This window comes from Xanthomonas sp. LMG 8993 (assembly GCF_009835065.2).
GTDB classification, from domain to species: domain Bacteria; phylum Pseudomonadota; class Gammaproteobacteria; order Xanthomonadales; family Xanthomonadaceae; genus Xanthomonas; species Xanthomonas arboricola.
On sequence record NZ_QVIF02000011.1, the window covers coordinates 115,344 to 173,014 of the forward strand.

Consider the following 57,671-nt stretch of genomic DNA (forward strand, 5'->3'; position numbering starts at 1 on the left):
GGGCCAGCCACTGCACATCGGCGATGTCCTGCACCATCGGGCGCAGGCCCTTGAGCACGCCGCCGCCGGCCTGCACCAGCGCGTCGATGCGCGCGGCGGCGTCGGGCGCGGCGAAATCGACCCAACCGACCACGCCGGCAATACGCGCCTCGGCGCGCGCCAGCTCGAACAGGTAGCGGGTTTCGGCCTCGGTCGCGGCCGCCTGCACCACCACCACGCCCTCCATATCGGCAGCGTCCAGCGCCTGGCCGATATCGGCGGGGCCGAAGTCGCGATACAGCGGCGCCAGCTCGGGCGTCAGCCAGTGGTAATCGCCACGGGCCAGCTGCCAGAAATGCAGGTGTGCGTCGATGCGGCTCATGGCGTGGGCAGGTCCGCGTCGAGCAGGCCGCCATCGCGCAGGCGCTGCCACAGGTCAGGCGGAATCGGCGCGTGCAGACGTGCGGCGGCTGACTGCACCTCGGCCACCGTCCGCATGCCGGCCACCACCGTGGTCACCGCTGGATGTGCCAGCGGAAACTGCAACGCCGCCGCGCCGATATCCACCTCGAATGCCGCGCAGGCCGCGTATAGGCGCTGCGCATGCTGCAGGGTGGCGGCGTCGACCGGGGCGTAGTTGTAGGTGGCGCCGGGGCCGCGTGCGTCGCTGAGCAGGCCGGAGCTGTACGGGCCGGCCGACAGGATCGCCACGTTGCGTTGCTGCGCCTGCTCGAGCAGGGCGCGGGCGCCATGCTGTTCTAGCAGCGTGTAGCGGCCGGCCAGCATCACGCAGTCGAGCGGAAAGCGTGGCAGCACCTCCAGTGCCACGTCCTGCTCGTTGACGCCCAGCCCGATCGCCCCGCAGGCACCGGCCGCCTTCAGCTCCGCCATCGCCGGCAAGGCCTCCTCCAAGGCCTGGCGCAGCACGTTGGCGTGGTTGTCGCCGTGGGTCAGCGCACCGATGTCGTGCAGCAGCAGCACGTCGATGTAGTCGGTGCCCAGGCGCTCCAGGCTGGAGGCGAACGCGCGCCGCACGCCATCGGCGCTGTAGTCGAACTCGGCGCGGCGGCCCGCCACCGCAAAGCCGTCGCGCCCGGCGGCGGCCTGCGCATCGTCGTAGATGCAGCGGCCGACCTTGGTCGACAGCGTATAGGCGCCGCGCGGCACGCCGGCCAGGCCACGGCCCAGGCGGCTCTCGCTCAGCCCATAGCCGTAGTAAGGCGCGGTATCGAAATGGCGGATGCCGGCCTGGAACGCAGCTGCCACGGCGGCCAGTGCCTGGTCTTCAGCGACCTCGGCATACAGGTTGCCGATCGGCGCGGCGCCAAAGCCCAGTGCCGAGAGCTGCACGTCGGTGTTGCCCAGACGCTGCCGCGTAATGGTCACGCAGCACGCTCCGCGCAGCTGGCGGTCGCCGAACAGGTGCTCACGCAATCGTTGAAGCAGTCACTGGGCATCGCAACGTCCACCAGCCGGCCGGTGCCGGACTGTTCGCATATGAATATCGCAATCATAAGTGAACAGATCACGCTGCAGTGCAGCATTGCAGCTGGTGGTGTTCAGCACGTGCGACATGGGTGGATTCCAGCACCTTGCCCGCTTGCAAGCTCCGCACGTCGTGGCAGCTGATCTATGTCGAAATCCGCAGCTGGCATGAGCGCTTCCTATAACGTCGCCTGCGCGGTTGCCCCGGTCCGATACCTGGGGCTAGATACCAGCCCGTCCCGCACGAACGCGCACCCATGCCAACCACCACCCGCCGGGACCTGTTCAAGGTGCTTGCCGCCGGCGCCGTCGTCGCCCCGCTGTCGCCGGCCGCACTGGCAGGCGACGCGCGCGCGGCCTGCACCGGCACCCCGCAATGGGCGCGCGGTATTGAAGGCCAGCGCAAGGCAGACCTGGGCAACGGCAGCTACCTCAATCCCATCGTGGCCGGCGATCACCCCGACCCCACCATCCTCAAGGATGGCGACGACTACTACATGACGTTTTCGTCGTTCCTTTCCTATCCGGGCATCGTGCTGTGGCATTCCACCGACCTGGTCAACTGGACGCCGCTCGGCCCGGCGCTGCGCAAGCAGCTGGGCACGATCTGGGCACTGGACCTGTGCAAGCACGATGGCCGCTATTTCATCTATATCCCGGCCAATCCGGACGACACCGGCTGGTCGATCTTCGTGATCTGGGCCGACGACATCCGCGGACCCTGGAGCGACCCGATCGATCTGCAGATCGCCGGCTGCATCGATCCCGGCCATGTGCTGGGCGAGGACGGCAAGCGCTATCTGTTCGTCAACGGCATCCGCAAGGTGCGCCTGCGCGACGACGGCCTGGCCACCGACGGGCAGGTGGAACCGGCCTACGCGCCCTGGCGCTATCCCGACGACTGGATCGTGGAGAACTTCGCCCCCGAAGGCCCCAAGCTGACCTGGCACGACGGCTGGCTGTACCTGGTCACCGCGGTCGGCGGCACCGCCGGGCCGGTCACCGGGCACATGGTCATCGCCGCGCGTGCGCGCTCGGTGCACGGGCCATGGGAGCACTGCCCGCGCAACCCGCTGGTGCGCACCCAGTCCGAACAGGAGCCGTGGTGGTCGCGCGGGCATGCCACGCTGGTGGAAGGGCCGCGTGGCGACTGGTGGATGGTCTATCACGGCTACGAAAACGGCTTCCGCACGCTTGGCCGGCAGACCCTGCTGGAGCCGATCGAGTGGACCGCCGATGGCTGGTTCCGCGCCACCGGTGGCGATCTGTCCAGGCCGTTGCCCACGCCTGCACGCGCAAACGCCACCGGCAACGCGGCGCTCAGCGGTTTCGCCTTGTCGGACGATTTTTCCAGCGACAGGTTCGGCACCCAATGGAGCCTGCATGCGCCCGGGCCCGGCGAGCAGGCGCGCGTGCAACGGGCAGATCGGTCGCTCACGCTGGCCTGTTCCGGCAGCTCGCCGGCCGACAGCGCGCCACTGACCTGCGGCGTGCCCGATCGCGGCTACGTCGCAGAGGTCACGCTGGAACTCACCGGCAATGCCGAGGGCGGCCTGTTGCTGTTCTACAACCACAAGGCCTTCGTCGGCATCGGCGTTACGCCCGACACCATCAAGACCTACGAGTACTCCGAAGAACTGGTGTGGGCACGCGCGCCCAACACGCACCGACGCATCCGCCTGCGTCTGAGCAACGAGGCGCATGTGGTGACCTTCGACTATTCGTTCGACCAGGGCCGGCAGTGGATCCGCCACCCGACGCGCATGGAAATGTCCGGCTTCCACCACAACGTGTTCGGCGGCTTCCTGAGCCTGCAGCTCGGCATCTACGCCGCACAGCAGGGCGCAGTGGTGTTGCGCGATTTCCGCTATCGCGCGCTACGCTGAGCGCGGTGCTGTCGGCAAACGGCGGGGCCCGGGGGGACCCCGCCGTCAGACCTACAGCGACTGATGAGGCTGAACTGCGCAGTAGGTGTGATAGCCGCTGTCAGCCGCAGCAGTAGCAGACGTTGCCCTGCCCCAGGTCGCCGCCAAACTCCGGACATTCGGCTTTGCAGGCCCACGCACTACACGATTCGGTCTTCGGCTGTGCGTTATCGACCGCCATCACCTGGAACGCACCGAAACCGGTACTGGCCAGGAACGTGGCCGCCATCAACGCCGTCCGCAAGGTACCCCAACGCTTCTTCATGCATTACTCCTTCACCGTTGCCAAAGCCGCTGGCGCATCCGTGCGGCGCAAGGCGGCGACCAGGTCCTGCACCTGCTCCGTGGTATCGAAGACGCCAAGACGGGAATGGCGCACGCGCCCCTGCCCGTCGATGGCCATCAGCAGTGGCACGTTGCGCGCGCGAAACAGCATCAACGCGCGACGATCGGTCAACGTGACCACAGGGAAATCGAAGCCATGCACATGCGCATAGCGCTCAGCCTGCGTCGCATCGCACTGGCACACGCCGAGCAACTGTGGACGCCCGGGCAGATTGGCCTGTAACTGCCGCGCCGCACGCAGCACGGTGGGTGCCGAGCGCTGGCAATACGGGCAGGTGGTGGTGAAGAAGAACAGCACCTGCGCCTGTCCCTGCGGTACGCCGAGCAGATGACGCTGGCCGGCGGTATCGGTGACCTCGATGCGCGGCACGTACATGCCGTCATACGGCGCGCTGATGCGGGTCTGCAGCAACTGCTGCTGCGCGCGCAGCTGCTTGTTCTGCCATGCCAGCACGGCGATCAATGCACAGGCAATCAGCAGCCCGATCCAGAGCCAGGGGAAACGTCGCGCCATGCCAGCTCCAGTAGCGTCATCAAGCCCGAGCCTTGCCCAGGCATGAGCTGATGGTCAATGGTGATATCGACAACTGCGATGTCGCGCGGTGCAGGGGTGTGGAAGCGGTCACGCCGCTGCGCTTGGGCTTGCCAGTGGCGCAGCGGTCGGCAGGCAGCGATTGCGCAACGGTGGTGTGTCGATCAACAGTGCGCCGTGTCTGCGGGGCACGCAGTACTATCCGAACCATCGATGAAAGAGTGCGTGCGGCGACTGCGCGTGTTCCTGCGATCGGTGGCTGCGAGCGTTGCCGCCGTCATCTGATTCTTGCCGCTGGCACCGATCATTGCCGACCGATGACGCGGCGCCCTGCCGCCAGGCGAGCACAAGCGGTGCATGATCCATCAGCGCTGATCTGCAGCGCGGCTCCAATGTGCTGGCAGCAGGCAGACGCGCGTTCGGCTAGCGGGTGTTGGCCCCGCCGGTCACTCGATGCCGCGCACGAACAGCAGCTCCAGATCGCGCATCGGCACGAAGTCGGCCTGCCTGAACTGGAAGGTCAGCGGGTCGATCTTCTTCAGCGCACCGTCGAAGCACAGGCTGAGGATGTCGCTGGCGGCCTGCTTGCGGATGGTCAGCTGGAAGTCCTTGATCGGGCCGTTCCAGTTCTTGCCGGTGGTCAGCACATAACGCAGGTTGGCCCAGCCCAGGCCGTGCGCACCCTCGCGCCGCTGCATGCTGGCCTTGGTCGCCGGTTCGATGCAGGTGCGCTTTGCATACGACTCCAGCAGGAACGCGCTGCCCTGCGGCACGCCGGTGGACAGGCTGGGCGCGTAGGCATGCCGGATCTGCACGCTGCTCCGTGCCGGGAAGACCTGTTGCCAGACGAAGTACTCGCTGAGCGTGAAGCGCGGTTGCTGGTCCTGGTCGATCCAGCGCGCCGGCAACGGCGTGCGCCCGGTCGGCACGTTGCCCGATTCGGCGAACGCGGCGATATCGTCGGTGCTCCAGCCGGTGGCGGCGAATGCCTTGGAGATGTCGCTGCCATCGTCCAGCAACACCACCAGCTTGCGCGTGGTGGTCACCGGTTTGCCGTCCACCCACAGGTTGAAATCGGTCAGTTCGCTGTGATCGGCCATGCCGAAATACATCGGCGGCATCGGGAAGGCGATCGGCACGCTCAATGCGCGCGCGCTGTGGTTGGTGAACACGTAGTCCACTTGCACGCGCTCCTCGCTGAGCAGCAGCGCTTCCTTGTCCATGCTGATATCGTGCTGATGCAACAGCCGGATGGTGCCGTTGTCGTCGCCGAAGCTGCTGTCGTTGGCCTGCGCACTGCCGCAGCCGAATACGGCCAGCGCAAGGACCAACCCGAGCGGGCCGCGCGGAAAAGAGAGTGGCTGCATGGATCCCCTGGCACCGGCACGCACCGACGCGCCGCAGGCGCACAGCATGCCACGCACCTGCCGATGCCGCAGCGCGGGCATGCATGGCATCAACTGCGCATGGCGTACAGTCGCACGCCCTGCGCACTCCAATCCCACGCTCCGATGCCTTCCTACGTTTCCCTGCTGGCTGTCGCCGCCTGCCTGTTGCTGCCACTGCAAGACAGCCTCGCTGCTGCGCCCGATCGCAGCCAGCCTGCCGCCGTGGTCTCAAGCTGCACCGCCGATGCGTACAGCAGCTGTCCGCCCTGGATGCCGTCGCAGCGTGAGATGCGCACGGTGCTTGCCGATTACTTCTGCGAGGCCGCCGATCGCGGGCTGGTTCGGCCACGCGTCAGTCGCGTGGTGCGCGCGGAGACCTCGCAGGTCACCTGCGCTGCCCTGGGGCCGGAAACCAATTCCAATTTCGTGTGCGGAGGCGACATGCATTTCATCGGCCCCGACGGCCGCACCGATTTCGTCACCTTCAGCCCCACCATGCATCGCGAGGACGATGGGCGCTATGCGATCTATGAAGGCGAGGACGAAAACGAAAGCGCGGTGTGGCATGTGCCCTCGCCGCAAAGCGCGTCGAAGGTCTGCGCGGGCCAGCCGTTGCGCTGATTGTCCTCTGCGGTGGTGACCTCACGCGCCGCTTCGCTGCGGCGATCGGCCTTCGTTTTCGCAGGCCGGCCGACGAATGCGCTCAGTCTTCTTCAGGCGGCGGCAGCACGATGCCGTCGGCATCGATGGCGAGCTTGCCGGCCATCAGTACCGCCTGGGTGCGGTTGGTGACGCCGAGCTTGCGCAGGATCGCGGTGACATGCGCCTTGATGGTGGCCTCGGAGACGCCCAGGTCGTAGGCGATCTGCTTGTTGAGACGCCCGGCGCCGAGCATCTGCAGCACGCGGAACTGTTGCGGAGTGAGATCGCGCAGGCGCTGGCCCACTTCGCGTTCTTCGCTGTCGGTCGGCGGCAGGTTCTGCGCTTCGGCCGGGATCCAGCGCTCGCCATCGAGCACCGTGGCCAGGGCGCGGCCAATGGTGTCCGAATCGGCGGACTTGGGAATGAACCCGAACGCGCCATGGTCGATCGCACGCCGCATCACCGTCGGTTCTTCGCGTGCCGACACCACCACCACCGGCAGCTGCGGATGCAGCGAACGCATGTGCACCAGCGCGCTGAATCCCTGCGCGCCCGGCATGTTGAGATCCATCAACAACAGATCGGCATCCGGTTGCGCATCGGCCAGGGTGTACAGCGCATCCACCGTGTCGGCCTCGAACAACTGCACCCCCGGCATCACGCGCTGCACAGCCCCGCGCAAGGCCTCACGGAACAGGGGATGGTCATCGGCGATCAGCAGGGTGGTCATTGAGGGGCTGGGAATCGGGAATTAGGAGTGGGGAATTGCAAAGGCAACAGCGAAGGCAGCAAGGCAAGCAACAGCAAGACGGCGACGGCGAGGTAATGGCGAGGTCAGTGTGACGGGGTTGAAAATCAAGATCTGCAGTGGAGAGGAGTTGACCGGGGACCGCTTTTACGAGTCCCCAATCCGAACATTTACTCCCCGCTCCTCAGGGAACGGCTCTAACCATTCCCCACTCCCGATTCCCCATTCCGACGCGCGTCAGCGCGCCAACCGCTCGCTCACCAACGAATCCACCACCGACGGATCGGCCAGGGTCGAGGTGTCGCCGAGTTGATCGGGTGCGTTTTCGGCGATCTTGCGCAGGATGCGGCGCATGATCTTGCCCGAGCGGGTCTTGGGCAGGCCCGGTGCCCATTGCAAGTGATCGGGTGAGGCGATCGGGCCGATCTCCTTGCGCACCCAGCTCACCAGTTCCTTGTGCAGTTCCTCGCTCGGGGTTTCGCCGGCGATCAGGGTGACATAGGCATAGATGCCCTGGCCCTTGACGTCGTGCGGGAAGCCGACCACGGCCGCTTCGGCGACCTTCGGGTGCGAGACCAGCGCGCTTTCCACCTCGGCGGTGCCGATGCGGTGGCCGGACACGTTGATCACATCGTCCACGCGGCCGGTGATCCAGTAATAGCCATCGGCATCGCGGCGGCAGCCGTCGCCGGTGAAGTAGCTGCCCGGATAGGTGCGGAAGTAGGTGTCGATGAAGCGCTGATGGTCGCCATAGACTGAGCGCATCTGCCCCGGCCACGAATCCAGCAGCACCAGGTTGCCTTCGGTGGCGCCCTCCAGGATCTTGCCTTCGGCATCCACCAGTGCCGGCTGCACGCCGAAGAACGGCAGGGTGGCCGAGCCCGGCTTGAGATCGACCGCACCGGCCAGCGGCGAGATCAGGATGCCGCCGGTTTCGGTCTGCCACCAGGTGTCCACGATCGGGCAGCGGCTGTCGCCGACCACCTCGTAGTACCAGCGCCAGGCTTCCGGATTGATCGGCTCGCCGACGCTGCCGAGCAGGCGCAGGCTCTTGCGCGAGGTCTTCTTGACCGGCTCCTCGCCATCGCGCATCAGCGCGCGGATCGCGGTGGGCGCGGTGTAGAAGATGCTGACCTTGTGCTTGTCGATCACTTCCCAGAAGCGCGACACGTTCGGGTAGTTCGGCACGCCTTCGAACATCACTGCGGTGGCGCCGTTGGCGAGCGGACCGTAGACGATGTAGCTGTGGCCGGTGACCCAGCCCACGTCGGCGGTGCACCAGTAGATGTCGTCCTCGCGCAGGTCGAACACCACTTCATGCGTGTAGCTGGCAAACAGCAGATAGCCGGCGGTGGTGTGCAGCACGCCCTTGGGCTTGCCGGTGGAACCGGAGGTGTAGAGGATGAACAACGGATCTTCCGCGTTCATGCGCTCGGGTTCGCACTCGGCCGGCTGGCCGTCGACCACATCGTGGAACCAGCGATCGCGCGGTGCCTGCATCTCCACCGCACCACCGGTGTGGCGCACCACCAGTACCGTTTCCACGGTGTTGGTGCCGGGCAGTTTCAGCGCCGCATCGACATTGGCCTTGAGTGGAATCTTCTTGCCGCCGCGCAGGCCTTCGTCGGCGGTGATGATCAGCTTGCTCTGGCAATCGACCACGCGGTCGGCGATCGAGTTGGCGGCAAACCCGCCGAACACCACCGAGTGCACCGCACCGATGCGCGCGCAGGCGAGCATGGCCACGGCGGCATCGACGATCATCGGCAGATAGATGGTGACGCGGTCGCCCTTCTTGACGCCGAGATTGCGCAGCGCATTGCCGAGCTTGCAGACGCGCTCGTACAGCTCGCGATAGGTGACCGGGTAGGACTGCGCATCCGGGCTGTCGGGTTCAAACAACAGCGCGGTCTTGTCGCAGCGCGTGGCCAGCTGGCGGTCAAGGCAGTTGACGCTGGCATTGAGCTCGCCGTCGCCGAACCAGCGGATATGGAAATCGTCCAGCGCGTAGCTGACGTCCTTTACCTGGGTGGGTTGCTTGAACCATTCCAGCCGCTGCGCGGCCTTGCCCCAGAATTGCTCGGGGTGTTCGATCGATTCGCGGTACAGCGTTGCGTACTGCTCGCGCGTAATGCGCGCATCGGCGGCGAACGCGGGATCGACGGGATAAACATCAGCCATGGCACCCTCACTTGCGATGAACTTGTCGGAAGAGGACGTTGCGGCTGCCCTCGGTAGGCAATCAGTGTGCCGCATCCATTCTGTCCCGGCGTTCAACCGCGCCTTAGACCTTGGTCTTAACCGCCGCAGCGCGCGATCGGCAATCGGTTGCCGGCCCTGGTGCGACGATCGGTCACCTTGCGGAATGCTGCGTTGCAGCTACGACCAAAGGCGAATAGGCTCCAAAGCGCGGACTGCCTCACGCTCCGCACAGCATCGCCATCAAGCGCGAGGCCTTATCGGGGAGAGGGGTCCATGACACACCGTACTGCACCGTTGGTGCGCCATCCGCTGGCGGCTGCCTTGTTCGTGGCGAGCATCCTGCCGGGCGTGGCGTTCGCGCAGACCGCCAAGGAAAAGGCGCTGGAAGCACGCATTGCCGAGCTCGAGCGTCAGGTCCAGCTGCTGGTGTCGGCGCAGCAACAACAGCAGGGCCAGATCACGCAGACGCAGACCCAGGTGACCGAGGTACGTGCCGCGCAGGCGCAGGCACCGGCTGCACCTGCGGTGCCGGCCGGCAAGCGGCCGATCCAGCTGACCAGCATCACACCGAACGCAGCGGCGGGGACAACGTTCCGTTACGGTGGTTTCATCAAGGCCGACTTCATGACCACCCGCACCTCCGACGGCGCATTGCCCGAAGGCGCGGTGGGCCGTTACCTGTACATCCCGACCCAGACGCCGGTCGGTGGCCAGGCCTCGAGCACCGATACCGACTTCCATGCCAAGTTCTCGCGCTTCAACCTGGGCGTGGACACCGTCACCGAAAACGGCGACAAGATCACCGGCTTCATCGAGCTGGATTTCTTCGGCAACGCGCTGGCCAACCAGGTCAACAACCTGTACGGCGGCACCCTGCGCCACGCCTACGTGAGCTGGAACAACTGGCTGGCCGGCCAGACCTGGTCCAACTTCATCGATTCCACGATCCTGCCCGAGGCCGCCGACATCGTCGGGCCGACCGACGGCGCGCTGTTCAGCCGCCAGACCCAGATCCGCTACACCCGTGGCGCCTTCAGCGTGTCGGCGGAAAACCCCGAGACGCTGACCACGCCCTACCAGGGCGGCAACACCATCCTGGCCTCCGACCACGGTGCGATGCCGGACCTGACCGCGCGCTACAACTGGAAGGGCACCTGGGGCACGTTCGGCCTGTCGGCGATCGCGCGCCAGTACCGCACGCGCAGCGCGCTGACCAACGACACCGACTTCGGCGGCGCGATTGCCGGCGGCGGCCGCTGGATCATCAATTCCAACAACGATCTGCGCTACCAGCTCAGCTACGGCGAGGGCCTGGGGCGCTATCTGGGCCTGGGCAACGGCTCGGATGTGGAGATCGACATGGACGGCAATATCCAGACCGTCAGCACGATCGCCGGCTGGGTGGCCTGGCGCCACGACTACAACGCCAAGCTGCGCAGCACGATCATGTATTCGCGGGTGAACTACGACCACGACATCGCCAATACCGGCGCGCTTGCGAGCAAATCGCAGCAGAGCATCCGCGCCAACGTGTTCTATTCGCCGCTGCCCAAGGTCGATGTGGGCGCGGAGCTGATGTATGGCCGTCGCGAAGCCGAGAACGGCGACAGCGGTGACATTTCGCGCCTGCAATTCACCACCAAGTACAGCTTCTAGTTTCTGCCACCGGCGGCTCGTTCCACTGCGGTGGGACGGGCAAGGCCACCGTCGTTTTACCCGCGCTCTACCAGGAGACAGACAATGACCGTCTCGAATGACGCACTGATCGCCAAGATCGATGCCAATCCGAAGTACCACGCACTCAAGCGCCAGCGCAACGCGCTGGGCTGGACCCTCACCGTGCTGATGTTGCTGGCCTATTACGGCTACATCGGCCTGATCGCCTTCGACAAGGAATTCCTCGCCAAGCCGATCGGTGCCGGCGTGACCTCGATCGGCATCCCGATCGCGATCGGGGTGATGGTGTTCACCATCGTCATCACCGCCATCTACGTGCGCCGCGCCAACAACACCTACGACCAGCTGACCGCGCAGATCCTCGAGGAAGCCCGCAAATGAGCAAGTATTCGCGCCTTCTCCTGATCCTGGCCGGGCTGATGCCGGCCGGCATCGCGCTGGCCGCCGGCGGCGACATGGGCCAGGTCGACAAGCAGCCCACCAACTGGGTGGCGATCGGCATGTTCGGCTTCTTCGTGCTGGGCACCTTGTGGATCACCAAGTGGGCGGCGGCCAAGACCAAGTCGGCCTCGGACTTCTACACCGCCGGCGGTGGCATCACCGGCTTCCAGAACGGCCTGGCGATCGCCGGCGACTTCATGTCGGCGGCCTCGTTCCTGGGCATCACCGCGGCGGTAATGGCCAATGGCTACGACGGTCTGATCTATGCGATCGGCTTTCTGGTGGGCTGGCCGATCCTGACCTTCCTGATGGCCGAACGGCTGCGCAACCTCGGCAAGTACACCTTCGCCGACGTGGCCGGCTACCGCTTTGCGCCGACCGCCATCCGCAGCTTTGCCGCGTCGGGCACGCTGGTGGTGGTGCTGTTCTATCTGATCGCTCAGATGGTCGGCGCCGGCGCCTTGATCAAGCTGCTGTTCGGCCTGGACTACTGGGTGGCGGTGACCCTGGTCGGCGTGCTGATGATGGTCTACGTGCTGTTCGGCGGCATGACCGCCACGACGTGGGTGCAGATCATCAAGGCGGTGCTGCTGCTGACCGGCGTGACCTTCATGGCGGTGGCGATCATGTGGCACTTCAACTTCAGCTTCGAGGCGCTGTTTGCCGAGGGCGTGCGGGTGAAGACCGCGATCGCGGCCAATGGCGGCGCATCGCCGGAGGACGCGGCCAAGGCCGGCCTGTCGATCATGGGCCCGGGCGGCTTCGTGAAGGACCCGATCTCGGCGATCTCGTTCGGCATGGCGCTGATGTTCGGCACCGCCGGCCTGCCGCACATCCTGATGCGCTTCTTCACCGTTCCCGATGCCAAGCAGGCGCGCAAGTCGGTGCTGTGGGCCACCACCTGGATCGGCTACTTCTACATCCTGATCTTCATCATCGGCTTTGGTGCGATCGCGCTGGTGCTGACCAACCCGCAGTTCGCCGATGTCGCCACCGGCACCATCCACGGCGGCAAGGGCGCGGCCAACATGGCGGCAGTGCTGGTCGGCAATGCAGTGGGCGGCAACGTGTTCATGGGCTTCATCTCGGCGGTAGCCTTCGCCACCATCCTGGCGGTGGTCGCAGGCCTGACCCTGTCCGGCGCCTCGGCGGTGTCGCATGACCTGTACGCCACGGTGATCAAGAAAGGCAATCCGGCGCCGGGTTCTGAGCTGAAGGTCTCGCGTGCCACCACCCTGGTGCTGGGCGTGATCGCGGTGCTGCTGGGCATCGTGTTCGAGAAGCAGAACGTGGCCTTCATGGTGTCGCTGGCATTCGCCATCGCGGCCTCGGCCAACTTCCCGGTGCTGATCCTGTCGTTGTTGTGGAAGAACTGCACCACCCGCGGTGCGGTGGTCGGCGGTTTCCTGGGCCTGGTCTCGTCGCTGGTGCTCACCATCCTGTCGCCGTCGGTGTGGGTGGACACGCTGGGCAACGCAGCCGGTTCGGCGCCGTTCCCGTACACCTCGCCGGCGCTGTTCTCGATGACCATTGGCTTTGTCGGCATCTGGCTGTTCTCGATCCTGGATCACAGCCCGCAGGCCGCCAACGAACGTGCAGCGTTCAAGGCGCAGCAGATCCGTGCCGAAACCGGCCTGGGTGCCAGCGGTGCGTCGGGTCACTGACGTACAGTCACTGCGCAGTCGCAGAACGCCGGCCTTGTGCCGGCGTTTTGCGTTTTGGCCAAGGCTGGCAGCGGGCAGCGTCTGTGTTGCCACGCCCCTACGATCGTCTTCTGACGCGAAGGGCGGGGGGGTTATCGGTCGAGCGCGCGCACCGCGCGGGTGCCGGCAGCGGTCCAACGTCGTGACGACGCGGGCGCAACGCCCCATCAAACCTCGGTGCGCAGGCGCCCGACGCGCTGCGCGCGTGTGCACGACAACGCTGCGTCCTTGCGTGGCATCGATGCGATCGCATCGCCCGCTTCGTTTTGCACGCAATGCCTGCGCGATCGCGAACAACCGCAACACCAGCGAAGAAATTAAGTCATCTAGGGTGACTAAATTGGCCGCAAGCCGAACGCTGATCACGCCCGGCTTGGCCTCTCCCCCGGTATCGACCGGTTGGCGAGTGCGCTGCAAGCGAGTCCGCCGATTGCGTCGACCCGTCGGCTCTCGTCCACCCCTTGCCCTTCCTGTACCTACGAACCGGGACACCGAGACCATGCCTATCCTCCTCGCTCCACATCCGCTGGCCCGTGCCTGCCGCCTGTTCGGCGCCCTGGCCCTGCTGGCTGCACTGCCGCAGCTGGCGATGGCCGCCTGCAACGACAGCTCCGATATCAAGATGCAACGCATCCTGTTCAACTCCTCCAATACCGTTGTGCTGGCGCACCGTGGCTTATGGGGCAAATACGCCGGCATCGCCGACATGCCGGAAAACTCGCGCGGCTCGCTGCAGATCGCCAACGACCAGTGCATGGATGGCGTGGAACTGGACGTCAAGCTCACCAGCGATGGCGTGCCGGTATTGCTGCACGACTACAACCTGGGCCGCACCACCACCGTGTGGCAGCAACATCCCGGAGTGAAGTACGACCCGATCACCAACCAGGGCGTCAACCCGTCGATTCTGGTCACCCCGTGGTCGCAGGTCAGCCAGTTGTTCCTGCTGACGCCTGATCGTCGTACCACCACCGGCTATCACGTACCGCGTGTGGATGAGCTGTTTGCCTATTACAAGCAGCACAACCTGCGTACGCCGATGGTGTTCGACATCAAGGATGCGGCCACGGTACGCGCAGTGCGCAAGGCCGCCGAAAGCCAGTTCGGCGCGGCATCGGGCAGCTATGTGGCCGCCAAGGTCAATGCAACGCTGTACACCAGTCGCGATGCCTACCGTGCAGATGGCAGCGGCATGGTCGGCATACCGGTGTTCACCACCAACATGCTGGGCAAGATCAATGTGCGCCAGACGATTTCGGCATGGATGAACAACGGTCACCAGACGATGGAGATCAACGTCAAGCAACTCGGCGGCCTGCTGCAGAGCGATGCCGATTTCATTCGCGAGCGTGGGTATCGCGTGGGCGTGTTCCAGGCGATTCCGGATGGCCCGTCTGCTGGCAAGTTCTATCAAAACAGCGGCGCCTGCTGCTACGCGCTGTCGGATCTGTATTTCTCCTACGGCGGTGGCCGCGACACGGCCGACAATCGCGGCAATCTGGATTTCATCGTACGCGACGAGGCCTTTGGCCTGATCACCAGCGACGACCCGAAAGCGGCCATCGCCTACCTGCGTGCGCGCGGCAAGCACGACTAAGAGCAACTGACAAAACTACTGCGCAGCCGCCAGGCGGGCGCGGCCGGTGCTCGGAACCCTCATGTACCACTCGTACACGCCGGTCCCTCCGCGTCGCCCACGCCCACCTGACGACTGCTCGCTACGTTTCGTTAGCCGCTCTCAGCAGCTGTTGCCGGCCCGTGCGGGCCGGCGGCCCCGGCGGCGGCACTGCCGCCGCCGGTTCATGCCATGACGGAGATTGCCCATGTTTTCCACACCGCATTGTTTCAGGCTGCTTTGGTTGAGCCTTGCCTGCTCCACACCGCTGGCGCAGGCCGCCACACCCGATGCACACCTGCACACTGGCCCGGCTTCCGGAAAGGTGCTGCAGATTGGACACCAGACCTTCAGTGCGCCGGAATATCGCGCGCTGGCCCTGGCCGACCTGCCGCAGAACGCCAATCCGGCCATTGCGGCCGACCCGAGTTTCGTACGCGAATTTGCCGACCGGCTGCTGCTGGTGGACCAGGCCCGCCAGGCGCATCTGCAAGACGACCCGGTGGTGGCCGCGCACATCCGTCAGGCCACCGATGCCATTCTTGCCGAGGCAATGCAGCGGCGCGCACGCGATGCCGCGTCTATCGACGCCAGGCAGGTGCAGGCCCAGTTCGATGCGCATCCGCACGATTACGACGAGGTTCGCCTCAGCCATCTCTTCGTGGCGCTGCAGCCTCAAGGCGATGCCCGGCGCGGCACACCGTTGACCGATGCGCAGGCGCTCGCACGCGCACAGCGGCTCAAGCAGCAGCTGGATGCCGGCACGCCCTTCGAAGAACTGGCAATGCGCGAATCCGACGATGGCAGCACTGCGGCCGAGGGCGGCCAGCTGTCATCGATCTTCCTGCGCAACGTGGCCGATGTCTTTGCTGCGCCCGTGCAGGGGCTGGGCGTGGGGCAGGTTTCGGCCCCCGTCCGCGGGCCGGAGGGATATCACCTGATCCGTGTGGATGCGCGCATACCCGCCACGCTGGAGACAGCGCGCGGACAGATCGAAGTGCAATTGCGCGACCAGGCGGCCACCGCTGCGCTGGAACGTCTGCGCCAGGACAACCCGTTGCAGTTCGATCGCGCCGCACTGGAAGCGGCGCTGCGTTGATGCCGGCGCCTGCGCTGAACCTTGGCGCGCGGCCATGGCATCGGAGGCGGTCGCGCTGGCCGGTGGCGGGCGCGGTGTGCGTGGCCGTAGCGATGTCGGCCGCCGGAATGTGGAGCCTGCGCACGCCTGCTGCGTTGCACCCGCAGAGCGGCGTCGCTGCGCGCCCTGCGGTGCATGCCGGCGTTGCATCGACGCAGCTGCCGACGCGCGTCGGTCAGGGCCTGTTCGACAGCGCCATGCAACAGCTGGCCTGTCGTCAACAGGGTGAGGAGCGAGCCGCGCAGATCGCGCACGGCGGTGCACAGGTGCCGCCGTTGGAGGGCCGTCGCTGCGTCGCCGGCACGCAGCTGCAGATCGAGGCGCTGCTACGCACGGCCGCTGCGCACGGCGATACCGATGCGCAACGCTATCTACTTGCGCAGCGTGCGGCCGAGTTGCTGCAACGTGCGGTGGCCGGCGTACCTGCCGGCATGCCTGCGCAGCTGTCGGCGAGCGACGAACAGGAGGTGGCCGCGATTGTGGCCGAGTTGGAAGCGCTGGCATTGGCGGGCCATCGCGATGCCATCGACACCTTGGCGCAGGTGGTGGAATCGCCGCTGTTGCATGCGCCCGACCCTGTGTATGCGGCGGCGTGGCGGCTGGCATCGCGCCAACCGCCGGACCACGCGCTGGATCCATCGGCACCGTTGCAGGCAGAAGACGAATTGCTGGAGTCGCTCACCCAACAACAGCAGCAACAGGCACGTGAGCTGGCGGTTGAGTTGTTCGGCTATTGCTGCCGTGGGCGCGCTGCCACCGCAGATTGACGCCGGTTCTGCGACGCACGAACCAGCGCCCATCCAACGGCAACGCAGACTGTCAGCACCCGCGACAGGGGCGGGGCACCTTCAGTCAACGGAAGTAGCGCGCCTTCAACGGCAGCGTCGCCGCACCGATCGCGCAGGCGTCGGCCGGTGCTTCGGCCGGCAGCAGTAGCGGCATCGGCCTGGCCTGACCGCGACGCGGCAGGTTGTCGATCTGCACGGCGGCGATCAGGCGTCGGGCCAGATCGGCCGGCAGACGGCCGCCGAACACGATCGCTTCCGGGTCGCACACCGCGGTGATCGCCGAGACGATCAACGACACCCCCGGCGCGCTGCGTGCGATCCAGCGCTCGATCGCCGGCCAGGTCGGGTCGTAGGCGGCCAGCAGGCTGCGCACGTCGGCAAACGCCACGCCGTCGTCGGCCAGCAGTTCGCGCAGCAGTTCCAGCGTGGCGCGTTCGAGCTTCTGCGCCGGCAGCATGCCGGCGAATTCACCGGCATTGCCGCGCGCACCGCGCATGACCTGGCCGTCGATGACCAGGCCGCCGCCGAACCCGTAGCTGAGATAGAGGTAGGCAAAGTCGCGATGTCGACGGCCCACGCCCAGCATCGCTTCGCCGGCGGCGGCCACGCTGCCGTCGTTGTCCATCCACACCGGCTGCGCGCAGGCCTGCGCCAGCCACGGCGCCAGGGCGAACTCGCCAAGCGCACGCAGCGGCTCGGGCGGATTGATACGCCCGTCCTCGCCGGTAAAGAACCCGCTCATCGCCAACCCGATCCCCAGCAGCGGCCCCACCGCGTGGTCCAGGCCTGCCAGCAGCGCTGCGTCGCCGGCCTGCAACTGCAGCAACACCGCGTCGGCACTGCGCGCGTCCAGCGGCAGCTCGCCGACCGCCAGTACCTGGCCGGCGAAATCCACCAGCGCCAGGCTCAGCGCGTCGGTGGCGATGGAGACGCCCAGGGTGTGGCCGTGCGCCGGGTTCAACGACACCGCCACCCCCGGCTTGCCGCGGCCGGCACGTGCCACGCCGCTGCCCATGTGGACCATGCCGCGCGCCTGCAGGCCTTCGATCAGGCGCACCGCGGTTTGCACGGTCAGCCCGGTGCCGCGGCTGAGGTCGGCGCGGGTGAGCACGCCGGCCAGGCGCAGGCGGTCGAGCATGTCGCGCTCGTTGCGGCTCAGGCCGGGGAAATTCGGCGCATGCGGCGGCAATGCGACAGCGGCAGTGGACGGCATGGCGAGCGGTGGCGCGAGGGAGGGGCCAGCTTACCCGGTCCGGTCGAAATAATTAATTTACAGTAAGTTATTGAATTGCCAGCCTCTGTCATCAGCGGTCATCCCGCCTCACGCCTGCGCACCTGTCCGTGTTCCCGGCCGCGGCCTGCTGCCCCTGCTCGACCTGCACCGCCGATCTGCAGATGGCCGACGGCAAGCGCCAGCCACGCGAGGCCAGCCGCGCCGACTACGGCGAGGCGCCCAACCGCGCCGCGCACTGGCCTGGATCGCGCGCAAGAAGCGATGGATGCTGGTCGCCGACTGCGGCTCCAGCACCCTGACCGTGCGCGTGGACGGTGCGCCTGCACGCGCTCAATCGTCTCATCGATACCGGCATTCCGAGCGGGAACGCCCTGTCGCCAACCAGCTCGGCGTGCGCATCGCCCCACGCCCCTGAGCACACTCCGGCGGCGCGGTACCATTGGTGGTTTGAACCACGGTCCGCGCCACGCCATGAAGATTGCCTCCTGGAACGTCAACTCGCTCAACGTGCGCCTGCCGCACCTGCAACAGTGGCTGGGCACGTTCGCACCCGACGTGGTCGGCATCCAGGAAACCAAGCTGGAAGACCACAAGTTTCCGGATGCGGCGCTGGCCGCTGCCGGCTATCGCAGCGTGTTCTGCGGGCAGAAGACCTACAACGGCGTGGCGATCCTGTCGCGCTCGCCGGCGCTGGACGTGCAGATGGGCATCCCCGGTTTCGACGACGTGCAGCAGCGCGCGATCGCCGCCACCGTCGATGGCGTGCGCATCGTCAACCTGTATGTGGTCAACGGCCAGGACGTGGGCACCGACAAGTACGCCTACAAGCTGCGCTGGCTGGCCGCAGTGCACGACTGGCTGGCGCAGGAACTGCACAAGTACCCGCAGCTGGTGGTGCTGGGGGACTTCAACATCGCCCCGGATGCGCGCGATGTGCACGATCCGGCAGTGTGGAACGAGCACCACATCCTCACCTCCGCCGCCGAGCGCGCCGCGCTGGAACAACTGCTGGCGCTGGGCCTGCACGATGCGTTCCGGCTGCATCATGAGGAAGCCGAGCAGTTCAGCTGGTGGGATTACCGCCAGGCCGGATTCCGCCGCAATCTGGGCCTGCGCATCGATCTGACCCTGGTCTCGGAGGCCTTGCGCGCACGCGCGGTGGACGCGGGCATCGACCGCGAACCGCGCACCTGGGAGCGCCCCAGCGACCATGCACCGGCCTGGGTGCGCCTGGCCGAGGCGGGCGCATGAGCGAGCGGCATCTGCGGCGTAGCACGCACAAGGTCGGTGAGGTCACCCTGGGGCCGGTGCATCGGCTGAGTTGCCACTGCGGCGCGGTGCAGATCGATCTGGATCTGCCGCACGGCCTGCTCGATCCACGCCGTTGCGACTGCTCGATGTGCCGCCGCCGTGGCGCCATCGTCGCCTCGGTGACGCTGGGCGGCCTGCACGTGCTGCAGGGCGAGGACGTGCTACGGCTGTATCAGTTCAACACGCATGCGGCGGCGCATTACTTCTGCGGCGTGTGTGGCATCTACACGCATCACCGGCGGCGCTCCAATCCCAACGAGTACGGCTACAACGTCGGCTGCCTGGAAGGCGTCAATCCCTATGCGTTGAACATCGCCGTGCCGGTGGAAGATGGGGTGCACCATCCGTTGGATCGTGCTCCGGCCGATGGCTGAAACGACAACGCCCGGGCAAGCCCGGGCGTTGAATGTTCCATCAGTGGATGCGTGCTTAGCGCACGCGGCCACGGGTGAACAGATTGACGATTGCCAGCAGGATCACCGCACCCACCAGCGACCACACGAAGGTCCACAGCGTGATCGCCTGATTGATGCCGCCACCGAACAGGAACCCGGCGATCAGCGCGCCGACGATGCCGACCACGATATTGAGAATGATGCCCTGCTGCGCATCGCGACGCATGATGATGCTGGCCAGCCAACCCACGATGCCGCCGACGATCAACCAGATGATGATGCCCATGTTGCCGAACTCCTCATGCGATTGCACCGGAAGTAGTGCATGGGCGCCATTCAACGCAGGCCGGCGTGAAGTGACTGTCGAGCGCGGTCGCACGCGCATGCGGCTGTTGTGCTTGGTGCACGCAGCGTGACAGCGCACGCAAGCTGGCATATCGGCCCGGTGCAGCTGTGGCTGCGTCCGCACCGGCATGGCGAGCGTGGCGAACCACAGGCGCGCGAGTTGCTGGGCCAGGCCCTGGCGCTGGAACCCGCCCAGGTGCCGCTGCGGCGCGACGAGCGCGGGCGGCCGTCGCTGCAGCCGGCCCTGCCCGACCGGGACACCGGCTGGAGCCATAGCGGCGATTATCTGCTGGTCGGCCTGGGGCAGGGCGTGCGGCTGGGCGTGGATCTGGAGCGCATCCGCGCGCGCCCACGTCTGCTGGAAATTGCGCAGCGATTCTTCCATGCCGACGAAATCGCAGTGCTGGCCGGCCTGCAGCCGGACGCGCAACAGGCGCTGTTTTTCCGCCTGTGGTGCGCCAAGGAAGCGCTGCTCAAGGCGTACGGGCATGGCCTGTCGTTTGGCCTGCATCGGCTTGCCTACGCAGTGGCGCCCGACGGCGCATTGCAGTTGCAGTGGTGCGACCCCGCGCTCGGCCAGGCCACGCAGTGGCAGTTGCACGAATGGTGGGCCGCACCGGATTGCCGCGCTGCGCTGGCGTTCTACCCGTTGCCGGCCGAATAGGCGCGGCGATCGCTTCACTGCGTGGCTGCAGCGCAGGTGTGCGTTGCGTCCTGGACCGTGATGCAGCACGTGCCGGACATGGATGCTTGCGTTGCTGGTCCGACCGACGTCTCAGGCATGTTCCGGCCGCGTCGCAGCGTGCGGCAAAATCGGCTGACGGAACTGCGCTACCCCATCCAGATTGCGCAAGGTCACCGTCAGCACGCCGGTGCGTGCATCGATCTCCACTTCGCCAAAGAACTGAAATCCGGCCAGCGGCGACAGGTTGGGTGCCGGCGGTGCTTTCTGGAAGATCACCGTCGGGCCGAAGGTGGCATCGAGTGCATTCGGGCCGAAGCTGCCGGCATTGAGCGGGCCGGCCACGAACTCCCAGAACGGTTCGAATTGCTGAAACGCCGCCCGATCCGGGTGGTAGTAATGCGCCGCGCAATAATGCACATCGGCGGTCAGCCACAGCGTGTTGCGAATGCGCGCTGTGCTGATGAAACGCAGTAGCGTGGCGATCTCCTGTTCACGCCCGCGCGGCACACCCGGATCGCCGTTGGCGATCGCCTCCCAGCGCGCGCGGCCTGCGGCGTCCTGCCCATCGGGCACCTGCAGGCCGATCGGCATGTCGGCGGCAATCACCTTCCATTGCGCGCGCGAGCCGGCCAGTTCGCGCTGCAGCCAGGCCAGTTGCTGCGGGCCCAGAAAGGCCGCGTCCGCGCCCGGTTGCGGCTGCAGGTTGTCGCTGTTGGCGCCGCGATAGCTGCGCATGTCCAGCACGAACACATCCAGCAGCGGGCCATAACTGATCTTGCGGTAGATGCGCCCGTTGCCATCGGCATGCACGCCGCGCATCGGTGCGTATTCCAGAAATGCCTGACGTGCACGACCGGCCAGCACCCCGATATCGCGCACCTGATAGCGCTCGTCCAGCTGCTTGCCGGGCGACCAGTTGTTGGTGGTTTCGTGGTCGTCCCATTGCCAGACCTGCGCCACCTCGGCATTGAAGCGGCGCACATGCTCATCGAGCAGGTTGTAGCGGTAGTTGCCGCGGAATTCGTCCAGCGTTTCGGCCACCTTGCTCTTGGCCGTGGTGGTGAGGTTGCGCCAGCGCTTGCCTTCTTCCACGATCAGCTCGGCCGGGATCGGGCCGTCGGCATAGATGGTGTCGCCGCTGTGCAGGAAGAAATCCGGGTTGCGCTCGCGCATCGCGCTGTAGATGCGCATGCCGCCGATGTCCGGATTGATGCCGAAGCCCTGGCCGACGGTGTCGCCACTCCAGACAAAGCGCACATCGCCACGCGTCTGCGGCGCACTGCGCAGATGGCCGTGCACCGGCGCGCTCAACACACCGCTGTCGGCATCTTCGAAGCGCACCCGGTAGAAGATGTCCTGATCGCGCGGCAATGCGCCCAGATCCACCCGCGCAGTGAAATCGTGCGCTGGCGAAGCCACCGGCCCATCCACGCGACGCGCCTGACGCAGGCTCGGGCGCGTATCCCATTCCACCCGCAGCCGCGCCGGCCGATCGCAGCGGCTCCACAGCAACGCCCGGCCCTCCACGACATCGCCGCTCTGCACCCCATCGGTGATCAGCGGCCGCCCGAACGGCGCAGCCAGACTACGCGTGGGCCAACCGGCAGTGGCCGGCAACAACAGGCCGGCACCCAGCCCTTGCAACACGCGGCGGCGAGTGGGATCGGAGGCGGTCATGGGATCCTCGAACGTCTGGCAGCGGCGCCCAGATGTAGCGCCGCCGTCTTACCGGCGCGTGTCCATTGCGCTGCACGACGCGCCCGGCCTGTGGGGATGGATGCAGTCACCGCGTTGTGCAGCACGCACCGCAAGCTCTGCGCGGCAAGGCAGTTGCAGGGCGGTTCACGCGTGCTGCGACGGTCGTGGAGATCGGCAAAGGCAAGTTGTGGTGGATGGTGAGCCTGCGCTGCGCCACCACCCGCGGCAGCGCAGCGCAGGCTCACGCCTCCACCGCACCCGCCTTGCCGTCCTCGACCACAAAGCGCTTCAACGTCGAGACCGTGGCCTGGCGGTCGCGGCGGTCTGAGATGCCTTGCAGGCGCGTTTCCATCCGGCCCGGTGTCAGCGTCACCGAGACATAGCCGCGGGTTTCGCCTTCGGCGTAGTGCACGTGCGGATTGAGCGCCATGGTCTGTTGCAGCTCGGCGTTGCTCTGGCCGTCGGAGGTGACCGAGGTGCCGACGAATTCGGTGGCCAGCGTCGGCGAGTCGGGGTTGGCCGGATCGGCCTTCAGATCGGTGACCCAGTACGAGTGGATGTCGCCGCCCCAGAACACCGGGTTGCGCAGCCGGGTCTTGGCGATGGCGTCGAGCATGCGCGTGCGCGTGGCCGGGTAGCCGTCCCAGCCGTCGGTCCAGTGTCCGAACACGCCGTCGCGGCCGTGCTGCTGCATCGGTGCCACCAATAGATCCTGCGCAATCACGTTCCAGCGCGCGGCCGACTGCGCGAAGGCGCCATGCAGCCAGTGCTCCTGTTCCCAGCCGAGCATGCTGCGGCGTGGGTCGGTGCGTTCGTGGCAACTGTCGTCCACCACATGCCCGCCGCGCCAGCCGTTGGCCTGCGGGCAGGGTTGTTCGCTGCGGTACTGGCGCCCGTCGAGCACGTAGAAGCGCGCCAGCTGGCCGTAGTCCAGCGAGCGGTAGATGCGCATGTCGGCGCCGTGTGGGCGATTGCGTGCGCGCAGCGGGAAGTGTTCGTAAAAGGCACGGTAGGCGGCTGCGCGCCGGGCCAGGAACGTGTCGACCGCAATCGACGGGTCCTGCGACCAGCGGTTGGCGTAATCGTTCTGCACTTCGTGGTCGTCCCAGGTCGCCACGCAGGCGCTGCCGGCGTGCAGCGCCTGCAGGTCGGGGTCAGTGCGGTACAGCGCATAGCGGTTGCGGTAGCCGGCCAGATCCAGGCATTCGCCGCTGCCGTGCGGGCGCACGATCTTCTGCGCTGCCTCGCCGTGGTTGCTGTATTCGTAGATGTAATCGCCGAGGAAGAACACCAGGTCCGGCTGTTCGGCGGCCAGGTGGCGGTAGGCGCTGAAATAGCCCAGCTCCCAGTGCGAGCAGGACACAAAGCCCAGCCGTGCGGCATCCGGCAACTGGTGCGGCGCCGGCAAGGTGCGCGCGCTGCCGATGGCGCTACGCGCGCCCAGCGCCTGGAAGCAGTACCAGTACGGGCGATCGGCGGCCAGGCCGGCGACCTCCACATGCACCGCATGACCCCAGGCCGGGCTGGCGACGGTCTGACCCTGGCGCACGATGTGGCGCATGCCCGGGTCGCTGGCCACCTGCCAGCGCACCTGCACCGGAGCGGTCAGCCCGCCGCGTCCATCCGGCTCCAGCGGGCGTGGCGCCAGCCGGGTCCAGATGACAAAGCCGTCGGCCAGCGGGTCGCCCGCGGCCACGCCCAGGGTAAACGGGTCCGGGCTGCCGCTGGCACGTGCGAACGGGCTGAGCAGCCCGGCGGCCGCCAGCCCGGCACCGGCGACGAGAAGACGGCGCCGGCTGTGATCCACGGCGGCAGCTGTGTTGCCGGGGCCAGGCAGGGGCGATGCGGAAGACGGGTCGATCAAAGACATGGGCATACAGGCGATCTGGCGAACGCGACCATAGTGCGACGGGCGCATGTCCGTTCAATGGCAGCGGCAGTGGTGTCGCTGTCGGCGCAGGCTTGCCTGCGTCATCGACTGCCGATGGCAGATACGGGTATGCCACCGCGGCGGGTGACCCTGCCCACAGCGATGCCTACACGCCGGTGCAGCGGCGGTCTGTCGTGGGTGGCAGGTCTTGCGGCATCGCAGGCCTGGACGTTGTGCTGGGCAAGTTCACTTACGTCGGCTTGCGGCCCACGCGCTCACGCGCCACGCATCGCCGGCCTGCGCGGCACGCACGCGCCAGCCAGCTGCGATAATCGCGGCATGAACGATGCCGCACTTTCCCCCGATGTAGCCGCTGCGCTGGCCAACGGCCTGCAGGCCCAATCCCTGGATGCGGCCTTTGCCGCGCCGTTGTTGCGCTATCTGACGCTGCTGGTGCGTTGGAACAAGACCTACAACCTCACCGCCGTGCGCGACCCGCGCGAGATGGTCACCCGCCATCTACTCGATTCGCTGGCCATGCAGCCCTACATCGCCAGCGGCACCCTGGCCGATCTGGGCACCGGCCCCGGCCTGCCCGGCATCCCGCTGGCGATCACCCGCCCGCAGCTTCAGGTGACCCTGGTGGAAAGCAACGGCAAGAAGGCCCGCTTCATGCGCGAGGCGCTGCGCCAGCTGGCGCTGGGCAACGCACGCGTGGCCGAGTCGCGCGCCGAGGCGCTGGACGAGCCGGCCGCCTACGACCATCTCACCGCGCGGGCGCTGGACACGCTGGCCGGCATCATTGACGTCGGCGGCCACCTGCTGCGCCCGGGCGGCAGCCTGCTGGCGATGAAGGGCGTCTACCCGCATGACGAGATCGCCGCGCTGCCCGCCGGCTGGACGGTGGGCGAGGTGCATCCGCTGCAGGTGCCGGGCCTGGACGGCGAGCGGCATCTGGTGGTGGTGCGCAAGGCAGGCTGAAGCGGCCGGCCTGTCCGGTCGCGCGCATTCACACCGCAAGCCGCGACCCGCAATCCCCGCGCTGGGACTTCCGGCCCATGGCAGCTGCCGCCCGGGCTGCCATGATCGAACGTTCGATCCGAACGCAGGCCGCCCGCACGTGACATCTCCTCTCGCCGCCGCACTTTCGCTCGCCCTGCTGGGCGCAAGCTTCGCCGCCACCTCGGCGCAGGCCGCCGCACCGGCACCAGTGGCGCCTGCCACGCTGACCGCCGAGCGCCCCGCCGATGCGCGTTTCCGCGCCATCTACGAAAAAGAGTGGAGCTGGCGCCAGGCCGAGACCGGCCAGGCCGACGAAGACAGCGACACCACCGGCGACAACACCCATCTGCCCGATGTCGGCCCGGCCGCGCAGCAGGCGCGCCTGGCGGTATGGGACGGCGTGCTTAAGCAGCTCGACGGCATCGACCCGAAACAGCTCTCGCCCGCCAACCAGGTCAACTACGCCATCTACCGCCCGCAGGTGGAAAACCTCGCCGCCGAGGTGCGCCTGCGCCTGTACGAGATGCCGTTCAATTCGGACAGCTCGTTCTGGTCCAATCTCGGCTTCATGGCGCAGCGGCCGATGAAGACCGCTGCCGAGTACCGCGCCTACATCGCGCGCCTCAACGATGTGCCGCGCTACTTCGAGCAGCAGACCGCCAACATGCGCGCCGGCCTGGCGCGCGGGTTCAGCGTGCCGCGCGCGGTGCTGGATGGCCGCGACGTTTCCATCGCCACCGTGGCCGATGTCAAAGACCCGACCGCGTCCAGCTTCTACGCGCCGTTCAAGCAGCTGCCGGCGCAGATCCCCGCCGCCGAACAGGCGCAGTTGCGCGAACAGGCCAAGGCCGCGCTGAGCAATGCAGTGCTGCCGGCCTACAGCAAGTTGCTGAGCTTTTTCCGCGACGAGTACATGCCCAAGGCGCGCACCACGCTGGCGGCCGAAGCGCTGCCCGACGGCAAGGCGTTCTATCGCCAGCAGATCCGCGAATACACCACGCTGGACCTGACCCCGGAGCAGATCCACAAGATCGGCCTGGACGAGGTGGCGCGCATCCAGGCGCAGATGGACGCGATCATCAAACAGGTCGGTTTCAAGGGCAGCTTCGCGCAGTTCCTGAGCTTCCTGCGCACCGACCCGCAGTTCTATGCCAAGACCCCGCAGGAACTGCTCGATCGCGCTGCGTGGATTTCCAAGCGGGTGGACGGGCAGGTCGGCAGGTTCATCGGCACGCTGCCGCGCGGGCGCTTCACCATCAAGCCGGTGCCGGACGATATCGCCCCGTTCTGGACTGCCGGCCGCGGCGGCGCCACCACCTACTGGGTCAATACCTACAACCTGCCGTCGCGGCCGTTGTACAACCTGCCGGCGCTGACCCTGCACGAATCCTCGCCCGGGCATTCGCTGCAGGGCTCGCTGGCGCTGGAGCAGGGCGACCAGCCGGCGTTCCGCCGCGAAAACTACATCTCCGCCTACGGCGAAGGCTGGGCGCTGTATACCGAAAAGCTCGGCCAGGAGATGGGCATCTACGAGACCCCATACGAGGAATTCGGCCGGCTCACCTACGAAATGTGGCGCGCCTGCCGGCTGGTGATCGACACCGGCGTGCACCACGACGGCTGGAGCCGCGAGCAGGCGCTGGCCTACCTGCGCGACCGCACCGCGCTGAGCGAGCACGAGGTCACCACCGAGGTGGACCGCTACATCTCCTGGCCCGGCCAGGCGCTGAGCTACAAGCTGGGCGAGATCAGCATCGTCAAGCTGCGTGCCGAGGCCGAACAGGAACTGGGCGACCGCTTCGACATCAAGGCCTTCCACGACGCGGTGCTGAAGCAGGGTTCGGTCACCTTGCCGGTGCTGGAGCAGCAGGTGCGCGCCTTCATCGCCGAGAGCAAGGCGCGCCCGGCAACGTCCAAGCCCAGCGCCGCCGCGCCCTGACCCTGGCCACCGGTCCGCTCCACGTAGGAGCGGACCCGGCCGCGACGCCGTCCCCGACCCCGGCGCCGCCATGGCCTCGATCCCAGTTTCAGGTAATCGTCGGCAGCTTCTCGCCTTCCCGGGCGCTGTCTGCGATCAACCAGCATGTAGGCGGAGTGCCATCGCGCTGACCAGGACGGCGTCGCGGCCAGGTCCGCTCCTACGACCGCCCGTGTTGCTGCGTCGCGCCCGCCTGTTGCGCCTGATGGCGCCGCCGCGCCCTGACCCTGGCGAACGGTCCGCTCCACGTAGGAGCGGACCCGGCCGCGACGCCGTCCCCGACCCCGGCGCCGTCGTGGCCTCGATCCCAGTTCCAGGTAATCGTCGGCAGCTTCTCGCCCTCCCGGGCGCTGTCTGCGATCAACCAGCATGTAGGCGGAGTGCCATCGCGCTGACCAGGACGACGTCGCGGCCAGGTCCGCTCCTACGATGCTGCGCGGCAGGCATGCGATTGTGTAACTGCCCTGGCCCCGATAGGCTGCGCCCATGCTGCTGCGTCGCGCCCGCCTGTTGCACCCCTTGCTGCGCCTGATGGCGCTGGCGGTGCTGGCCATGGGCGTGCTGGTCGCACCGGTGGCCTGCGCACTGGGCGATGTGCATGCGCTGGCGCACGACCAGATGCATCTGGAAGACACCGCGCCGCACGGCCATGACGGCGCCGACGAAGGCGATGCCGGCGAACGCGATGGGGCCGGCCTGATGCACGCCCTGATGCATAGCGGCTACTGCCACGGCCAGAATCCGGCCGTCTTGCCGGCGCTGGCCTGGCTGCCGTTGTCCACGCACACGCAGGCCCAGCCCGTGGCCGTGCTCGCGTACTACCGCTCGCACCTGAGCGAGACCGGATTGCGTCCCCCGATCGCGGCCTGATGCATCGCCGGCAGCTGCCGGCCTGTCCATCGATCCCGATTCCGGAGACACCCTCATGTGGTTGCGACTGACGGCACTTGCCGTCTTCGCGGTCGTGCCGTGCGCCATGGCGCAGGACGTACCGCCCAAGCCCGTGCTGACCCTGGACGACGCCATCGCGCGCGTTGCCCGGCAGCACCCCGACCTGCGCCTGGCCGATGGCCAGCGCGCGGTCCTCACTGCCGACGCCGAGCGCGACGCGCTGCGTCCGCCGTTGCGCATCGGCGCCGAACTGGAAAACGTGTTCGGCAGCGGCCCGACCCGCGCGCTGGACCAAGCCGAACTCACCGTCACCCTGGCCGGCGTGCTGGAACGGGGCGGCAAGCTGGACGCGCGCCGCACCCTGGCCCAGGCACGCATCGACGCACTCGCCCCGCAGCGGGCGCTGGCGCGGCTGGACGTGCTGGCCGAAGTCGCCCGGCGCTATCTGGCCATCGGCATGGCCGCGCAACGGCATGCGGCCGCGCTGGAAACCCTGGCCCAGCGCCAACGCACCGTCAGTGCCGCGCGCCAGCGTCTGCAGGCCGGCGCATCGCCCGAATCGGTGCTGCTGACCGCCCAGGCCCTGCAGGCGCGGGCGGAACTGGAGCGCGATCGCGCGCAGCAGGAACTGCTGGCCGCGCGCCGCCAGCTGGCGGTGTTGTGGGGGCAGCGCACGCCGGACTTCGGCGATGTCACCGGCGACCCATTGCAGCTGCCGGCGGTTCCCGAGTTCGAGGTGCTGGCGCAGCTGCTCGATGCCACCCCCGAACTGGCGCGCTTGAACGGTGAGCAGCGCGTGCGCGAGGCACGGGTGCGGCTGGCACGCAGCCAGGCGCGTCCGGATCTGGACTGGCAGGTGGGCGTGCGCCGGCTCGAAGCCAATGACGCCACCGCACTGCTCGGCAGCGTCTCACTGGCGCTGGGCAGCGCCGCGCGTGCGCAACCGGAGATCCGCGCCGCCGAAGCGGAGCTGTCGTTGCTGGAGATCGAACGCCAATCGCAGGCACTGACGCTCTACACCACGCTGGCCGACGCGCATGGCCGCTACCGCGCCGCGCAGCTGGAAGTGGCGCGCATGCGCAGCGATGTGCTGCCCGCACTTGCGCGCGCCGATGCCGCCGCCGAGCGCGCGTATCGCGCCGGCGCCACCAGCTATCTGGACTGGGCGCAGCTGCAGGCACAGCGCAGCGACGCACGCCAGCAGCAACTGGCCGCCGCATTGGAAGCGCAGACCGCATTGATCGAGATCCAGCGCCTGACCGGGCAGCCGTTCGTGGCCGACAGCACTGCGCAGGTGGGGCCATGAGCGCTACCTCCGCTGCGCATTTTCGCCCTGCCTGCCTGCGTCCGCCTGGAGCCGCTGCGTCGGTATCGGCCTCGGCGCTTGCAACCGCATCGGCATCCAGCAGTCGCCAAGCGCCGCGCGCGCCTACCGCGCGTACTGCGCATCCAAGGCATCCGGTGCACACCATCTTCGTTCGTTCGCCCGACGCACAGCGTCGGCGCCAACCAGGATTTTCTTCGATGACACGTTTTCTGCTCGCGCCGCTGTTGCTGGCGCTGCTGCTGGGTGGCTGCAGCCGCAACGGCGAACAATCGCATGACCACGCAACGCCCGGTGCCGAGGGCGACGCCGAGGCACATGGCGAGGAAGCCGAAAAAGGCCCGCACGGCGGGCGCCTGCTCGAACAGGACGGCGACAGCGTGGAGCTGGCGATTGCCGAAGACGGCACGCCGCCGACCTATCGCGCCTGGCTGTACCGCGACGGCAAGCCGTTGCCGCCCAGCGCCGGCAGTGTCGAAGTGCGTTTGACCCGGCTTGGCGGTATCAACGAAGTGCATCGATTGCGCGCACGCGACGATGGCAGCCTGCTGGCCGACAGCACGGTCGGCGAGCCGCATTCGTTCGATGTGGAAGTACGCGCCACCGTGCAGGGCAGGTCGCATCGTTGGGCCTATCCCAGCTACGAAGGGCGCACCACCATCGCAGCGAAGATTGCGCAGGACGCCGGCATCCGGGTCGCGCCGGTCGGCCCCGGCAGCATCGCCGACCAGCACGAAGTGCAAGGCCTGCTGACGCCGGCAGAAGGTGCGCAGGCGCAGGCCACCGCACGCTTTCCCGGGCCGGTGCGCAGCCTGCGCGTCAACGTCGGCGACCAGGTGCGTGCCGGCCAGGTGCTGGCCACGGTGGAGAGCAACCTGAGCCTGACCACGTATTCGGTCGGCGCGCCGATCAGCGGCACCGTGCTCGCCCGCAACGCCAGCCTGGGCAGCAACGCCAGCGAAGGCCAGGCGTTGTTCGAGATTGCCGACCTGTCGAGCCTGTGGGTGGATCTGCACATCTTCGGCGCCGATGCCGGGCACATCACCGCCGGCGCACCGGTGACGGTGACGCGCATCAGCGATGGCGTGGTGGCGCAGACCACATTGGAGCGCGTGTTGCCGGGCACGGCCACCGCGAGTCAGAGCACGGTGGCGCGCGCGGTGCTGCGCAACAGCGACGGCCTGTGGCGGCCAGGCTCGGCGGTGAAGGCGCGGGTGACGGTGGCGCAGCAGCCGGCGGCAATGGTGGTGCCGGTGGGGGCCTTGCAGCAGTTTCGCGACTGGGAGGTGGTGTTCGTGCGGGTGGGGGATGTGTACGAGGTGCGGCCGGTGAAGTTGGGCGCGCGCGATGCGCAGCAGGTGCAGGTGGTGTCGGGTCTGATCGCGGGTGACGCGGTGGTGGTGGAGCAGAGTTATCTGGTGAAGGCCGATATCGAGAAGTCGGGGGCATCGCATGATCATTGATCGCTGCGCTTCCGGTTTGCGTCTGCCTCGACCGCAAGCGCGTGCTTGCGACCGGCTCGTCCATTCTTCGGTGAAACGTTTTTTACGTCGTCCACGCACTCACGGCGCAGGCGATCACGCCAGCAACGGCGTGAGAGTCTGCGCTGCGAAGGTCGGATGCATCGGGGGCGATCGCGATAGCGGCGAAAGTCGGGATCCTCGCTGTGGTGCTGCTGTCGGCCGACGGCAGCCCGCTGAGATTGCACAGGCGTCGTGCGTGCGTACGCACGCACTGATCGACGTGGCTGCGCACGCCGTTGCGACGCGTGTGCGCGGAGGTGCGCGTCATGCTCACTAACATCATTCGGTTCGCGATCGCGCAGCGGTGGTTGATGCTGGCGTTGACGGCGGTGTTGATTGCGATCGGAGCGTGGAGTTTTTCGCGCCTGCCGATCGATGCCACCCCGGACATCACCAATGTGCAGGTGCAGGTCAATACGGCCGCGCCGGGGTACTCGCCGTTGGAGTCGGAGCAGCGGGTGACGTTTCCGCTGGAGACGGTGCTGGCGGGCTTGCCGGGGCTGGAATCCACACGCTCGTTGTCGCGCTACGGCTTGTCGCAGGTGACGGCGGTCTTTGCCGATGGCACGGACCTGTATTTTGCGCGGCAGCAGGTGGCCGAGCGGCTGCAGCAGGTCAAGTCGCAACTGCCGGCCGAGTTGGAGCCGCAGCTGGGGCCGATCGCGACCGGGCTTGGCGAGATCTTCATGTACACGGTCGAAGCCAAACCGAATGCGCGCAAGCCCGATGGCAGTGCGTGGACAGCCACCGATCTGCGCACCCTGCAGGACTGGGTGGTGCGCCCGCAGTTGCGCAATGTGCCCGGCGTCACCGAGGTCAATACCATTGGCGGCTATGCGCGGCAGATCCACATCACCCCGGACCCGGCACGCCTGGTCGCCCTGGGTTTCACGCTGGACGATGTGGCGCGCGCGGTGGAGGCGAACAACCGCAACATCGGTGCCGGCTATATCGAACGTAACGGCCAGCAGTTCCTGGTGCGGGTGCCGGGGCAGGTGGACGATATCGCGCAGATCGGGGCGATCGTGCTGGATCGGCGCCAAGGCGTGCCGATCCGGGTGCGCGATGTGGCGCAGGTCGGCGAGGGGCGCGAGTTGCGCACCGGTGCGGCCACCCAGGATGGCACCGAGGTGGTGCTCGGCACGGTGTTCATGCTGGTCGGCGCCAACAGCCGCACCGTGGCGCAGGCCGCCGCGCAGCGCCTGGAAGTGGCCAATGCCAGTTTGCCGGCCGGCGTGCAGGCGGTGCCGGTCTACGACCGCACCGCGCTGGTGGACCGCACCATCGTCACCGTCGCCAAGAACCTGATCGAAGGCGCGTTGCTGGTGATCGTGGTGCTGTTCCTGCTGCTGGGCAATGTGCGTGCGGCCCTGATCACAGCGGCGGTGATTCCGCTGGCGATGTTGTTCACCCTCACTGGCATGGTGCGCGGTGGCGTGTCCGGCAACCTGATGAGTCTGGGGGCGCTGGATTTCGGCTTGATCGTCGATGGCGCGGTGATCATCGTGGAGAACTGCCTGCGCCGCTTCGGGCAAGCGCAATTGCGCCTGGGTCGGGTGCTCGAGCGCGACGAGCGTTTCGAACTGACCGCCGAAGCCACGGCAGAGGTGATCCGGCCCAGCCTGTTCGGTCTGGGCATCATCACGGCGGTGTATCTGCCGGTCTTCGCGCTCACCGGCATCGAAGGCAAGATGTTCCATCCGATGGCGATCACCGTGGTGCTGGCGCTGAGCGGTGCGATGCTGCTGTCGCTCACTTTTGTCCCCGCAGCGATCGCCTTGTTGCTCGGCGGCAAGGTGGCCGAGCACGAGAACCGCGCGATGCGCTGGGCGCGCGGCGTGTATGCGCCCTTGCTGGATCGCGCGCTGCGTCACGGCCGCTGGGTCGGTCTCGGTGCGGTGGTGGCGGTGGCGCTGTGCGCGGTATTGGCCACGCGCCTGGGCAGCGAATTCATCCCGAACCTGGACGAGGGCGATATCGCGCTGCACGCCTTGCGCATTCCCGGCACCAGCCTGGAACAGGCCATCACCATGCAGTCCACGCTGGAAAAACGCATCAAGCAGTTTCCGGAGGTGGCGCATGTGTTCGGCAAGCTCGGGACTGCCGAAGTGGCGACCGACCCGATGCCGCCGTCGGTGGCCGATACGTTCTTGATCATGCATCCGCGCGCGCGGTGGCCGGACCCGCGCAAACCCAAGGCGCAGTTGGTGGCCGAGATCGAGGAAGCGGTAAAGCAGCTGCCCGGCAACAACTACGAGTTCACCCAGCCGATCCAGATGCGCATGAACGAGCTGATTTCCGGCGTGCGTGCGGATGTGGCGATCAAGGTCTACGGCGATGACCTGGACACGCTGGTCAAGCTGGGGCAGCGCGTGCAGGAAGTCGCCAGCACGGTGCCGGGTGCGGCCGACGTGAGCCTGGAACAGGCCACCGGCCTGCCGATGCTGGCGGTGGTGCCCGATCGCGCCGCGCTGGCCGGGTACGGGCTCAATCCCGGCGTGGTGCAGGACACGGTGTCGGCGGCGGTGGGCGGGCAGGCGGCCGGGCAGTTGTTCGAAGGCGACCGCCGGTTCGACATCGTGGTGCGCCTGCCCGAAGGCCTGCGGCAGGACCCGACGGCGTTGGCCGATCTGCCGATCCCGCTGCGTGGCGATGGCGAGCGCGCCGATGCCGACGAGTCCAGCCGCGCGGCCGGCTGGCGCAGTGGCGAACCGACCACGGTGCCGCTGCGCGAGGTCGCAAAGGTACAAACCGTGCTCGGGCCCAACCAGATCAATCGCGAAGACGGCAAGCGCCGCATCGTGATCACCGCCAATGTGCGCGACCGCGACCTGGGCGGATTCGTCGCCGAGGTGCAGCAGCGTGTGCAGGCCGAGGTCGTGCTGCCCACCGGCTACTGGATCGGCTACGGCGGCACCTTCGAGCAATTGATCTCCGCCGGCCAGCGCCTGGCCTGGGTGGTGCCGGGCACCTTGTTGCTGATCTTCGCGCTGCTGTACTGGTCGTTCGGCTCGCTGCGCGATGCGCTGGTGGTGTTCAGCGGCGTGCCGCTGGCGCTGACCGGCGGCGTGGTGGCGTTGGCGCTGCGCGGCCTGGCGTTGTCGATCTCCGCCGGTGTCGGCTTTATCGCGCTGTCGGGGGTGGCGGTGCTCAACGGCCTGGTGATGATCGCCTTTGTGCGCAGCCTGCGGGCCGGGGGCATGTCGCTGGAGCAGGCCTTGCGCGAAGGCGCGCTGAGCCGCCTGCGCCCGGTGTTGATGACGGCGTTGGTGGCCGCACTGGGCTTTGTGCCGATGGCCTTCAATGTCGGCGCCGGGGCCGAGGTGCAGCGTCCCCTGGCCACGGTGGTGATCGGCGGCATCGTCTCGTCGACCTTGCTGACCCTGCTGGTGCTGCCGGTGCTGTATCGCTGGCTGCACCGCGAGCGGGCGGGAAGTGCAGGCTAAGTGCTTGCGGCACATAGGAAAGCCGTGCATAATGCGCGGCTCGCTGTGCCCGGATCGCTCCGGATGGCGGCACCCAGCGCGATGGGGTTGCCGGCTTGTTCCCAGCGTAAGTTCTTGATTCCCAACGTTGCGTGGCAGCTTGACGCTGTCGGGGCCGCCGCTCCCCAGGCTATGGGTGGCAATTCATTTATCGAGGTGCGTAATGTCCCGCGTATGCCAAGTGTCCGGCAAGCGTGTGCAGACGGGTAACAACGTCTCCCACGCAAACAACAGAACCCGTCGTCGCTTCCTGCCCAACCTGCACGAGCGCCGCTTCTGGGTCGCCAGCGAGAACCGTTGGGTGAAGCTCCGTGTCTCCGCGCATGCATTGCGCACCATCGACAAGAACGGGATTGATGCCGTTCTGAAAGAGCTGCGTGCGCGCGGCGAAAAGGTCTGAGGAGTAAGCAGTCATGGCAAAAGGCAAGCGTGACAAGATTCGTATGATTTCCTCGGCCGCTACCGGCCACTTCTACACCACGGACAAGAACAAGAAGAACACTCCGGGGAAGATGGAAATGATGAAATACGACCCGGTCGTGCGTAAGCACGTGATGTACAAGGAAGGCAAGATCAAGTAATCCACCGATTACCCGATCTGCATCCAAGCAAACACCCGCCGCAAGGCGGGTGTTTGCGTTTGGGGAGTGTTGCGGGGGTGATCGCAACAATGGTCGGCGTGCACTCCCCTTTCCCTTCGGGAGAGGGGTAGGGGTGGGTACGGGGCGAAGCCACTCGCAAGCGAAACGTCGTTTTTCCGATTGCACGCTCCGTCAGTCGCTGGCAGTTCGAGGCGAAGCAGCCGGCGTTTCACTTCTGAAGGCGCGTGGCGACGCGTTTGACATCGCAGACGGTGACCGCTCTGCGAGGCGCCACTCATCCGCCCCGGCGGGGCACCTTCTCCGGCAGATAAGAAAGAGTTACAGCCCGCGCGCACGCAATTGTGCATCCAGGCGTGGATACACCCGTCGCGCATTGCCTTCGAATACCTTGCGCTTGTCGGCGTCGGAAATCGCCAAGGCATCGATGTAGCGCTTGGTGTCGTCGAAATACTGGCCGGTCTGCGGGTCGATGCCGCGCACCGCACCGACCATCTCCGAGCCGAACAGGATGTTGTCGATGTCGATGACCTCGAACAGCAGATCGATGCCGGGCTGGTGATACACGCAGGTGTCAAAGAACACATTGCGCATCACATGCGTGGACAGCGGCGGCTTGCCGAGCATGTCGGCCAGGCCGCGGAAGCGACCCCAGTGATACGGCACCGCGCCGCCGCCGTGCGGGATGATGAAGCGCAAGTCCGGGAAATCAGCGAACAGATCGCCTTGGAGAAACTGCATGAACGCGGCGGTATCGGCATTGAGATAATGCGCGCCGGTGGCGTGGAAGTTGGCGTTGCAGCTGCCCGACACATGCACCATCGCCGGCACGTCGAGCTCGACCATCTTTTCGAAGAACGGATACCAGGCGCGATCGGTCAATGGCATGCCGTTCCAGTGGCCGCCGGATGGGTCGGGATTGAGATTGCAGCCGACAAATCCGAGTTCGGTGACGCAACGTTCCAGCTCGGCGATCGACTGGGCGATCGGCACGCCCGGCGACTGCGGCAACTGACACACGCCGATGAAGGTCTGCGGATACAGCTGCACCACGCGCGCGATCAGGTCGTTGCAGTGACGCGTCCACACCTGGCTGACCGCTTCGTTGCCGATGTGGTGCGCCATGGTGCTGGCGCGTGGCGAAAAGATCGTCATGTCGGCACCGCGCTCGCGCAACAGGCGCAGCTGGTGCTGTTCGATGCTTTCGCGCAATGCGTCGTCGGAAATATGCGGATACACCGGCGCGGGCAAACTCGGATCGTCGTACTGCGCGATCTGCGCCTTGCGGAAGGCATCGTGCGCCGCGGGCGCGGTGGTGTAGTGGCCGTGGCAGTCGATGATCATGGCAAGGGTCTTGTTGAGGCGGCGGGATTGGTGAGCAAACGACCACGTACGCGGAAGGCGGACCCACCCGGTGCCCGGAACCTGCAGGTGCCCACATAGGTTGCGACTTGCGCATGGATGCTCACGCGCACGTCGCTGCGGCACGCAGTATCGGCCACGCCGCGCGGCAGGCGCAGGTCGTGGGCCGGGCATGGCCGATGGCGATCGATCCAGCGTGGTGGCGCATCCATCCGCTCAGCCATACAACTGCCCATCGAACAGCTTGCGTGCAGTGCGCAGCACGGCGGTGCGCACCACCTCGCCGTGCGAATCGACCGTGATCATGCAACTGCTCGCGCCGCTGGGATGCTCGACCTCCAGCTGCTGGGTGGTGCCGCCAGGCAGCTGCGCCAGAGCATGCGCGGGCGAGCCGGGCAGCAGGCAGGCAGTGACCACGGTGACGGCGCCGAGCACGCCGATCGAGGCGTGGCAGCGGTGCGGAATGAACGAGCGCACGCTGATCGCGCCGCCATGGCGCGGTGCGGCGACCAGCATCATCTTGGGCACGGTGGCGTCGGCAACATCGCCCAGCTGCATCAACGGGCCCGCCTGCAAGCGAAGCGATTCCAGGCGGGTTTTCAGTGCCGCATCTGCATCGAGGGTGTTGCGGTCTTCGTAACCGCTGATGCCGAGATCGCTGGCGCGCAGCACCACGCAGGGCATGCCGTTGTCGATCAGCGTGACCTCCACGCCATCCAGGATGTTGACGCTATTGCCGGTGGGCAGCAACGCACCACAGGAAGAGCCGGCGATGTCGGCAAATGCCAGCGCAATCGGCGCAGCGGTGCCGGGTACGCCGTCGATGCGGGCGTCGCCGTCGTAGCGCACCTGGCCACCGGGCGTCTGCACGCTGGCGGTGGCCAGCGTGCCGGTGTTGCGCATGAAGATGCGCACCTCGGTTTCGCCATCGCGTACCGGCAACAAACCCCGCTCCAACGCGAAGGGGGCAACGCCGGCCAGCATGTTGCCGCAGTTCTGCGCGTCGCTGACCTGTGCCTGGTCCACCGACACCTGCAGGAACAGATAGTCCACGTCGGCATCGGCGCGTGCCGAGCGCGATACCACCGCGACCTTGGAGGTCAGCGGGTCGGCGCCGCCCATGCCGTCGATCTGGCGGACATCCGGCGAGCCGTAGGCGCGCAGCAGGAAGGCGTCGCGTGCGGCGCGCTCGCCCGGCAACTCGTCGGCCAGGAAAAAGCCGCCCTTGGAGGTACCGCCGCGCATCCACATCGCGCGGACCTGCTCAGACATAGCGCAGGCCCTTGGCCGCCAGGCGTTCGCGCATCGCGTAGATGTCCAGGCCCAGTTCGCCGCGTGCCAGGCGCTCGCGTTTGCGCAGTTCGCGCGCTTCGCGTGCCTGCGCTTCGGCCAGCACTGCGGCGGCGCTGACGCGCGGCACCACGCACACGCCATCGTCGTCGGCCACCACCACATCGCCCGGCTGCACCAGCGCGTCGGCGCAGACCAGTGGCACATTGACCGAGCCCAGCGTCTCCTTGATGGTGCCCTGCGCGCAGATGGCGCGGCTCCAGGCCGGGAACTGCATCGCCGTGAGGTCGCGCACATCGCGTACTCCGGCATCGATGATCAACCCGCGGCAGCCGCGCGCCTGCGCCGAGGTGGCGAGCAGGTCGCCGAAATAGCCATCGCAGCAGGCGCTGGTTGGGGCGACCACCAGCACATCGCCGGGCTGCAGTTGCTCGATGGCCACATGCATCATCCAGTTGTCGCCGGGCGGGATCGACACGGTGACGGCGGTGCCGGCGATGCGGCAGCCGGCGTAGATCGGGCGCAGGCGATGGTGCAGCAGGCCGCTGCGCCCCTGCGCCTCGTGCACGGTGGCTACGCCGGCCTGCGCAAGCCCGTCGACGACGGCCAACGGGGTGCGCGCGATCCGGGTGACGACCTGGCTCATCCATCCATCCTCGTTAGGCATGCACCGAGTCTGTGCGGCGAGCGCCTGCTGGCTCAAGATTCATTTGAGGTATGCATATTGGTTTTGCTTATAGTTAGAGCATGCCGCCGACTCCCGAGCCGAACCTTCGCCATCTTTATGCCCTGGTGGTGGTGCACCGGCTGGGCAGCATCAGCGCGGCCGCGCCGCAGGTGAATCTGTCGCAACCGGCATTGACCCAGGCGGTGGCGCGGCTGGAACAGCAGCTCGGCGTGCGCCTGTTCGAGCGGCATCCTGGCGGCATGGTCGCCACCGAGGCCACGCAGTTGCTGGTGCCGCGCATCGCACGGGCGTTGGAGCAACTGGGTCGCGGCATCCGGGTGGCGCGGCGGGCGTTGCGGTTGCCGGCCCGGCCCGGCCTGGAGCGACGGGTCTCGCTGGGGCAACTGCAGGCGCTGGTCGCGGTGGATGTGGCCGGGAGTTATTCGCTGGCGGCGGCGCGCGCCGGGGTTTCTCAGCCGGCGATCTACCGCGCGGTGCAGTCGCTGGCCGATGTGATCGAGGTACCGCTGACGGTGCGCCGCGGCAAGACCATGCAGGCCACGCCGGTGGCCACGCGGCTGCTGCGGCAGGTGCGCCTGGCGCTGGCCGAATTGCGCGCCGGCCTGGACGAAGTGAGCGCGTTGCGCGCGCAGCACGCCGGCCGGATCGCACTGGGGGTGATGCCGCTGGCGCGGGCGATCCTGCTGCCGCAGGTACTGGCGCGGTTTGCGCGCGCGCATCCCGGTGCCAGCGTCAACGTGGTCGAAGGCCCGTATGACGAATTGCTAGCGCATCTGCGCGAGGGCGGGCTGGACCTGCTGATCGGTGCGCTGCGCGAGCCGTTGCCGGTGCGCGATGTGCTGCAGGAGCCGTTGTTCGACGACGAGCCGGTGATCGTGGCGCGCAGCGGGCATCCGCTGGCCGGGCGCGCCTACGCGTTCGCGCAGTTGCTGGACTATCCCTGGGTGATCGCCACCACCGGCACGCCGGTGCGCGCACGCTGGGAGCAGATGTTTCGCGATCAGCGGATCGAGCCACCGGCGCTGCGCATCGAATGCGGCGCGGAGCTGACCATCCGCGGGCTGCTGCTGGAAGGCGACTGGCTCACGCTGATGTCGCGCGACCAGTTCCTGTTCGAGCGCCGCGCCGGCTTGCTGTGCGAGGTCGGCCGCGCCGGGCCGCAGCTGCGCCGCCAGATCGGCATGACGCTGCGCAGCGATTGGCATCCCACCCGCGCGCAGTCGGCATTCGTGCAGACGCTGCGGCAGGTCTGTGCCGAGCGCGTGCAGCCGGCCGATGCGCAGGGCGGGCCGTTTCGCTATTGCGCGCCGATCGACGCGCCCGCCCCGTTGCGTTCACGCACCGGGCGGTCAGAATCGGAGCCTTCTTGAGAACGGATCGCTGATGCTGCCTGACTGGTTGCAAGGGACCTGGCTGTTGGCACTGGACTGGGCGATTCGCCTGGCCGCGCTGTTGTGGATTCCGGCCCGCACCACGCCGGGTGCGGCACGCAGCTGGTTGCTGCTGATCGGCTTCGTGCCGGTGGTCGGCCTGCCGCTGTATCTGCTGTTCGGGCATCCGTGGCTATCGCGGGTGCGGGTGGAACGCCAGGCCACTGCCTCGCAGGTGATCCGCGAACAGCAACTGCCGCTGCATGCCTTGCGCTGGACCCCGCAGGCGGACACCAGCAGCGCCGAGGTGGTACCGCTGATCGAACGCCAGGGCGATTTCATGCCCACGCTGGGCAATGCGGTGGACTTGCTGGACGACTACACGCAGTCGCTGCAGGCCTTGATCACCGCGATCGACATGGCGGAAAAGCGCGTGCATCTGCTGTATTACCTGATGTTCGACGATGCGGTGGGCGACGCGGTGGTTGCCGCGCTGCTGCGTGCCGGTGCGCGCGGCGTGCGCTGCCGCGTGCTGCTGGATGCGGTGGGCGCCAAGCGCGGTCTGCGCCATTACCGCCAGCAGCTGCAGGCCGGTGGAGTGGAGGTGCTGGCGGTGTTGCCCGGCGGCCTGCGCTGGCGCCGCAGCGGGCGCATGGATCTGCGCAACCACCGCAAGATTGCGGTGATCGACAACCAGGTGGGCTTTGTCGGCTCGCAGAACCTGGCCGAGGCCGGGTTCATCAATGGGGTGCCCAACCGCGAGCTGGTGGCGCGCGTGCGCGGGCCGGTGGTCAATCATCTGGAAGCGGTGTTCGCCAGCGACTGGTTCACCGAAACCGGGCAGCGCCTGGACGTATGGCCGGACGCGCCGGTGTGCGAGGCCAACATCGCCACGCAGCTGCTGCCCAGCGGGCCGGCGTATCCGTTCGAGAATGCGCGCGATGCGATCAACGCGGTGATCCATCTGGCGCGGCGCAAGGTGGTGCTGGTGACGCCGTATTTCGTCCCCGACGAGGCCTTGCTCAGTGCCTTGCGCATTGCCGCGGTGTCGGGCGTGGATGTGCAGCTGATCCTGTCGGAGAGCAACAACCAGATCCTGGCGGCCTGGGCGCAGGAGGCGTATTTCGAGGAGCTGCTGCGCTGCGGGGTCAAGATCGCGCTGTATCGCCCGCACTTCCTGCATGCCAAGCACCTGAGCATGGACGAGGACATCGCGCTGGTCGGCTCGATCAACCTGGACATCCGCTCGTTCGCGCTCAATGCCGAGATCGGCATGCTCTGCTACGACCAGGGCGTGGTGCAGCGGCTGCGTGCGATCGAGCAGGATTACCTGGCCAACGCACGCCAGCTGGAGCTTGGGCAGTGGCGCACGCGCCCGGCCTGGCGCCGCAGTCGCGAGGGCATTGCGCGGCTGGCCGATGCGTTGATGTAGTGCGGGCGGGGTCCATGCGCGCGCAGTGCCCGTTGTGGCGCAGCGCGATGCCTGCGGTGGCAGGTGAAGTGGGAGGGGGCGCGTCTGGGGCGGCAAGATCGCGCCGCATGCAAACGCGCCCGCGCTGGAATGGACGCGTCCGGCGACCGCTTTGTTGGACGGGTGCGTCGCGTCGGCACGTACGCGCGGGGCTATCCCGGCCATCGCGGCGGGCATGGCCGCTGTCATCGGTGCGACGCGACGCATCGCCTACAATTGCCGGATGAATGAATTGCGTGATCCCGGCGATGCAGTGATCGCCATCGTTGGCGGTGGCGCATCCGGGGTGCTGGTGGCGCTGCAGCTGTTGCGTCAGGCCGTGGCGCCGGTGCAGATCGTGCTGATCGAGCCGCACCCGGTGCTGGGCGAGGGCGTGGCCTACTCCACCGCGCGTCCCGAACATCTGCTCAATGTGCCCGCCGCGCGGATGAGTGCGCTGGTGGAGGCGCCGCAGGATTTCGTCGATTACCTGCGTGCGCACGCCTGCTGCCCGGAGCTGGAAGACGCACGGCTGCCGCAGGCTTTCGTCGGGCGCCGGCACTACGCGCCCTACCTGCGCGAACGCCTGCAGGCCGCGCGTGTGCAGAGCCCGGCGACGCTCACCGTGCACAGCGCCCGCGTGCAGACGCTGCAAGCCGATGCCGACGGCGCGCGGTTGCAGCTCGACGATGGCCAGACCCTGCACGCCAGCAGCGTGGTGTTGGCGGTAGGCAATGCGTTGCGGCCGTTGCCGCTGCGCGGGGCCACCGGCCTGTCGGCAACCCAGCGTGTGGAAGCCTGGGATACCGAGGCGGTCGCCGCGTTGCCGCAGGACGCGGCGGTGTGCATCGTCGGCTCGGGACTGAGCATGGCCGACACGGTGGTGACGCTGGCCGCGCAGGCGCATCGCGGGGCGGTGCACGTGGTGTCGCGGCATGGGCTGCTGCCGTTGCCGCAGGCGCACTGCGTTGCGGCGGACTTCGATCCGCAGCCGTTGCTGGCGCTGTCGCTGCGTGCGCGCATGCGCAGCTTGCGGCAGCATGCGCGGGTGGCGATGGCGCAAGGCCTGCCCTGGCAGAGCGTGATGGAGCGTGTGCGCCCGCTGAGTCAGGCCCTGTGGCAAACGCTGTCGGCTGCCGACCAACGCCGCTTCCTGCGCCACGTGGTGCGCTATTGGGATGTGCATCGTCACCGCATCGCCGCGCCGGTGCATGCGCAACTGCAGGCGATGCGCGCGCGCGGACAACTGCAGCTGCACCGCGCGCGGCTGGAGGTGGCGTTCCAGGCCGGCGCCTGCGTGCGGCTCAGTGCCGGCGCCAGTGCCGGGCATGCCTTGCAGCTGGATGTGCAGACGCTGGTCAACGCCACCGGTGTGGAAATGCGCGTGCAGGCGATGCGCAACCCGCTGCTGCAGCAACTGCTGGGGCAGGGCATTGCGGTGGCCGGGCCGCATGGAATCGGGGTGGATACCGCTGCCGATGGCCGTCTGATCGACGCCGAGGGGCGCGCCAATCCGCGGTTGCGGGTGATCGGCAGCCTGCGGATCGGGTCGTTGTGGGAGAGCCTGGCAGTGCCGGAGTTGCGTGAGCAGGCAGCGGCGATTGCGCCGGATCTGTTGGCATTGCTGGGGCGGTGAGGGGCCATTGTTCCCTTCTCCCGCCGGGAGAAGGCGGCGCGTAGCGCCGGATGAGGGCGCCTCAGACATCTACCCGTGCCTGCAGTGACAAACGCGTCGCCACGCGCCTTCGGAAGTGATGCACCGACTGCTTCGCCCCGTACCCTCACTCCAACCCCTCTGCCGATGCAAGAACGGCTTACCCAACCGCTTCATCGCAATCTCAGCCGCAGCGACGCCACAACCGGTAAAATGCGGCGGTGGATGTCTCTCATTTGCTCGATCATTTAAACCCCGCCCAGCGCGAGGCCGTTTCCGCGCCGCCGGGGCATTACCTCGTGCTGGCCGGCGCCGGCTCCGGCAAGACGCGCGTGCTGATCCATCGCATTGCCTGGCTCAACGAAGTCCAGGGCGTGCCCAACCACGGCATCTTCGCGGTGACCTTCACCAACAAGGCCGCCGGCGAAATGCGCCACCGCACCGACCTGCAGCTGCGCAACGGCAGCCGCGGGATGTGGATCGGCACCTTCCATGGGCTGGCGCACCGGTTGTTGCGCCTGCACTGGCAGGATGCGCGGCTGCCGGAAGGCTTCCAGGTCATGGACAGCGACGACCAGCTGCGGCTGGTCAAGCGCGTGGTGCAGGCGCTGGAGCTGGACGAGGGCAAGTATCCGCCCAAGCAGATGAGCTGGTGGATCAACGAACAGAAGGACGAAGGCCGCCGTCCGCAGCATATCCAGCCCGAGCCCAACGACGACTGGACCGAGGTACGCCGGCAGGTCTACGCCGCCTACCAGGAACGTTGCGACCGCTCCGGCCTGCTCGATTTCGCCGAGTTGCTGCTGCGCGCGCACGAACTGCTGCGCGACACCCCGGCCTTGCTGGCGCATTACCGTGCGCGCTTCCGCGAGATCCTGGTCGACGAATTCCAGGACACCAACGCCATCCAGTACGCCTTCGTGCGCGTGCTGGCCGGCGAGACCGGCCACGTGTTCGTGGTCGGCGACGACGACCAGGCCATCTACGGCTGGCGCGGCGCCAAGGTCGAGAACGTCCAGCGCTTCCTGAAGGATTTCCCCGGCGCGCAGACCGTGCGGCTGGAGCAGAACTACCGCTCCAGCGCCAATATCCTGGGCGCGGCCAATGCGGTGATCGCGCATAACCCGGACCGGATCGGCAAGCAGCTGTGGACCGATTCCGGCGACGGCGATCCGATCGACCTGTATGCGGCCTACAACGAGGTCGACGAGGCGCGCTATGTGGTCGAGCGCGCGCGGCAGTGGGTGCGCGACGGCGGCAGTTATGGCGAAGTGGCGGTGCTGTATCGCAGCAACGCGCAGTCGCGCGCGCTGGAAGAAGCGCTGATTTCCGAGCAGCTGCCGTACCGTGTGTATGGCGGCATGCGCTTCTTCGAGCGTGCCGAAATCAAGGATGCGTTGGCGTACCTGCGCCTGCTCACCAACCGCAGCGACGATGCCGCGTTCGAGCGCGCGGTCAATACGCCCACGCGCGGCATCGGCGATCGCACGCTGGATGAAGTGCGCCGCCTGGCACGCGCCAACGCCTTGTCGCTGTGGGAAGCGGCAATGCTGTCCACGCAGGAAAACACCCTGGCCGCCCGCGCCCGCAATGCGCTGGCCACGTTCCTGAGCCTGGTCGGCCAGTTGCACGCCGAAACCGGCGACATGGAACTGGCCGAACGCATCGACCATGTGCTGATGCGCTCGGGCCTGCGCGAGCATTGGGCCAAGGAAAGCCGCAGCGGGCTGGATTCGGAATCGCGTACCGAGAACCTGGACGAACTGGTGTCGGTGGCCTCGCGCTTCACCCGCCCGGACGATGAAGACAGCCAGGGCATGACCGAGCTGGTGGCCTTCCTGGCCTACGCCTCGCTGGAAGCCGGCGAAGGCCAGGCCCAGGCCGGCGAAGAAGGCGTGCAGCTGATGACGCTGCATTCGGCCAAGGGCCTGGAATTCCCCATCGTGTTCCTGGTCGGCCTGGAAGACGGCCTGTTCCCGAGTGCACGCTCGCTGGAAGAAAGCGGCCGGCTGGAAGAAGAGCGCCGCCTGGCCTATGTGGGCATCACCCGCGCGCGCCAGAAGCTGGTGCTGTGCTACGCCGAATCGCGGCGCATCCACGGCCAGGACAATTACAACGTGCCCTCGCGCTTCCTGCGCGAGATTCCGCGCGAATTGCTGCACGAGGTGCGCCCGAAAGTGCAGGTCTCGCGCACCGCCTCGCTGGGTGCGGCACGTGGCGGACCGGTGCACGGCGTGGTCGAAGCTGCGCCGATCAAGCTCGGCGCCAATGTCCAACATCCCAAGTTCGGCGGCGGCGTGGTCGTGGACTACGAGGGCGCCGGTGCGCACGCGCGGGTGCAGGTGCAGTTCGACGACGTCGGCGCCAAGTGGCTGGTGATGGCATACGCCAATCTGACGGTGGTGTAGGCCGGCAACCGCGTCGCATCGCCGGGCAATGCGCGGCAGGGATTACGCGCCCGGATCCGGCCGGGGCGGCGTGTTCGTCGCCAACACGCCGCTGGCCAGTATTGGTGCATCGCCCGATGCATTCCCCGCGGCATCCGTGACACCCTTGCGTTCGAATCGAACGTCCAGAGATCCACGGCCCGATGCGCACCGAAAAACACAAGATGCTGGCAGGCGAGCTCTATAACGCTGCCGATGACGAATTGCAGGCCGACCAGGCTGCAGCCGCCGACTGGATGGCGCGCTACAACGCCTGTGCCGCGCAGCCGCCCGCCCAACGGCACGCGCTGCTGGTCGAGCGGTTGGCCGAGGTGGGCGAAGGCGCGGTGATCCGCCCGCCGTTCCACTGCGACTACGGCTACAACATTCGTCTGGGCGCGGGCGTGTTCCTCAACTTCAATTGCGTGATCCTGGATGTCTGCGAGGTCAGCATCGGCGAGGGCACGCAGGTGGGCCCTGCGGTGCAGTTCTATGCCGCCGACCATCCGCGCGACGCGGCAGGCCGCGCCAGCGGGCTGGAGTTCGGGCGGCCGATCCGCATCGGGCGCAACGTGTGGATCGGTGGCGGTGCGATCATCCTGCCGGGCGTGTGCATCGGCGACGGCGCGGTGATCGGCGCCGGTGCGGTGGTCACCCGCGACGTGCCGGCCGGCGCGATCGCGCTGGGCAATCCGGCGCGCGTACGCGCAAGCCGCGACGCTGCCGATGCCGCGCCAACCGACTGAGTGTTGCAGCACGCCGCGTGGCCGCATTGATGCGCATCAATGCGTGTACCGCAGCGCACTGTCAGGCTGAGTGCGCCGGCAGCCAGGCCGGTCATCCAAGGAGATCACCATGTACAAACGTATCCTGATAGCCATCGATGCATCCGAGCTGTCGCATCGTGGTTTGTTCCAGGGTCTTGAACTGGCCAAGGCGACTGGCGGCAAGGTCGATATCGTCACCGTGTCCGAGCCGTGGGCAATGGGCATGTACGACGCGATGGGCTGGAGCGTGGGCTACGAGGCAAGTCCGGAGTACCGCAAGGAACGCGAAGCTGCCGCAGAGAAGATCCTGCGCCCGGCGCTGGAGCTGGCGGCTGCGGCCAATATCAAGGCCACGTCGCGCCACGTGCTGGACCGCTTCGCCGCCGAAGGCATCGTGCAGACCGCCAAGGAGTGCAACAGCGATCTGATCATCATGACCTCGCACGGCCGCCGTGGCATGCGCCGCATGCTGCTTGGTAGCCAGACGGTGGAGGTGCTCACGCACAGTTCGATCCCGGTGCTGGTGATCCGCTGATCGTTGGATGTTTTGCTGCGCCAAAGCAGATGCAAAGCGTCCTACGTTCCAAGTCGCACAATCTCTCGTAGGAGCGCGCCTGAGCGCGACGGGGCGTTATCGGTAAAGCCTCATCGCGCTCAGGCGCGCTCCTACGCGGATTGCGGATTGCGAATTGGAGGTCAGTTTTCCATTGGTGCCGGCTGTGCAAGATGCCGTAACGCGTCGGTATGCAAGGGAGCGGGGCGCACCGGTGGCAGGCCGGCACGCACCGGCGCGTCATCCCGGTGTATGAGCTGGTTGAGCTCACGTAGGAAGCGCCCCACCGGGATGTAGTGTCCGCGGCGTGGCGCATGCGTCGGCGGCGCGGCGCGGCACTGGCGGCGCCAGTGCATCGGCGGCATGCCGAAACGCTGCTGGAAACAGCGTTGGAACTGCCGCTCCGACGCAAAGCCCATCTCATATAGCAGCCAGGTCAGGCTGCACTCCGGGTAGGCTTGCAGGTAACGGTACGCGGCGTACAGGCGCTGCTCGCGGATATAGCTGGCCACGCCCCCGCGCGACTGGAACAGCCGGTACAACGACGCACGCGACAGCCCGAACGCCTGCTGCAGGGACTCGGTACCGAGCTCGGCCTCGCCGATGTGCTGCTCGATGTAGGCCAGCAGACCGCTCATCAGCGGCGCATGCGCCTGCACCGATGCCTGCGGGACGATGGCGCCGTAATAGTTGGTGTTGCTCATGCGGGTGCTGCCTGCGGCCCACTCCCCGGGGCCTGTCATCTGGTCAACCGAGAAAAGCGGCGCCAACCCATCATTGCCTGTCGTGAACCCGGTGCTGCGTCACGCATTGGTGCGATCGACCGCAGTCCAGATCGATCGTCCGGTCCTTTCCTCGCTGCACCGCGATACTGGAAGCGCCTGGCCCGGCCTACGCGTCGGTGTGGTGGCTGATGCGGAGCCAATGGCATCGCATCGAGATCGGGGCTGGCAACGGCCGGCCCGGGGTTGCGTGGGGGCGCACTGATTCGCCGCGTCGAACGGAGAGGTCCTGCAGCGCGATGCCGGTCGCCAAGCGAATACCGAGGGCACCACGGCTCGACGACCCGCAGCAAAAGCGGTCGCAGATCACATGCTCGATGTCGCGAGACGATTTGTCGGGTGGTGGGCGAAGCCGCTTCTAAGGTGGTGCAACGGTAGACGCAACAGCCGTCGTAATCACTTCCGCACACCTGCGATTGATCCCGACAGCCATCGGTATCGCGCGCTGGACGGGCAGTCGGACAGCTTGTTCTTGGCGCCTTTGCCGCACACGTTTCAAGCCAGTGCCCGCTCTGCAGGAGACTTCAATGTCGTTCAATATCATCAGTTGCGATGGCGGCGGAATTCGCGGCCTGATCACCGCGATCCTCATCCAGGACCTGGATCAACACAGCAGTATCCTCAGCCACGCCAATTGCTTTGCCGGCACTTCCACTGGCGGCCTGCTTGCGCTGGCATTGGTGAAAAACGTCCCGATCGGCACGATCATCGAGATGTACATGACCAAGGGCGCCAGCATTTTCGAACCCAATGGGTGGTTGCTCGATCAACAGGCGCAGGTGCAACGGCAAGAGGTGGATGCGGCACTGGGCAGCGGGCCGGGCTTCTTCAGCAGTCAGTACAAGAATGATGGCTTGATCCAGATCGCAAGCGGTCTCTTGGGTACAACGCAACTTGCACAAGCGCAGCGCCTCGTCGTCGTCAACGCCGCACGCCTGTGGGATGCAAGCAGTGCAAACTGGATGCCTGCCACGTTCTCCAACGGCGCCAACAATGCGTACAGGCAGATCAGCATGGTCGATGCCGCATTGGCGACGTCTGCCGCGCCAACCTACTTCCCGCCTTATCGGATCGCCAACACGAACGAGGATTACGGTTTCTTCGCCGACGGCGGCGTGTTCGCCAACAATCCGGCCATGACCGCAGTGGCCGAGGCCATCGCCAGCGGCCAGGTGACCAACATCGGCGATATCCAGCTGCTGTCGCTTGGAACCGGCAGCAGCCCGCAAGGAATTCCGGCCGCCGCGATCGGTAATCCGCTGTGCTGGGGCGCAACGTCCTGGCTGCATCCCTGGGCCAGCGGCCCGGTCCCGGCCATGCCGTTGCTGAATCTGACCATGGACGCGACGGCCGAGCTTGCAAGCATCCAGGCCGAGCAGGTGCTGGCCGGCAACTTCAGGCGCGCCAATGTCGAGCTGCAACATCCCTACGCACTGGATGACTGGAAGCATGTCGCCGATCTGGCCAGCCAGACCCAGGCTTACCTGCAGACAGATGCCTGGAAACAGACGCGTGACTGGGTTGCCAGCCGCTGGACATAGGGCGGCTAGCGGATCTGTGCGCACGCGCAGCGTGGAGCTTCCGTGCGTGCAGCCGCGTCGACAGCCCGCTCGCGGGATTCAATCGTTTTGCCCGCAGCCACCAGGCAGCGCGCCGTGCGTGGCGTGCCGGCCCGGCGTTGACCCGGAATCCGGACGCGTTGGCAGCGCCAGCGTCGTCGTTTCCAGGTCGTAGCTGTGTTCCAGCCGGAACACATTGTGTTGGTTTGCCACCAGGAGAAAAAGAATGAGCATTGCATCGCCACATCTGCAGGATGAATCCGGCATCGAATGGACCGACGCCGTCAGTGACAAGGGCATTCCCTATCAGGTCGGGTTTCGCGGCAGCAACCAGGAGACGGTGCCAGCCGATGCTGCAGGTGAAGAAACGAAGAAAGATTTCGGCATTGCGGTCGCTTGGCCGCTGACCGGAAACAACTGGACCGATACCACCGCAGAGGTCAAATCGATTGCTGCGATTCCTCGCTACAGTCTCGGAGCCTACGGCGGAACCTGGGCCTACATCCTGTATTTCAGCAACACCGAGCACTACGACTACTATTTCTACGACAAGACAGGCGATAGCTATCAGGTCAACACCTATCGCAACGGCGATCACTACGTCCGCTACAACTCGAGTGATCCGGCGATTGCCTTTATCAAAGGCAGCTGATTGCCGGACGTCGGCCAGGCGCCGGCCGCAACGCCGCGATTGCGGCCGGCGTCAATGCATCTCGATCCCGGCAAGAACCTGAAATGTTGTCTCGGTGGGCGTGTCCATCTGCTCCCTGATGTCGAGCGAACGTGGCAGAGGTTGGAAGCGGCATGAGTGCAGGCGCCGCCTCAAATGGTGTGCATGCTCTGGCGACATTCACGACTGCGGCGTCCAGCGACTCAGGGTTGTTTGCCACTGCAGGAGCCGCTAGACCGCAACCGGGTGCGTTGTGCGTCAGTCCCACGTCTGTTGCCACCACCCGCGTCACGATGTCCTGGAAACCCGATGAAGAATGCGGAGTTGCGCATCCAGGGTCGCTGCAGGCTGCGTCAATGGTGTGCCAGGGTGCCGGGTGACCGGCAGCCCATGGCGAGAGGCGAGTCGGGGCAGCCTTCCCAGCCCCGAAAAAAGGGCACTTATCATGGCGATCACGATCCTTTCCGCTGTATACGGTACCGGCAATGCAGGAGTCGATGTCACCCAGCTATGCCAGAGTAGCGTCGATACAGGCAATGACGATATCACCGCAAGCAATACCTTCTTCGGGACCGACCCCGATCCGGGCACAGTCAAAAACTTTGCGATTCTTTACAAGAATCCGGCGTTGAACAATGGGAATCCCATTGCGCTCGGTTGTGCGGAAAATGGCCAGATCGATCTGGTGCCTAATCCGCCTACTGCCAGTACGCCCGTTCCGGTGCCTAGCAACCCCAGTTTTACCGTCGTGCGTGCAATGTACGGGACCGGCAACAACGGTTACGACGTCACCTCGATCTGCCAGTGGCTGCTCAACAACGGCGGCACAGCGATCCCGGTGAGCAACGCGACGTTCGGCGGGGACCCAGATCCCAACGTCAAGAAGAGTTTTGCCATCGTCTACACCGCCGTGGGCGGCGGCGCGCAACAGTTCCGTGCCGGTGCAGAAGGTTCGACATTGAACTTGAGCTAGTCTTTTTTGAGCGGGGATTTACAGAGCTCACATGCCGCACATCAAGCGGACTGTTGGATCCGTGACGGTCCAGTACCTTCTCCCATCAGCGGGGAAGGACTGGAAGGCATGCAGCGCAGGAGACGCTGCCGGAAGAGCGCAATACCGGGTCGTGAGGAGCAAAACCCTGTAGCGCCAGGAGCGATATCGTCAATCCGGATCCGGGCAAGCGCAACAACCCGATGGAAGGCACGCTGATCCGCAGCGAACTGGTGGATGCCGTGGCTCTGTGGAAAAGCAGGATCTACGGCCCGGTATCCGGCAAGACCGGCAATGCCACGCTCACGCATGGGCGGATGGCTTCTTGACGGTGGCGGGCTGCGTGGCCTTCTTCCGTCAGGGGCCGACCTGGTAGCCCGTACCGTGGTGGCTGTCCGACCCGGACGGCCCGACGCGCGTGGTCGGGGGACCAGGCAGGCGAGCTAAACCGTTTGGTTTTGAAGTGCCTGCCCGGTCGCCAATGCGGGATACTGCGCTCCCACGCAGGCGAGATGGACCGGATGTCCGAGCTGCCGATCACCGAGTTGTTGCAGGCCTGGCAGCGCGACGAGCCCGGCGCGGGCGACGCATTGGCGCGGCAGGTCTACGAGGTGCTGCGCGCCACCGCGTTGCGCGAGCTGCGGCGCGATGTGCGTGCCGGCCTGCAGGCGACCGAGGTGGTGCACGAGGCGTGGATGCGGCTGGAGCAGGGCCAGCAGGCGTTTCGCTCGCGCGCGCATTTCTATGCGGTGGCGGCGCTGCAGATGCGCCATTTGCTGGTGGATCTGGCGCGCCACCATGCCAGCGCCAAGCGGCTGGGGCAGGCAGTGACCTTGACGATCAGCCTGTCCGACGGTACGCCACGGCCGGAGGCCTTGATGGTGGTCGCCGATGCCTTCGACAAGCTGGCGCGCGTGGACGAGCGCAAGGCCAAGGCCTTCGCGCTGACCGAGCTGGTGGGTTTCAGCGTGGCCGAAGCGGCCGAGCAACTGGAGGTGTCGGTGCCGACGCTGGAGCGCGATCTGCGCTTCGCGCGCGTATGGCTGGCGGCGCAGCTGTGAGCGGCGCCGCCACCTCCTGGCAGCGCTTGGAGGCCTTGTTCCATCAGGCCTGTCAGCTGCCGGTAGAGGCGCGCGAGGCATTCGCGCGTGCGCAGGCCGGCGACGATGCGGTCCTGCGCGATGAGTTGCTGGCGATGCTGGCGGTGGAATCGCAGGCCACGCTGCGCGTGCGTGCGCCGTTGCAACAGGCCGCCGCGGCACTGCGCGCGCCGCTGCCGGAACTGCCGGCCGGCACGCGCTTTGGTGCCTGGGCGATCGACCGCCTGATCGGCGCCGGCGGCATGGGCCAGGTCTATCTGGGCCATCGCGCCGACGGGGCCTACGAGCGCGAGGTGGCGATCAAGCTGGTGGCCGCCGAAGCTCTGGATGCGCAGGGCCGGGCCTTGTTCGAATTCGAATGCCGGCTGCTGGCGCAGATGGTGCACCCGGCGATCGCGCAGATCCACGACGTGGGTACCGATGCGCACGGCCGTCCGTATTTGGTGATGGAGTATCTGCGCGGCGAGCCGATCACCTGGTGGTGCGATGCGCACCTGCTGTCGCTGCAGGCGCGCGTGCTGCTGATGCTGCGGGTGGGCGAGGCGGTGCAGCACGCGCACCAGAAAGGCGTGATCCATCGCGATCTCAAACCGAGCAACGTGCTGGTCAGCGCGGTCGACGGGCGACCGATGCCGGGCGTGATCGATTTCGGCATCGCCGTCGATGCGTCCAACCCCGGCATGACCTCCGCGCATGGCCGTGGCACGCCCGGCTACATGAGCCCGGAACAGGCGCGCGGCGCGCCGGAGGTGGACGCACGCAGCGACATCTATGCGCTGGGCGCGATGTTCTACGAACTGAGTTGCGGGCTGGCCCCGGTGGCAGACCGCGACGGCGTGCCGCAGCCGCCATCGCAGCGGGTGGCTGCGGTGCCGGCCGATGCGCGCGCGCGAATCTGCGCGGCGCGTGCGACCAGCCACGGCAAGCTGCAGGATCAGCTGCGCGATGGCCTGGATGCGATCGTGCTGCGCGCGCTGGCGCCGGAACCGGGCGCGCGCTACGCGTCGGTGTCGGCCTTGCTGGAGGATCTGCACCGTTGGCTGGATGGTTATCCGCCAGGCGCGTCGCAGGCCGGCGGCTGGTTGCGGCTACGCAAGTTCACCCAACGCCATCGCAGCGGCGTGCTGGCTGCTGCACTTGTTTCGATCGCGCTCGTTGCCGGCCTGGGTGCAACACTGTGGTCGCTGCAACACGCAGCGCGCGATGCGCAGCGCGCGCAGGTCACCGGCGACTTCATGGGTTCGGTGCTGTCCAGCGTGGACCCGGGCATTGCGCAGGATCTGGACAAGACGCTGATGCTGCGTGTGCTGCAGCAGGCCTCGCAGCGTGCCGCGCGTGAGTTGGCCGATCAGCCGGATGCTCGTACGCAGGTGGAGCTGACCCTGGGCCGCACGCTGATCGCGCTGGGCGACTATCCGCAGGCGATGCTGCATCTGCGCATCGCCCAGACCTTGGCGCGGCAGCACATGGGCGCGGCCAGCGTGCCGGCCCTGAAAGCGGCCTCGATGCTTGGCCAGGCACTGACCGGCGCCGGCAAGGCCAGAGAGTCCGAGCACGTGCTGCGCCAGAGCATCGCGCTGGCGGCAGGCGGCGATGCAGAACAGCAGGCGCTGGGCAACGAGATGCGCGCGCGGCTGGCCTGGGCGTTGCGCGACCAGGGCCGCATGGCCGATGCCATGGCAGAGGGCCGGCATGCCTATGTCGCCGCGCTGGCCAACGGCGCCAGCACCGCCGATCAACGCATCGATGCCGGCAATGTCTATGCCGGCCTGCTGGCCGACGTCGGCCAACTGCTGCCGGCAATCGCCCTGCAGCGCAGCCTGTTGCGCGAGCGTATCGCCATGCGCGGGCCGGAGCACCCGCTGGTGCTGTCGATGCGCAACAGCCTGGCGGTGTTCCTGCTGATGCAACGCGACTTTGCCGCTGCCGAAACCGAACTGGCCTCGTTGCTGCGCCTCACCCGCAAGCTCTACGGCGACAACGCCGCCGACACCTTGATGGTGGAAAGCAACCTGGCCCACGCATTGCGGCAGCAGGGCAAGCTGGCCGACGCCGGCCCGCATTACCGCGCCGTCCTGGAGCGCGCGCGCACCCTGTTCGGCGACGATGCGCCGGCCACCATCGGCTATCGCAGCAACCATGCGTTGTGGTTATTGGACAACGGCCAGCTGGATGCCTCGCTGGACGAACAGCGCGCGTCGCTGGCGTCGTCCATGCGGGTACTGGGCCGTGCGCATCCACAGACCGCCGAGATCCTGCGCGGCCTGTCCGAAGCCGAGCGCAGGCTCGGCCAGCTGGCCGCCGCGCGCGACCACGCACAGCAGGCATTGCAGATTCTGACCGGCATCTATGGCGATGCCGAGCAACCCTTGCGCGCCGCACGCCAGACCTTGGCACTGGTCGCCCCGGCCAAGGCGCTTCCCGCAACCTCCAGCGCAGAAACCATGGAGTCGGTGGCGCAACGCTGAGATGAAGTATCGGGCCGGCCAAGCGCCGCCGGCCGACAGCTGCCGCAGGGCGACAGCACAGGCAATCCCTGTCGCCATGCGGCGGCGTACCGAAACCGGCGGGCCATCTCGCCCGGCACTAGGCTGATGTCACCGAAACCAGCGCCGCAAGACCCGCGAGGCTTACGCTCTACGATTCCCGATTCCCGATTCCCGAATCCCGAATCACCAGCTATACAGCTTCCAATACACCTTATTGACCTTGTCCTTCTCCGCATCGGTATGCCCGTCGTGATCGCGGTCGTACAGGAAGTAGGGCGCACCGCGGGCAGGCGTCACCCGCACCATTTCCAGCTGGCCGTTGACCCGGTACTCGTCGACCTTGTCGCCGTTGCCCATGGTCTTGCTGGTGACATCGGCACCGGCGGGGATACCGTCGCCGGCAGTACCGCCGGAGGTGGTGGCGCAGCCGCCGAGCAGCAGTAACGGCAGCAGCAAAAGACTCGCTCTCTTCATCGTCGTCATCCGTTCTAGGTCGTCGGCAAGTATGCGCCGGCACGATGTGGCGTGAGCGTGCAGCGTAGAATTGGCGCATGAGCAGATTAGTCCTGATCGACGGGTCCAGTTACCTGTATCGCGCGTTCCACGCGCTTCCGCCGCTGACCAATGCCCAGGGCGAGCCCACCGGTGCCTTGTTCGGCGTGGTCAACATGCTGCGCGCCACCCTGAAGGAACGCCCGGCCTATGTCGCGTTCGTGGTGGATGCGCCGGGCAAGACCTTCCGTGACGATCTGTATGCCGACTACAAGGCCAATCGTCCGTCGATGCCCGACGACCTGCGCGCGCAGGTGCAGCCGATGTGCGACATCGTGCATGCGCTGGGCATCGACATCCTGCGCATCGACGGCGTGGAAGCCGACGATGTGATCGGCACGCTGGCCCTGCAGGCCGCCGCCGACGGCCTGAGCGTGACCATCTCCACCGGCGACAAGGACTTTGCCCAGCTGGTCCGCCCGGGCATCGAACTGGTCAACACCATGAGCGGCAGCCGCATGGATTCGGACGAGGCGGTGATCGCCAAGTTCGGCGTGCGCCCCGACCAGATCGTCGACCTGCTGGCGCTGATGGGCGACACCGTGGACAACGTGCCCGGCGTGGAGAAGTGCGGCCCCAAGACCGCCGCCAAATGGCTGGCCGAATACGACTCGCTCGATGGGGTGATCGCCAACGCCGACAAGATCAAGGGCAAGATCGGCGACAACCTGCGCGCCGCATTGCCACGGCTGCCGCTCAACCGCGAACTGGTCACCATCAAGACCGACGTGACCCTGGCCAGCGGCCCGCGCGCGCTGGACCTGCGCGAGCCCAACGCCGAAACGCTGGCGGTGCTGTACGCACGCTACGGCTTCACCCAGGCGCTGCGCGAACTCGGCGGTGCAGCCGCCCAGGCCGGCCTGCCGACCGAACCGATGCCGTTGGGAGCCGCCGCAGCCAGCGCCCGCACCGAACCCGGCCGCGCGCGCGGCACCGGCTTCGTGTCCGGCCCGGCCAGCGCCCCGGTGGACCTGGACCCCGCGTTGTCGGCGCCCGGCCAGTACGAGACCATCCTGACCCAGGAACAGCTCGACAGCTGGATCGCGCGCCTGCGCGCCGCCGGCCAGTTCGCCTTCGATACCGAAACCGACAGCCTGGACCCGCTGCAGGCCGACCTGATCGGCCTGAGCGTGGCCGCCGAGCCCGGCCAGGCGGCATATCTGCCGTTCGGCCACAACTTCCCCGGCGCCCCGGCCCAGCTCGACCGTGCCCAGGCGCTGGCGCAGCTGGCGCCGCTGCTCACCGACCCTGCGGTGCGCAAGCTCGGCCAGCACGGCAAGTACGACCTGCACGTGATGCGCCGCCACGGCATCGCCCTGGCCGGCTACAGCGACGACACCCTGCTGGAGAGCTTCGTGCTCAATTCCGGCAGCGCCCGCCATGATATGGACAGCCTGGCCAAGCGCTACCTGGGCTACGACACGGTCAAGTACGAGGACGTCTGCGGCAAGGGCGCCAAGCAGATCCCGTTTGCCCAGATCAGCCTGGACGACGCCACCCGCTACGCCGCCGAAGATGCCGACATCACCCTGCGCCTGCACCAGGTGCTCGGACCCAGGCTGGCGGCCGAGCCGGGCCTGGAGCAGGTCTACCGCGACATCGAGATGCCGCTGGTGGAAGTACTGGCACGCATCGAAGCCAACGGCGTGTGCGTGGACGCGGCCGAACTGCGCCGCCAGAGCGCGGACCTGTCCAAGCGCATGCTCGCCGCCCAGCAGAAGGCCACCGAGCTGGCCGGGCGCAGCTTCAACCTGGATTCGCCCAAGCAGCTGCAGGCGCTGCTGTTCGACGAGCTCAAGCTGCCCGCCGTGGTCAAGACGCCCAAGGGCCAGCCTTCGACCAACGAAGAGGCGCTGGAAGCCATCGCCGACCAGCACGAGCTGCCGCGGGTGATCCTGGAATACCGCGGCCTGACCAAGCTGCGCAGCACCTACACCGACAAGCTGCCGGAAATGATCCACCCGCAGTCCGGGCGCGTGCACACCAGCTACCACCAGGCCGGCGCGGCCACCGGGCGGCTGTCCTCGTCCGATCCCAACCTGCAGAACATCCCGATCCGCACCGAAGACGGCCGCCGCATCCGCCGCGCCTTCGTCGCCCCGGCCGGGCGCAAGCTGATCGCCTGCGATTACTCGCAGATCGAGCTGCGCATCATGGCCCACCTGTCCGGCGACCCGGGCCTGGTCGGTGCGTTCGAGTCCGGCGCCGACGTGCACCGCGCCACCGCCGCCGAGGTGTTCGGCCGCACCATCGACACCGTCAGCGCTGACGAGCGCCGCGCCGCCAAGGCGATCAACTTCGGCCTGATGTACGGCATGAGCGCGTTTGGTCTTGCCCGCCAGCTCGGCATCGGCCGCGGCGAGGCGCAGGACTACATCGCGCTGTACTTCAGCCGCTACCCGGGCGTACGCGACTTCATGGAAACCACCCGCCAGCAGGCGCGCGACAAGGGCTACGTGGAGACGGTGTTCGGCCGCCGGCTGTATCTGGACTTCATCAACGCTGGCAGCCAGGGCCAGCGCGCCGGCGCCGAGCGCGCCGCCATCAACGCACCGATGCAGGGCACCGCGGCCGACATCATCAAGCGCGCCATGGTCAGCGTGGACGGCTGGATCGCCGACCACGCCGAGCGTGCGCTGATGATCCTGCAGGTGCACGACGAACTGGTATTCGAAGCGGAGACCGATTTCGTCGACACGCTGCTGAGCGAAGTGACCACGCGCATGTCGGCCGCGGCCGAATTACGCGTGCCGCTGGTGGTCGATTCCGGCGTTGGCGATAACTGGGATGAGGCGCACTGACGCAGCAGATAAGGCGGATATGCTGAATGCGCAGACCAGACATAATAAGAATCGAGCCTGCGCCGATGGAATGAATAACCGCTAAATTCTACATATTTTTAACAGTTATCTTCACGATCCATTAATGTAGAAAATGGTGTTATATCCCTCGACGGGCGCAACGCCTGTCGGCAGATCTCTCCCATCCCCTGGAGCAGATCTCGGAGCGGAAACTACTCC

Annotated in this window: 49 protein-coding genes and 1 other RNA gene (1 of these 50 only partly in view); 33 read left to right on the forward strand and 17 right to left on the reverse strand. The window is 67.0% G+C overall.

Translation table 11 applies throughout. The features are described 5' to 3' along the window. Together DYQ94_RS17930 and DYQ94_RS17935 are read right to left on the reverse strand one after the other, a co-directional pair. Window positions 1–361: the 5' end (the start) of an amidohydrolase family protein gene (locus DYQ94_RS17930; protein ID WP_160954422.1), read on the reverse strand. It extends 512 nt beyond the left edge of the window; only the first 361 of its 873 coding nucleotides appear in the window; its start codon is at window positions 359–361; the stop codon falls past the left edge of the window. Further along, the gene (locus DYQ94_RS17935; protein WP_160954423.1) at window positions 358–1,365 is read right to left on the reverse strand and encodes an aldo/keto reductase; all 1,008 of its coding nucleotides are present in this window, start codon (window positions 1,363–1,365) and stop codon (window positions 358–360) included. Before DYQ94_RS17935 ends, DYQ94_RS17930 begins: the two co-directional genes overlap by 4 nt. Window positions 1,366–1,721: 356 nt before the next feature. Here DYQ94_RS17935 and DYQ94_RS17940 point away from each other — a divergent pair, with 356 nt between their 5' ends. Next, the gene (locus tag DYQ94_RS17940; RefSeq protein ID WP_160954424.1) at window positions 1,722–3,350 is read left to right on the forward strand and encodes a family 43 glycosylhydrolase; all 1,629 of its coding nucleotides are present in this window, start codon (window positions 1,722–1,724) and stop codon (window positions 3,348–3,350) included. Between the two features lie 100 nt (window positions 3,351–3,450). Here the strand turns inward: DYQ94_RS17940 and DYQ94_RS17945 are convergent, their stop codons facing one another. The 3 genes from DYQ94_RS17945 to DYQ94_RS17955 all read right to left on the reverse strand — a co-directional run bounded on the left by DYQ94_RS17945 (window position 3,451) and on the right by DYQ94_RS17955 (window position 5,633). Continuing rightward, entirely contained in the window at window positions 3,451–3,654 is a 204-nt protein-coding gene (locus tag DYQ94_RS17945; RefSeq protein WP_016901788.1) for a hypothetical protein, read from the reverse strand. Window positions 3,655–3,657: 3 nt separating this feature from the next. Next, window positions 3,658–4,221, reverse strand: coding sequence for a peroxiredoxin family protein (locus DYQ94_RS17950; RefSeq protein WP_184429195.1), 564 nt, complete (start codon window positions 4,219–4,221; stop codon window positions 3,658–3,660). A gap of 491 nt (window positions 4,222–4,712) precedes the next feature. Further along, window positions 4,713–5,633: a DUF4424 family protein gene (locus DYQ94_RS17955; RefSeq protein WP_160954426.1), complete on the reverse strand. Its 921-nt coding sequence runs from the start codon at window positions 5,631–5,633 to the stop codon at window positions 4,713–4,715. 144 nt (window positions 5,634–5,777) lie between these two features. Here DYQ94_RS17955 and DYQ94_RS17960 point away from each other — a divergent pair, with 144 nt between their 5' ends. Next, entirely contained in the window at window positions 5,778–6,275 is a 498-nt protein-coding gene (locus DYQ94_RS17960) for a hypothetical protein (RefSeq protein WP_160954427.1), read from the forward strand. 82 nt (window positions 6,276–6,357) lie between these two features. Here the strand turns inward: DYQ94_RS17960 and DYQ94_RS17965 are convergent, their stop codons facing one another. Both DYQ94_RS17965 and acs read right to left on the reverse strand, forming a co-directional pair. Further along, entirely contained in the window at window positions 6,358–7,026 is a 669-nt protein-coding gene (locus tag DYQ94_RS17965) for a response regulator transcription factor (RefSeq protein WP_016901792.1), read from the reverse strand. Between the two features lie 255 nt (window positions 7,027–7,281). Continuing rightward, window positions 7,282–9,225, reverse strand: coding sequence for an acetate--CoA ligase (gene acs / locus DYQ94_RS17970; protein WP_160954428.1), 1,944 nt, complete (start codon window positions 9,223–9,225; stop codon window positions 7,282–7,284). A gap of 294 nt (window positions 9,226–9,519) precedes the next feature. Here acs and DYQ94_RS17975 point away from each other — a divergent pair, with 294 nt between their 5' ends. From DYQ94_RS17975 to DYQ94_RS18005, 7 genes are all read left to right on the forward strand, one after another. Then, window positions 9,520–10,902, forward strand: coding sequence for a DcaP family trimeric outer membrane transporter (locus DYQ94_RS17975; protein WP_039521213.1), 1,383 nt, complete (start codon window positions 9,520–9,522; stop codon window positions 10,900–10,902). 84 nt (window positions 10,903–10,986) lie between these two features. Beyond that, the gene (locus DYQ94_RS17980) at window positions 10,987–11,304 is read left to right on the forward strand and encodes a DUF485 domain-containing protein (RefSeq protein ID WP_039521212.1); all 318 of its coding nucleotides are present in this window, start codon (window positions 10,987–10,989) and stop codon (window positions 11,302–11,304) included. Continuing rightward, entirely contained in the window at window positions 11,301–13,028 is a 1,728-nt protein-coding gene (locus DYQ94_RS17985) for a cation acetate symporter (RefSeq protein WP_065033399.1), read from the forward strand. The genes DYQ94_RS17980 and DYQ94_RS17985 overlap by 4 nt, the downstream gene beginning before the upstream one ends. 628 nt (window positions 13,029–13,656) lie before the next feature. Further along, on the forward strand, window positions 13,657–14,664 hold the full coding sequence (locus DYQ94_RS17990; protein ID WP_024937571.1) for a glycerophosphodiester phosphodiesterase family protein: 1,008 nt from the start codon (window positions 13,657–13,659) through the stop codon (window positions 14,662–14,664). Between the two features lie 61 nt (window positions 14,665–14,725). Beyond that, window positions 14,726–14,801, forward strand: a non-coding RNA gene (locus DYQ94_RS17995) — sX9 sRNA. An 89-nt stretch (window positions 14,802–14,890) separates the two neighbouring features. Continuing rightward, entirely contained in the window at window positions 14,891–15,781 is an 891-nt protein-coding gene (locus DYQ94_RS18000; RefSeq protein ID WP_160954429.1) for a peptidylprolyl isomerase, read from the forward strand. Window positions 15,782–15,873: 92 nt separating this feature from the next. Then, window positions 15,874–16,587 carry a hypothetical protein gene (locus DYQ94_RS18005; protein ID WP_311542369.1) on the forward strand — a complete coding sequence of 238 codons (714 nt, stop codon included), beginning with the start codon at window positions 15,874–15,876 and terminating at the stop codon, window positions 16,585–16,587. Between the two features lie 85 nt (window positions 16,588–16,672). On the opposite strand, the gene DYQ94_RS18010 is transcribed toward DYQ94_RS18005, so the two are convergent. Then, a complete protein-coding gene (locus tag DYQ94_RS18010) occupies window positions 16,673–17,821 on the reverse strand; it encodes an ROK family transcriptional regulator (RefSeq protein ID WP_160954430.1) in 1,149 nt (382 codons plus the stop codon). A 492-nt stretch (window positions 17,822–18,313) separates the two neighbouring features. On the opposite strand from DYQ94_RS18010, the gene xth reads away from it, so the two are divergent. After that, entirely contained in the window at window positions 18,314–19,093 is a 780-nt protein-coding gene (xth, locus tag DYQ94_RS18015; RefSeq protein WP_160954431.1) for an exodeoxyribonuclease III, read from the forward strand. Next, a complete protein-coding gene (locus DYQ94_RS18020) occupies window positions 19,090–19,527 on the forward strand; it encodes a GFA family protein (RefSeq protein WP_160954432.1) in 438 nt (145 codons plus the stop codon). Before xth ends, DYQ94_RS18020 begins: the two co-directional genes overlap by 4 nt. Before the next feature lie 55 nt (window positions 19,528–19,582). Here DYQ94_RS18020 and DYQ94_RS18025 read toward each other — a convergent pair whose 3' ends face one another. Continuing rightward, complete coding sequence (locus DYQ94_RS18025) at window positions 19,583–19,834, reverse strand: GlsB/YeaQ/YmgE family stress response membrane protein (RefSeq protein ID WP_016901812.1); 252 nt, start codon at window positions 19,832–19,834, stop codon at window positions 19,583–19,585. 126 nt (window positions 19,835–19,960) lie between these two features. On the opposite strand from DYQ94_RS18025, the gene DYQ94_RS18030 reads away from it, so the two are divergent. Next, window positions 19,961–20,557, forward strand: a complete 597-nt coding sequence (locus DYQ94_RS18030; RefSeq protein ID WP_024937565.1) for a 4'-phosphopantetheinyl transferase family protein — start codon at window positions 19,961–19,963, stop codon at window positions 20,555–20,557. A 111-nt stretch (window positions 20,558–20,668) separates the two neighbouring features. Here the strand turns inward: DYQ94_RS18030 and DYQ94_RS18035 are convergent, their stop codons facing one another. Then, the gene (locus DYQ94_RS18035) at window positions 20,669–22,255 is read right to left on the reverse strand and encodes an alkaline phosphatase D family protein (RefSeq protein WP_160954433.1); all 1,587 of its coding nucleotides are present in this window, start codon (window positions 22,253–22,255) and stop codon (window positions 20,669–20,671) included. Window positions 22,256–22,517: 262 nt separating this feature from the next. Continuing rightward, complete coding sequence (locus DYQ94_RS18040) at window positions 22,518–24,146, reverse strand: alkaline phosphatase D family protein (protein WP_126966226.1); 1,629 nt, start codon at window positions 24,144–24,146, stop codon at window positions 22,518–22,520. Window positions 24,147–24,485: 339 nt separating this feature from the next. On the opposite strand from DYQ94_RS18040, the gene rsmG reads away from it, so the two are divergent. The 8 genes from rsmG (at window position 24,486) to rpmG (ending at window position 34,930) form a co-directional block, all read left to right on the forward strand. Further along, complete coding sequence (gene rsmG / locus DYQ94_RS18045; protein WP_126966215.1) at window positions 24,486–25,127, forward strand: 16S rRNA (guanine(527)-N(7))-methyltransferase RsmG; 642 nt, start codon at window positions 24,486–24,488, stop codon at window positions 25,125–25,127. Window positions 25,128–25,266: 139 nt separating this feature from the next. Beyond that, the gene (locus DYQ94_RS18050; protein ID WP_054591826.1) at window positions 25,267–27,087 is read left to right on the forward strand and encodes a DUF885 domain-containing protein; all 1,821 of its coding nucleotides are present in this window, start codon (window positions 25,267–25,269) and stop codon (window positions 27,085–27,087) included. Window positions 27,088–27,612: 525 nt separating this feature from the next. Further along, window positions 27,613–27,996, forward strand: a complete 384-nt coding sequence (locus tag DYQ94_RS18055; RefSeq protein ID WP_016902720.1) for a hypothetical protein — start codon at window positions 27,613–27,615, stop codon at window positions 27,994–27,996. A 55-nt stretch (window positions 27,997–28,051) separates the two neighbouring features. Then, window positions 28,052–29,323 carry a TolC family protein gene (locus DYQ94_RS18060; protein WP_126966214.1) on the forward strand — a complete coding sequence of 424 codons (1,272 nt, stop codon included), beginning with the start codon at window positions 28,052–28,054 and terminating at the stop codon, window positions 29,321–29,323. Between the two features lie 218 nt (window positions 29,324–29,541). Beyond that, a complete protein-coding gene (locus DYQ94_RS18065) occupies window positions 29,542–30,804 on the forward strand; it encodes an efflux RND transporter periplasmic adaptor subunit (RefSeq protein ID WP_126966213.1) in 1,263 nt (420 codons plus the stop codon). Between the two features lie 326 nt (window positions 30,805–31,130). Then, window positions 31,131–34,310, forward strand: coding sequence for an efflux RND transporter permease subunit (locus DYQ94_RS18070; RefSeq protein WP_126966212.1), 3,180 nt, complete (start codon window positions 31,131–31,133; stop codon window positions 34,308–34,310). 202 nt (window positions 34,311–34,512) lie between these two features. Further along, complete coding sequence (rpmB, locus tag DYQ94_RS18075) at window positions 34,513–34,749, forward strand: 50S ribosomal protein L28 (protein WP_002809459.1); 237 nt, start codon at window positions 34,513–34,515, stop codon at window positions 34,747–34,749. A 13-nt stretch (window positions 34,750–34,762) separates the two neighbouring features. After that, window positions 34,763–34,930, forward strand: a complete 168-nt coding sequence (rpmG, locus tag DYQ94_RS18080; RefSeq protein ID WP_002809462.1) for a 50S ribosomal protein L33 — start codon at window positions 34,763–34,765, stop codon at window positions 34,928–34,930. Between the two features lie 339 nt (window positions 34,931–35,269). On the opposite strand, the gene DYQ94_RS18085 is transcribed toward rpmG, so the two are convergent. From DYQ94_RS18085 to DYQ94_RS18095, 3 genes are all read right to left on the reverse strand, one after another. Then, window positions 35,270–36,292: an amidohydrolase family protein gene (locus tag DYQ94_RS18085; protein ID WP_126966211.1), complete on the reverse strand. Its 1,023-nt coding sequence runs from the start codon at window positions 36,290–36,292 to the stop codon at window positions 35,270–35,272. 234 nt (window positions 36,293–36,526) lie between these two features. Continuing rightward, window positions 36,527–37,582, reverse strand: coding sequence for a 4-oxalomesaconate tautomerase (locus DYQ94_RS18090; protein WP_126966210.1), 1,056 nt, complete (start codon window positions 37,580–37,582; stop codon window positions 36,527–36,529). Further along, window positions 37,575–38,246, reverse strand: coding sequence for a 4-carboxy-4-hydroxy-2-oxoadipate aldolase/oxaloacetate decarboxylase (locus tag DYQ94_RS18095; protein ID WP_126966209.1), 672 nt, complete (start codon window positions 38,244–38,246; stop codon window positions 37,575–37,577). The genes DYQ94_RS18090 and DYQ94_RS18095 overlap by 8 nt, the downstream gene beginning before the upstream one ends. A gap of 101 nt (window positions 38,247–38,347) precedes the next feature. On the opposite strand from DYQ94_RS18095, the gene DYQ94_RS18100 reads away from it, so the two are divergent. The 6 genes from DYQ94_RS18100 (at window position 38,348) to DYQ94_RS18125 (ending at window position 46,490) form a co-directional block, all read left to right on the forward strand. Then, window positions 38,348–39,658 (forward strand): LysR family transcriptional regulator, encoded by a 1,311-nt coding sequence (locus DYQ94_RS18100; RefSeq protein WP_126966208.1) that lies wholly within the window; start codon window positions 38,348–38,350, stop codon window positions 39,656–39,658. A 13-nt stretch (window positions 39,659–39,671) separates the two neighbouring features. Further along, window positions 39,672–41,090 (forward strand): cardiolipin synthase, encoded by a 1,419-nt coding sequence (gene cls / locus DYQ94_RS18105; protein ID WP_126966207.1) that lies wholly within the window; start codon window positions 39,672–39,674, stop codon window positions 41,088–41,090. A gap of 262 nt (window positions 41,091–41,352) precedes the next feature. Further along, window positions 41,353–42,744: an FAD/NAD(P)-binding protein gene (locus DYQ94_RS18110; protein ID WP_126966206.1), complete on the forward strand. Its 1,392-nt coding sequence runs from the start codon at window positions 41,353–41,355 to the stop codon at window positions 42,742–42,744. Window positions 42,745–42,983: 239 nt separating this feature from the next. Beyond that, window positions 42,984–45,170, forward strand: coding sequence for a DNA helicase II (gene uvrD / locus DYQ94_RS18115; protein ID WP_024937552.1), 2,187 nt, complete (start codon window positions 42,984–42,986; stop codon window positions 45,168–45,170). A gap of 182 nt (window positions 45,171–45,352) precedes the next feature. Continuing rightward, the gene (locus DYQ94_RS18120) at window positions 45,353–45,934 is read left to right on the forward strand and encodes a sugar O-acetyltransferase (RefSeq protein ID WP_126966205.1); all 582 of its coding nucleotides are present in this window, start codon (window positions 45,353–45,355) and stop codon (window positions 45,932–45,934) included. Between the two features lie 109 nt (window positions 45,935–46,043). Then, window positions 46,044–46,490, forward strand: coding sequence for a universal stress protein (locus DYQ94_RS18125; protein WP_024937550.1), 447 nt, complete (start codon window positions 46,044–46,046; stop codon window positions 46,488–46,490). Window positions 46,491–46,651: 161 nt separating this feature from the next. Here the strand turns inward: DYQ94_RS18125 and tagK are convergent, their stop codons facing one another. Then, a complete protein-coding gene (gene tagK / locus DYQ94_RS18130) occupies window positions 46,652–47,278 on the reverse strand; it encodes a transcriptional regulator TagK (RefSeq protein ID WP_126966204.1) in 627 nt (208 codons plus the stop codon). 428 nt (window positions 47,279–47,706) lie between these two features. Between tagK and DYQ94_RS18135 the strand changes: the two genes are divergently transcribed. After that, the gene (locus tag DYQ94_RS18135; RefSeq protein WP_241235251.1) at window positions 47,707–48,831 is read left to right on the forward strand and encodes a patatin-like phospholipase family protein; all 1,125 of its coding nucleotides are present in this window, start codon (window positions 47,707–47,709) and stop codon (window positions 48,829–48,831) included. A 78-nt stretch (window positions 48,832–48,909) separates the two neighbouring features. On the opposite strand, the gene DYQ94_RS18140 is transcribed toward DYQ94_RS18135, so the two are convergent. Next, window positions 48,910–49,083: a hypothetical protein gene (locus DYQ94_RS18140; protein WP_160954434.1), complete on the reverse strand. Its 174-nt coding sequence runs from the start codon at window positions 49,081–49,083 to the stop codon at window positions 48,910–48,912. Here DYQ94_RS18140 and DYQ94_RS18145 point away from each other — a divergent pair. The 5 genes from DYQ94_RS18145 to DYQ94_RS18165 all read left to right on the forward strand — a co-directional run bounded on the left by DYQ94_RS18145 (window position 49,076) and on the right by DYQ94_RS18165 (window position 54,078). Further along, window positions 49,076–49,501 carry a hypothetical protein gene (locus DYQ94_RS18145; protein WP_126966203.1) on the forward strand — a complete coding sequence of 142 codons (426 nt, stop codon included), beginning with the start codon at window positions 49,076–49,078 and terminating at the stop codon, window positions 49,499–49,501. The genes DYQ94_RS18140 and DYQ94_RS18145 overlap by 8 nt on opposite strands. Before the next feature lie 463 nt (window positions 49,502–49,964). Then, window positions 49,965–50,492 (forward strand): hypothetical protein, encoded by a 528-nt coding sequence (locus tag DYQ94_RS18150; protein WP_104628246.1) that lies wholly within the window; start codon window positions 49,965–49,967, stop codon window positions 50,490–50,492. A gap of 221 nt (window positions 50,493–50,713) precedes the next feature. Beyond that, entirely contained in the window at window positions 50,714–50,839 is a 126-nt protein-coding gene (locus DYQ94_RS18155) for a hypothetical protein (protein ID WP_255419546.1), read from the forward strand. A gap of 192 nt (window positions 50,840–51,031) precedes the next feature. After that, window positions 51,032–51,571 (forward strand): ECF-type sigma factor EcfK, encoded by a 540-nt coding sequence (ecfK, locus tag DYQ94_RS18160; RefSeq protein WP_046346102.1) that lies wholly within the window; start codon window positions 51,032–51,034, stop codon window positions 51,569–51,571. Further along, on the forward strand, window positions 51,550–54,078 hold the full coding sequence (locus DYQ94_RS18165) for a serine/threonine-protein kinase (protein ID WP_160954435.1): 2,529 nt from the start codon (window positions 51,550–51,552) through the stop codon (window positions 54,076–54,078). The genes ecfK and DYQ94_RS18165 overlap by 22 nt, the downstream gene beginning before the upstream one ends. Before the next feature lie 204 nt (window positions 54,079–54,282). On the opposite strand, the gene DYQ94_RS18170 is transcribed toward DYQ94_RS18165, so the two are convergent. Continuing rightward, window positions 54,283–54,573 (reverse strand): DUF2782 domain-containing protein, encoded by a 291-nt coding sequence (locus DYQ94_RS18170; protein WP_026064381.1) that lies wholly within the window; start codon window positions 54,571–54,573, stop codon window positions 54,283–54,285. Window positions 54,574–54,650: 77 nt separating this feature from the next. On the opposite strand from DYQ94_RS18170, the gene polA reads away from it, so the two are divergent. After that, a complete protein-coding gene (gene polA, locus DYQ94_RS18175; RefSeq protein WP_126966201.1) occupies window positions 54,651–57,452 on the forward strand; it encodes a DNA polymerase I in 2,802 nt (933 codons plus the stop codon). Window positions 57,453–57,671: the final 219 nt, after the last annotated feature.

Coding starts and splice junctions, on each gene's coding strand:
- DYQ94_RS17955 (WP_160954426.1), bottom strand. CDS start 5,633: ATGCAGCCACTCTCTTTTCCGCGCGGCCCGCTCGGGTTGGTCCTTGCG.
- xth (WP_160954431.1), top strand. CDS start 18,314: ATGAAGATTGCCTCCTGGAACGTCAACTCGCTCAACGTGCGCCTGCCG.
- DYQ94_RS18005 (WP_311542369.1), top strand. CDS start 15,874: ATGTCGGCCGCCGGAATGTGGAGCCTGCGCACGCCTGCTGCGTTGCAC.
- DYQ94_RS17940 (WP_160954424.1), top strand. CDS start 1,722: ATGCCAACCACCACCCGCCGGGACCTGTTCAAGGTGCTTGCCGCCGGC.
- DYQ94_RS17945 (WP_016901788.1), bottom strand. CDS start 3,654: ATGAAGAAGCGTTGGGGTACCTTGCGGACGGCGTTGATGGCGGCCACG.
- rsmG (WP_126966215.1), top strand. CDS start 24,486: ATGAACGATGCCGCACTTTCCCCCGATGTAGCCGCTGCGCTGGCCAAC.
- DYQ94_RS18055 (WP_016902720.1), top strand. CDS start 27,613: ATGCTGCTGCGTCGCGCCCGCCTGTTGCACCCCTTGCTGCGCCTGATG.
- DYQ94_RS18145 (WP_126966203.1), top strand. CDS start 49,076: ATGAGCATTGCATCGCCACATCTGCAGGATGAATCCGGCATCGAATGG.
- DYQ94_RS18100 (WP_126966208.1), top strand. CDS start 38,348: ATGCCGCCGACTCCCGAGCCGAACCTTCGCCATCTTTATGCCCTGGTG.
- DYQ94_RS18020 (WP_160954432.1), top strand. CDS start 19,090: ATGAGCGAGCGGCATCTGCGGCGTAGCACGCACAAGGTCGGTGAGGTC.
- ecfK (WP_046346102.1), top strand. CDS start 51,032: ATGTCCGAGCTGCCGATCACCGAGTTGTTGCAGGCCTGGCAGCGCGAC.
- DYQ94_RS17960 (WP_160954427.1), top strand. CDS start 5,778: ATGCCTTCCTACGTTTCCCTGCTGGCTGTCGCCGCCTGCCTGTTGCTG.
- DYQ94_RS18025 (WP_016901812.1), bottom strand. CDS start 19,834: ATGGGCATCATCATCTGGTTGATCGTCGGCGGCATCGTGGGTTGGCTG.
- DYQ94_RS18155 (WP_255419546.1), top strand. CDS start 50,714: ATGGAAGGCACGCTGATCCGCAGCGAACTGGTGGATGCCGTGGCTCTG.
- rpmB (WP_002809459.1), top strand. CDS start 34,513: ATGTCCCGCGTATGCCAAGTGTCCGGCAAGCGTGTGCAGACGGGTAAC.
- DYQ94_RS18065 (WP_126966213.1), top strand. CDS start 29,542: ATGACACGTTTTCTGCTCGCGCCGCTGTTGCTGGCGCTGCTGCTGGGT.
- DYQ94_RS18140 (WP_160954434.1), bottom strand. CDS start 49,083: ATGCTCATTCTTTTTCTCCTGGTGGCAAACCAACACAATGTGTTCCGG.
- DYQ94_RS18165 (WP_160954435.1), top strand. CDS start 51,550: ATGGCTGGCGGCGCAGCTGTGAGCGGCGCCGCCACCTCCTGGCAGCGC.
- DYQ94_RS18010 (WP_160954430.1), bottom strand. CDS start 17,821: ATGCCGTCCACTGCCGCTGTCGCATTGCCGCCGCATGCGCCGAATTTC.
- DYQ94_RS18170 (WP_026064381.1), bottom strand. CDS start 54,573: ATGAAGAGAGCGAGTCTTTTGCTGCTGCCGTTACTGCTGCTCGGCGGC.
- cls (WP_126966207.1), top strand. CDS start 39,672: ATGCTGCCTGACTGGTTGCAAGGGACCTGGCTGTTGGCACTGGACTGG.
- rpmG (WP_002809462.1), top strand. CDS start 34,763: ATGGCAAAAGGCAAGCGTGACAAGATTCGTATGATTTCCTCGGCCGCT.
- DYQ94_RS18090 (WP_126966210.1), bottom strand. CDS start 37,582: ATGTCTGAGCAGGTCCGCGCGATGTGGATGCGCGGCGGTACCTCCAAG.
- DYQ94_RS17980 (WP_039521212.1), top strand. CDS start 10,987: ATGACCGTCTCGAATGACGCACTGATCGCCAAGATCGATGCCAATCCG.
- DYQ94_RS18060 (WP_126966214.1), top strand. CDS start 28,052: ATGTGGTTGCGACTGACGGCACTTGCCGTCTTCGCGGTCGTGCCGTGC.
- DYQ94_RS18110 (WP_126966206.1), top strand. CDS start 41,353: ATGAATGAATTGCGTGATCCCGGCGATGCAGTGATCGCCATCGTTGGC.
- DYQ94_RS18125 (WP_024937550.1), top strand. CDS start 46,044: ATGTACAAACGTATCCTGATAGCCATCGATGCATCCGAGCTGTCGCAT.
- DYQ94_RS18070 (WP_126966212.1), top strand. CDS start 31,131: ATGCTCACTAACATCATTCGGTTCGCGATCGCGCAGCGGTGGTTGATG.
- DYQ94_RS18035 (WP_160954433.1), bottom strand. CDS start 22,255: ATGACCGCCTCCGATCCCACTCGCCGCCGCGTGTTGCAAGGGCTGGGT.
- DYQ94_RS18000 (WP_160954429.1), top strand. CDS start 14,891: ATGTTTTCCACACCGCATTGTTTCAGGCTGCTTTGGTTGAGCCTTGCC.
- DYQ94_RS17965 (WP_016901792.1), bottom strand. CDS start 7,026: ATGACCACCCTGCTGATCGCCGATGACCATCCCCTGTTCCGTGAGGCC.
- DYQ94_RS18150 (WP_104628246.1), top strand. CDS start 49,965: ATGGCGATCACGATCCTTTCCGCTGTATACGGTACCGGCAATGCAGGA.
- DYQ94_RS17985 (WP_065033399.1), top strand. CDS start 11,301: ATGAGCAAGTATTCGCGCCTTCTCCTGATCCTGGCCGGGCTGATGCCG.
- DYQ94_RS18085 (WP_126966211.1), bottom strand. CDS start 36,292: ATGATCATCGACTGCCACGGCCACTACACCACCGCGCCCGCGGCGCAC.
- DYQ94_RS18040 (WP_126966226.1), bottom strand. CDS start 24,146: ATGTCTTTGATCGACCCGTCTTCCGCATCGCCCCTGCCTGGCCCCGGC.
- acs (WP_160954428.1), bottom strand. CDS start 9,225: ATGGCTGATGTTTATCCCGTCGATCCCGCGTTCGCCGCCGATGCGCGC.
- DYQ94_RS17975 (WP_039521213.1), top strand. CDS start 9,520: ATGACACACCGTACTGCACCGTTGGTGCGCCATCCGCTGGCGGCTGCC.
- polA (WP_126966201.1), top strand. CDS start 54,651: ATGAGCAGATTAGTCCTGATCGACGGGTCCAGTTACCTGTATCGCGCG.
- DYQ94_RS18095 (WP_126966209.1), bottom strand. CDS start 38,246: ATGAGCCAGGTCGTCACCCGGATCGCGCGCACCCCGTTGGCCGTCGTC.
- DYQ94_RS18120 (WP_126966205.1), top strand. CDS start 45,353: ATGCGCACCGAAAAACACAAGATGCTGGCAGGCGAGCTCTATAACGCT.
- DYQ94_RS17990 (WP_024937571.1), top strand. CDS start 13,657: ATGGCCGCCTGCAACGACAGCTCCGATATCAAGATGCAACGCATCCTG.